The 57,671-nt window shown below is 46.4% G+C and carries 48 protein-coding genes, 1 riboswitch and 1 other annotated feature (2 of these 50 running past the window's edge); of the genes, 7 read left to right on the top strand and 41 right to left on the bottom strand.

The genetic code is table 11. The features are described from left to right. On the top strand, positions 1 to 648 hold the 3' end of the coding sequence (locus K401_RS0115355) for an HD-GYP domain-containing protein (protein ID WP_024293773.1). 678 nt of this gene lie to the left of the window's left edge; the window shows 648 of its 1,326 coding nt (coding positions 679-1,326); its start codon lies beyond the left edge, outside the window; the stop codon is at positions 646 to 648. Positions 649 to 803: 155 nt separating this feature from the next. Here K401_RS0115355 and K401_RS0115350 read toward each other — a convergent pair whose 3' ends face one another. From K401_RS0115350 to bglB, 3 genes are all read right to left on the bottom strand, one after another. Further along, the gene (locus K401_RS0115350; protein WP_024293772.1) at positions 804 to 2,450 is read right to left on the bottom strand and encodes a hypothetical protein; all 1,647 of its coding nucleotides are present in this window, start codon (positions 2,448 to 2,450) and stop codon (positions 804 to 806) included. Positions 2,451 to 2,669: 219 nt separating this feature from the next. Further along, a complete protein-coding gene (locus K401_RS0115345) occupies positions 2,670 to 3,359 on the bottom strand; it encodes a hypothetical protein (protein WP_024293771.1) in 690 nt (229 codons plus the stop codon). Between the two features lie 94 nt (positions 3,360 to 3,453). Next, positions 3,454 to 4,530, bottom strand: a complete 1,077-nt coding sequence (gene bglB, locus K401_RS0115340; protein ID WP_027352428.1) for a beta-galactosidase BglB — start codon at positions 4,528 to 4,530, stop codon at positions 3,454 to 3,456. Between the two features lie 170 nt (positions 4,531 to 4,700). Between bglB and K401_RS0115335 the strand changes: the two genes are divergently transcribed. Further along, positions 4,701 to 5,615 (top strand): helix-turn-helix transcriptional regulator, encoded by a 915-nt coding sequence (locus K401_RS0115335; RefSeq protein WP_024293770.1) that lies wholly within the window; start codon positions 4,701 to 4,703, stop codon positions 5,613 to 5,615. A 108-nt stretch (positions 5,616 to 5,723) separates the two neighbouring features. On the opposite strand, the gene K401_RS0115330 is transcribed toward K401_RS0115335, so the two are convergent. The 21 genes from K401_RS0115330 to thiS all read right to left on the bottom strand — a co-directional run bounded on the left by K401_RS0115330 (position 5,724) and on the right by thiS (position 30,072). Continuing rightward, a complete protein-coding gene (locus K401_RS0115330; RefSeq protein WP_024293769.1) occupies positions 5,724 to 7,331 on the bottom strand; it encodes an extracellular solute-binding protein in 1,608 nt (535 codons plus the stop codon). 49 nt (positions 7,332 to 7,380) lie between these two features. Next, on the bottom strand, positions 7,381 to 8,247 hold the full coding sequence (locus K401_RS0115325; RefSeq protein WP_024293768.1) for a carbohydrate ABC transporter permease: 867 nt from the start codon (positions 8,245 to 8,247) through the stop codon (positions 7,381 to 7,383). After that, positions 8,247 to 9,185: an ABC transporter permease gene (locus K401_RS0115320; protein ID WP_156882238.1), complete on the bottom strand. Its 939-nt coding sequence runs from the start codon at positions 9,183 to 9,185 to the stop codon at positions 8,247 to 8,249. Before K401_RS0115320 ends, K401_RS0115325 begins: the two co-directional genes overlap by 1 nt. Before the next feature lie 15 nt (positions 9,186 to 9,200). Next, entirely contained in the window at positions 9,201 to 9,743 is a 543-nt protein-coding gene (locus tag K401_RS0115315) for an HAD family hydrolase (RefSeq protein WP_024293766.1), read from the bottom strand. 129 nt (positions 9,744 to 9,872) lie between these two features. Then, positions 9,873 to 12,986: an alpha-mannosidase gene (locus K401_RS0115310; RefSeq protein WP_024293765.1), complete on the bottom strand. Its 3,114-nt coding sequence runs from the start codon at positions 12,984 to 12,986 to the stop codon at positions 9,873 to 9,875. A gap of 428 nt (positions 12,987 to 13,414) precedes the next feature. Further along, the gene (locus K401_RS0115305) at positions 13,415 to 14,620 is read right to left on the bottom strand and encodes an ROK family transcriptional regulator (RefSeq protein WP_024293764.1); all 1,206 of its coding nucleotides are present in this window, start codon (positions 14,618 to 14,620) and stop codon (positions 13,415 to 13,417) included. 103 nt (positions 14,621 to 14,723) lie between these two features. After that, positions 14,724 to 16,061 (bottom strand): fucose isomerase, encoded by a 1,338-nt coding sequence (locus K401_RS0115300; protein WP_024293763.1) that lies wholly within the window; start codon positions 16,059 to 16,061, stop codon positions 14,724 to 14,726. Between the two features lie 55 nt (positions 16,062 to 16,116). Next, positions 16,117 to 16,893, bottom strand: a complete 777-nt coding sequence (locus K401_RS0115295; RefSeq protein WP_024293762.1) for a sulfite exporter TauE/SafE family protein — start codon at positions 16,891 to 16,893, stop codon at positions 16,117 to 16,119. 3 nt (positions 16,894 to 16,896) lie between these two features. Next, positions 16,897 to 18,897: an alpha-glucosidase gene (locus K401_RS0115290; RefSeq protein WP_438830325.1), complete on the bottom strand. Its 2,001-nt coding sequence runs from the start codon at positions 18,895 to 18,897 to the stop codon at positions 16,897 to 16,899. Between the two features lie 67 nt (positions 18,898 to 18,964). Further along, the gene (locus K401_RS0115285) at positions 18,965 to 20,509 is read right to left on the bottom strand and encodes a tripartite tricarboxylate transporter permease (protein WP_024293760.1); all 1,545 of its coding nucleotides are present in this window, start codon (positions 20,507 to 20,509) and stop codon (positions 18,965 to 18,967) included. 3 nt (positions 20,510 to 20,512) lie between these two features. Then, entirely contained in the window at positions 20,513 to 20,980 is a 468-nt protein-coding gene (locus K401_RS0115280; RefSeq protein ID WP_024293759.1) for a tripartite tricarboxylate transporter TctB family protein, read from the bottom strand. Between the two features lie 90 nt (positions 20,981 to 21,070). Next, positions 21,071 to 22,141: a type 2 periplasmic-binding domain-containing protein gene (locus K401_RS0115275; RefSeq protein WP_024293758.1), complete on the bottom strand. Its 1,071-nt coding sequence runs from the start codon at positions 22,139 to 22,141 to the stop codon at positions 21,071 to 21,073. A 44-nt stretch (positions 22,142 to 22,185) separates the two neighbouring features. Next, positions 22,186 to 22,851, bottom strand: coding sequence for a DUF4867 family protein (locus tag K401_RS0115270; protein ID WP_024293757.1), 666 nt, complete (start codon positions 22,849 to 22,851; stop codon positions 22,186 to 22,188). 56 nt (positions 22,852 to 22,907) lie between these two features. Next, complete coding sequence (locus K401_RS0115265) at positions 22,908 to 23,762, bottom strand: NAD(P)-dependent oxidoreductase (RefSeq protein WP_024293756.1); 855 nt, start codon at positions 23,760 to 23,762, stop codon at positions 22,908 to 22,910. Positions 23,763 to 23,800: 38 nt separating this feature from the next. Then, positions 23,801 to 24,487, bottom strand: coding sequence for a transaldolase family protein (locus tag K401_RS0115260; RefSeq protein WP_024293755.1), 687 nt, complete (start codon positions 24,485 to 24,487; stop codon positions 23,801 to 23,803). Positions 24,488 to 24,958: 471 nt separating this feature from the next. After that, a complete protein-coding gene (gene tyrS, locus K401_RS0115250) occupies positions 24,959 to 26,185 on the bottom strand; it encodes a tyrosine--tRNA ligase (protein ID WP_024293754.1) in 1,227 nt (408 codons plus the stop codon). 41 nt (positions 26,186 to 26,226) lie between these two features. Next, positions 26,227 to 26,483, bottom strand: a binding site (T-box leader). Positions 26,484 to 26,551: 68 nt separating this feature from the next. Beyond that, the gene (locus tag K401_RS0115245) at positions 26,552 to 27,130 is read right to left on the bottom strand and encodes a thiamine phosphate synthase (RefSeq protein ID WP_024293753.1); all 579 of its coding nucleotides are present in this window, start codon (positions 27,128 to 27,130) and stop codon (positions 26,552 to 26,554) included. Positions 27,131 to 27,145: 15 nt separating this feature from the next. After that, the gene (gene thiH / locus K401_RS0115240; RefSeq protein ID WP_024293752.1) at positions 27,146 to 28,363 is read right to left on the bottom strand and encodes a 2-iminoacetate synthase ThiH; all 1,218 of its coding nucleotides are present in this window, start codon (positions 28,361 to 28,363) and stop codon (positions 27,146 to 27,148) included. A gap of 10 nt (positions 28,364 to 28,373) precedes the next feature. Beyond that, complete coding sequence (locus K401_RS0115235) at positions 28,374 to 29,153, bottom strand: thiazole synthase (RefSeq protein WP_024293751.1); 780 nt, start codon at positions 29,151 to 29,153, stop codon at positions 28,374 to 28,376. A gap of 20 nt (positions 29,154 to 29,173) precedes the next feature. Then, the gene (gene thiF / locus K401_RS0115230) at positions 29,174 to 29,821 is read right to left on the bottom strand and encodes a sulfur carrier protein ThiS adenylyltransferase ThiF (protein WP_029694945.1); all 648 of its coding nucleotides are present in this window, start codon (positions 29,819 to 29,821) and stop codon (positions 29,174 to 29,176) included. Between the two features lie 53 nt (positions 29,822 to 29,874). After that, a complete protein-coding gene (gene thiS, locus K401_RS0115225; RefSeq protein WP_024293749.1) occupies positions 29,875 to 30,072 on the bottom strand; it encodes a sulfur carrier protein ThiS in 198 nt (65 codons plus the stop codon). 170 nt (positions 30,073 to 30,242) lie between these two features. Next, positions 30,243 to 30,352: riboswitch (TPP riboswitch) on the bottom strand. A 197-nt stretch (positions 30,353 to 30,549) separates the two neighbouring features. On the opposite strand from thiS, the gene K401_RS0115220 reads away from it, so the two are divergent. Continuing rightward, a complete protein-coding gene (locus K401_RS0115220) occupies positions 30,550 to 31,092 on the top strand; it encodes a beta-class carbonic anhydrase (RefSeq protein ID WP_024293748.1) in 543 nt (180 codons plus the stop codon). A gap of 67 nt (positions 31,093 to 31,159) precedes the next feature. Here the strand turns inward: K401_RS0115220 and K401_RS0115215 are convergent, their stop codons facing one another. Continuing rightward, complete coding sequence (locus K401_RS0115215) at positions 31,160 to 32,500, bottom strand: CitMHS family transporter (protein ID WP_024293747.1); 1,341 nt, start codon at positions 32,498 to 32,500, stop codon at positions 31,160 to 31,162. A gap of 127 nt (positions 32,501 to 32,627) precedes the next feature. Then, positions 32,628 to 34,835: an ATP-binding protein gene (locus tag K401_RS0115210; RefSeq protein ID WP_024293746.1), complete on the bottom strand. Its 2,208-nt coding sequence runs from the start codon at positions 34,833 to 34,835 to the stop codon at positions 32,628 to 32,630. 82 nt (positions 34,836 to 34,917) lie between these two features. On the opposite strand from K401_RS0115210, the gene K401_RS0115205 reads away from it, so the two are divergent. Continuing rightward, entirely contained in the window at positions 34,918 to 35,604 is a 687-nt protein-coding gene (locus K401_RS0115205; RefSeq protein ID WP_024293745.1) for a response regulator transcription factor, read from the top strand. Here the strand turns inward: K401_RS0115205 and citC are convergent. The 7 genes from citC to K401_RS31910 form a co-directional block, all read right to left on the bottom strand. Continuing rightward, positions 35,594 to 36,622, bottom strand: coding sequence for a [citrate (pro-3S)-lyase] ligase (gene citC / locus K401_RS0115200; protein ID WP_024293744.1), 1,029 nt, complete (start codon positions 36,620 to 36,622; stop codon positions 35,594 to 35,596). The two genes, K401_RS0115205 and citC, sit on opposite strands and share 11 nt — an antisense overlap. Continuing rightward, a complete protein-coding gene (citG, locus tag K401_RS0115195) occupies positions 36,589 to 37,521 on the bottom strand; it encodes a triphosphoribosyl-dephospho-CoA synthase CitG (RefSeq protein ID WP_024293743.1) in 933 nt (310 codons plus the stop codon). Before citG ends, citC begins: the two co-directional genes overlap by 34 nt. 3 nt (positions 37,522 to 37,524) lie before the next feature. Then, positions 37,525 to 39,087, bottom strand: a complete 1,563-nt coding sequence (gene citF / locus K401_RS0115190) for a citrate lyase subunit alpha (protein WP_024293742.1) — start codon at positions 39,085 to 39,087, stop codon at positions 37,525 to 37,527. Position 39,088: 1 nt separating this feature from the next. Beyond that, entirely contained in the window at positions 39,089 to 39,988 is a 900-nt protein-coding gene (locus K401_RS0115185) for an aldolase/citrate lyase family protein (protein WP_024293741.1), read from the bottom strand. After that, on the bottom strand, positions 39,985 to 40,287 hold the full coding sequence (gene citD / locus K401_RS0115180; RefSeq protein ID WP_024293740.1) for a citrate lyase acyl carrier protein: 303 nt from the start codon (positions 40,285 to 40,287) through the stop codon (positions 39,985 to 39,987). The genes K401_RS0115185 and citD overlap by 4 nt, the downstream gene beginning before the upstream one ends. 102 nt (positions 40,288 to 40,389) lie before the next feature. Further along, on the bottom strand, positions 40,390 to 40,923 hold the full coding sequence (citX, locus tag K401_RS0115175; RefSeq protein WP_024293739.1) for a citrate lyase holo-[acyl-carrier protein] synthase: 534 nt from the start codon (positions 40,921 to 40,923) through the stop codon (positions 40,390 to 40,392). 393 nt (positions 40,924 to 41,316) lie between these two features. After that, the gene (locus tag K401_RS31910; protein WP_024293737.1) at positions 41,317 to 47,337 is read right to left on the bottom strand and encodes a right-handed parallel beta-helix repeat-containing protein; all 6,021 of its coding nucleotides are present in this window, start codon (positions 47,335 to 47,337) and stop codon (positions 41,317 to 41,319) included. A gap of 509 nt (positions 47,338 to 47,846) precedes the next feature. Between K401_RS31910 and K401_RS0115160 the strand changes: the two genes are divergently transcribed. Beyond that, on the top strand, positions 47,847 to 49,055 hold the full coding sequence (locus K401_RS0115160) for a winged helix-turn-helix domain-containing protein (protein WP_024293736.1): 1,209 nt from the start codon (positions 47,847 to 47,849) through the stop codon (positions 49,053 to 49,055). A 189-nt stretch (positions 49,056 to 49,244) separates the two neighbouring features. Here the strand turns inward: K401_RS0115160 and K401_RS0115155 are convergent, their stop codons facing one another. From K401_RS0115155 to K401_RS0115140, 4 genes are all read right to left on the bottom strand, one after another. After that, the gene (locus K401_RS0115155) at positions 49,245 to 50,570 is read right to left on the bottom strand and encodes a 6-phospho-alpha-glucosidase (RefSeq protein ID WP_024293735.1); all 1,326 of its coding nucleotides are present in this window, start codon (positions 50,568 to 50,570) and stop codon (positions 49,245 to 49,247) included. 30 nt (positions 50,571 to 50,600) lie between these two features. Then, on the bottom strand, positions 50,601 to 52,193 hold the full coding sequence (locus K401_RS0115150) for a PTS transporter subunit EIIC (protein WP_024293734.1): 1,593 nt from the start codon (positions 52,191 to 52,193) through the stop codon (positions 50,601 to 50,603). A gap of 187 nt (positions 52,194 to 52,380) precedes the next feature. Continuing rightward, the gene (locus K401_RS0115145) at positions 52,381 to 53,154 is read right to left on the bottom strand and encodes a MurR/RpiR family transcriptional regulator (RefSeq protein ID WP_084493108.1); all 774 of its coding nucleotides are present in this window, start codon (positions 53,152 to 53,154) and stop codon (positions 52,381 to 52,383) included. Positions 53,155 to 53,190: 36 nt separating this feature from the next. Further along, on the bottom strand, positions 53,191 to 53,478 hold the full coding sequence (locus K401_RS0115140) for a hypothetical protein (RefSeq protein ID WP_024293732.1): 288 nt from the start codon (positions 53,476 to 53,478) through the stop codon (positions 53,191 to 53,193). Positions 53,479 to 53,651: 173 nt separating this feature from the next. On the opposite strand from K401_RS0115140, the gene K401_RS0115135 reads away from it, so the two are divergent. Both K401_RS0115135 and K401_RS0115130 read left to right on the top strand, forming a co-directional pair. Beyond that, positions 53,652 to 54,680 carry a 3-deoxy-7-phosphoheptulonate synthase gene (locus K401_RS0115135; RefSeq protein WP_024293731.1) on the top strand — a complete coding sequence of 343 codons (1,029 nt, stop codon included), beginning with the start codon at positions 53,652 to 53,654 and terminating at the stop codon, positions 54,678 to 54,680. Between the two features lie 282 nt (positions 54,681 to 54,962). Continuing rightward, positions 54,963 to 55,208 (top strand): HPr family phosphocarrier protein, encoded by a 246-nt coding sequence (locus K401_RS0115130; RefSeq protein ID WP_024293730.1) that lies wholly within the window; start codon positions 54,963 to 54,965, stop codon positions 55,206 to 55,208. A 90-nt stretch (positions 55,209 to 55,298) separates the two neighbouring features. Here K401_RS0115130 and K401_RS0115125 read toward each other — a convergent pair whose 3' ends face one another. From K401_RS0115125 to hisH, 4 genes are all read right to left on the bottom strand, one after another. Then, positions 55,299 to 56,132: an undecaprenyl-diphosphate phosphatase gene (locus K401_RS0115125; protein ID WP_024293729.1), complete on the bottom strand. Its 834-nt coding sequence runs from the start codon at positions 56,130 to 56,132 to the stop codon at positions 55,299 to 55,301. 18 nt (positions 56,133 to 56,150) lie between these two features. Beyond that, complete coding sequence (locus K401_RS0115120; protein WP_024293728.1) at positions 56,151 to 56,825, bottom strand: uracil-DNA glycosylase; 675 nt, start codon at positions 56,823 to 56,825, stop codon at positions 56,151 to 56,153. A gap of 65 nt (positions 56,826 to 56,890) precedes the next feature. Beyond that, positions 56,891 to 57,652, bottom strand: a complete 762-nt coding sequence (hisF, locus tag K401_RS0115115; RefSeq protein ID WP_024293727.1) for an imidazole glycerol phosphate synthase subunit HisF — start codon at positions 57,650 to 57,652, stop codon at positions 56,891 to 56,893. Positions 57,653 to 57,662: 10 nt separating this feature from the next. Further along, on the bottom strand, positions 57,663 to 57,671 hold the 3' portion of the coding sequence (gene hisH, locus K401_RS0115110; RefSeq protein WP_024293726.1) for an imidazole glycerol phosphate synthase subunit HisH. Its footprint extends 600 nt past the window's final position; only the last 9 of its 609 coding nucleotides appear in the window; its start codon lies off the right edge, out of view — the gene reads right to left on this strand; its stop codon occupies positions 57,663 to 57,665.

Genomic DNA, 57,671 nt, shown 5'->3' with positions numbered 1-57,671 from the left:
GTGACCCACACCATAACCACCACCAGCATCAGCTATGAGCTGGGAAAACTCCTATCCCTGGACGAGCACCGGCTGAATTTAGTCCTCTGCGGCTCTCTTCTCCACGATTTGGGCAAAATCGCCATTCCTGTGGAAATTCTTGAGTATCCGGGCAAATTAAGCCACCAGGCCATGAACATCATGCGGACCCATGTAAATTTCACAGAGAAAATATTCGGAGGAAGCATTGACAAAACAATAGAGCGCATCGCCCTGCGCCATCATGAAAAGCTAAACGGATCCGGATATCCGAAAAAGCTGAAAGCCGAGGATTTGACTATGGAAGAGCGCCTGGTAGCCATCGCTGACATCATCAGCGCCTTAACCGGTACCAGAAGCTATAAGTCATCCTATCCCACAGACCGCATTCTGCCCATCCTGACCAGGATGAAGCATGAAGGCCTCCTGGATGCAGCCATCGTTGACCTGGCCATGGAACATCTTGATGAGATCCTTGATACCACTGCCATCCGCTGCCAGCCCATATTAAGCGTTTATGAAAAGCTGAAAACAGAATATGAATCCCTTCCACAGCTGAAAGCCTATGATGAAAAGCTTTGTTTCGCTCTTGCCTTAAAGGATCCGGAGCTTATGCCGTCATGGCCATGATGTGAAAAGATCCATCTGGTTTTAAATGGATTCAGACTACGGACAAAGCCTTGAGATAGAAAAAAATAGCTTCAAGCATAATCTACAAGCTTGAAGCTATTTTTATCCTTCCACCAGACCGGGACCTATATAAAACCTGGTTTTCTTCCTCCCCTTCAGCCTTTTACTGTAATCCGGAACGTTTTCTCCAGAGGCGTGTACCCATTGGCATAGACCGTATACCCCTGGCTGTTTCCCTCTTCACCTGAATAGTGCCCCTGGAATTCATGCTCACCAAAACCCGGTCCCAGTACCAGCTCTTTTCGTTCATCCCGAACTGTCAAAAAGCCCTCTCTTAAAATCAGGCTTTCGCCCATTCCTGCCTTCAGGCTAAAGGACGGATGCTGTAAGACAGTTCCTGCTGGAATACAGATCTCCAGCCGCATGGGAAGACGGTCCAGCCCCTCCGTCTTAATGGAAAGCTCCAGCCCCTGTTCCAGCTCATGGATTTCCACCGTAGTTTTCAGCTGGCTGCTTATGAGCTTTTCTCTTTTTAAATGATCCATTTTCCACCAGTCAGAGGTATCCTGCTTCTCTTTAAAGGGCAGATAATACCAGCCATCTGCCACGGCTTCCACCTTGCATCCGTTCTCCTGCTCCTCTATTTTCTGAGGAATGAAATTGCGAATGTCGCAATAGCTTTCTCCGATCTTTACATAAACCATGGTGCCTTCGCATTTCAAATACAAAAATGCACTCTTTCCGTTAAGTACCGTATAGGTGTAGGCCTTTTTCTTTACGCGAAGCACTCCTGCATGGCGGAAAAATTTCCGGTACTCCTCTAAAAAGCCGTATTCCTGAAAGCAATGATCAAGCATTTTATCATGGTTCATGACTACATGCAGACAATCCGGTGCCAAATCTCCCCGTTCCATATTGTCACGGATGATCTTATGGGCAGCTCCGTCAAATATGGAATTTTCTGCATAACTGCACAGAAACAGGTACTGGTAAAAATATTTGTCCCCATATTCAAGCTTTCCCTTGTCCTGTCTGGTGGAGTTCTGAGTAAATATGGTATCGTCGGGATCTATATAAGTCAGCATCATGGCAAGATTCCGCTCTACATAGCCTAAGAAGCTCTCATCTTTGCTCTCTTCATACATGGCTATCATTGCGCTGTTCACTACCGCATTATAATTGCCGGTGGAGCGTTCCGCATATTCACCGTCCTCATCCCCGTCAATGCCCTCAGACAGATACTGCCCGGCCCGGGCCATAAGCTGTCCGGAGAACTCCTTCTCTTCTGCAAACAGATTGGCTCCCTGAAGCAAGGCAGCAGCTATGGCCCAGCGGTGATTCGGCGTATGAAAGCCTCCTGTGAGGATAGCCTCCAGTGCACGGTGCATGATTATTAAATATTTTTCCCGAAGGATCAAAAGCCTCTCATCCTTCTCCACATCATACTTTACCAGCAGCCGGTAGGCAGCGATCAGCCGCTTAAAGCAGAAAGCAGTATCCGCAGCGGACTTGAAGTTACAGGACGGATAATCAAAGCTTCCGTCCTCTCTCTGAGTCCTGGCCGCAAAATCCAGTGCCAGGCTGATGGTATCATAAAGAGCCTTTTGGCGGTAAAAACTGCTTTCCCTGTTTAAATATACAGCCACTGCCGTAGTCAGCGCATAAATCGTCGGCTTCGCCTCCCAGATATCTCCCCGGATTCCTCCGTACTTTAAATCTCCCGGATCTTTTACCTGTCCGTCCATAAACTGTCTTGTCCTATATTCTGCCCCCTTCAGCAGATGTATGATATAACGCTTCATATTCTTCCTCCGTTTTTTGGCCCTTTGTACCAGTGTAAGCAAGTTCCCCGCAAAAATTCTTCCGCCTCTTGACAGCCCCATCTTATCATTTATATCTTTCTGTTTCTACCTCATTTTTGCCTTTATACAGGCAATATCATTACACATTTTGCTTTACCAGTCATTCCACCAGCAAATCCCCACCACAGCTTAATGCTTTTCGCATTTGAAACAGGAAACTTACTTCATTCGGTTAAAGTGACCTTTAATTACAGCAAGCTGCCGGTTCACCCGCTCAGGAATGGATCTCTTCAGCTCCTCCCAGGTCATCAGCCTGTCATCCGGCAGAGAAAATGGCTCAAATTCTATGGCTGGCCGGAAGCCAAATGTCTCTTTTATATATATTTCCGTCATTTTCTGTAAGCTCTCTTCCACATGAATCTGATCTTTAAACATGTCCGGTACCAGAACACCGTCACTCCCGGCTTTTTCCAGACAGCTTTCCAGCCATCCAGGGATCACACGGATCATTCTGGGATCAGGAACCATTCCATGCTTTCCGGGCTGGGCATAAACCACTGGATGAGTATCCCCGCAAAGTACCGGATCCCCGCTTTCTAAATCAACCATATTTAAATATCTGCCGTGAAAGCTTGCCTCCACTTTTTTCACAGTGCCGCCATGGCTTATGTAAACCCATACATGCTCCAGTTCATATAGATGCTGGATGTCATAGTCATACCAGATTGCGTACTCTATGGCATAATCAATCTCTTCCTTATTAATATCAATCTCCCGTTTAGGAAAGGAACTGCTTTTCTTTGTCTCACGAAATATCGTGCAGCCCATTGCAGTAATGGAAAAAGGCTCGTTCTGATCCATCATAATAATCGGTTTATAAGCCTTCCATATGTCCAGATCCTTATTCATATTATTTATCCTTTCTTTTTTACTGCCATTGCTGATCTTTTAACAAATGAAAAGAGCCGATTGCCGCCAAATCCATCCGCCCTTTTCATTTCAGTTATTTTGATGCTTCCAACAGAAACAGCATTGCCATTGCCTGTCCATATGGCATTGGGCGTAATTCAATGTCTTTATAAAACTGTACGCTTTCTCTTCCCATGGGCGTTCCGTAAGATACCTGATGCACCACACCTTCTTCATCAATGCACTGGAGAACAGGTAAAAGAGCCTTTCTGGCACTTGCTTCATAAGATGGATCAACTAGTCCCAAATGAACTGCTTTTAATATTCCATAACCAAACCCGCAGGTTGCACTTGCCTCCACGTATGAGGTACTGTCATCGATTATCGTATGCCACATACCGCTTTCATTCTGATAAGAAACCAATACCTCAATTTGTTTTTTCAGCGCCTCTGTCAGATAATGTTTTACAGCATTGCTGCATGGAATGATGCCGAATAATTCCGGAATTCCCATAGTGATCCAGCTGTTTCCTCTTCCCCAAAATGCGCCTGAGAAATTATGGCGGCCATGAAAGGTCCAGCCATGATACCAGAGACCGGTTTTTCTGTCAGCCAGATATTTTGCATGAAGGAGAAACTGGTATTCCGCTTCATCGGTCCATTTTTTATTATCCAGCAGAACTCCCATGCGGGCCAGGAATAAAACGGCCATAAACAATGTATCATCCCACAATTCCTGCTGGTTTAAAGTATCGGAGGTAAGATGTTGGAATCCGCCCTCTTCTGTCCTTGGAAGCTCTTCTACCAGCCATTGCGCCCAGTCCCTGCAGATCTTCATGTAGGTTTTATTGCCATTTTTTTCTGCCAGATAGGACAAAGCCAGAAGTGGAGCTGTTGTATTAATATTGCGTGAAGGCAAACCAATGGTCAGCTGTCTTTCATAATACTTTTCCAGTTTCTTTAAAAACTCTTTTTCTCCGGTTTCTTCATATATTTTCCATAAACCGTACAGTCCTACTCCCTGGGTCCATTCCCAGTACCGGTACCGCTCTGCATTGTCTCCGGACAGATTATTTTTTTCCATATTTTTTAAAAAGATATCATCTTCATCATACAGAATTTCTTCAAAGCTTGAAACCAGCAAATCAATTTTTTCTTTTATTTTCTCCATTCCTTTGCCACTTCCTTTCTGCTTCCAGCCACTTTATCGGTTGGTATACTTTGCAATCTCTGCAATATTTTTCCTTTTTTTCAGATAATGTATTGCACATTTTGTGACCGCTCTGTTATAATACATATCCGAAACATGATTATCCCATAAATAGAATAAAGGCGGTACCCATGACAAATCCAGATGATACACTGCTTTATAAGAAAAAACATAATATTACCATAAACGATATCCAGCAATCACTTTATTATTATTTTGACTATGACGAACGTTCCTTTGATATCAACATGCCATTCCAGCATTTTCATTCATTTTATGAAATTATGATATTAATCAGTCCCCAGGCCTGCCATCTGGTAGAGGGCATTCCTTACTCCATCCGTACCGGGGACTTAGTTCTTCTGCGCCCATCAGTTCTGCACCGGACGGAATATCAGAAAGGGGCTCCCAGCAAACGGCTTGTCATCGGCTTTTTATACCCTCCGGAACTCTGGGGAATGCCGGAAACTTATGAAAAGATTTTCGAACCATTTTATTCCCCTCTTCCCATATACCGTTTCCCCTCCAAACAGCAGCAGCTGATCAACGAAAAACTGAACCGGATTTACCGCTACTCCTTCCAGGATGAGGAACCGGAATTAAAATCCCTGATTATTCACGGAATGTTTGTGGAGTTTCTTTATACAATAAGACAGCTGGCACCTTCTACCATCTACACCAATGAACCATTAAAGGATGAAGCATCCAAAAAGATATACACCATTGCCAATTACATTCATAATCATTATTCGAATGAATTGACTCTGGACTCCCTTTCCAGGGAATTTTATATCAGTCCTTATTATCTGTCCCATCAGTTTAAAGATGTAACAGGCTACACTCTCACCCAATACATTCAGATGACACGGATCCGAAACGTACAATACCTGCTTATAAACACCAAAAAGAAGATTTCTGAACTGGCGGAAGAATGCGGCTTTACCAGCTTCTCTCAATTTAACCGCATATTTCAGAAATATTGCAGCCAGTCTCCATCTGAATTCCGGAAAGACGGAGGCCAGAACAGCCTTCCAACCATTTTTTAAAAGACCAAATGGGCAGAAAAAGCCCGTTACAGCTTCCCGGCATCATCATTATTTCGATGAAAAAGAGCTGTAACGAGCTTCTAATAGCCTGCTGCCCTGTAAAAGGAATTACTTTATGCTGTCATAATATTCTGCTCTTGCGTCAAGAATTTTCTGCAGCCCTGCATTTACAAGGTTGTTGTATTCTGTCTGCTGCATGCTGTCAAACTGATCCGGTGAGCAGCTTACCAGCTTGTAAACATATTCAATCATCATGTTTACCACATTCTGTCCATAATCTGCCTCTGCCTGTGAAATATTAGAGTATACAGGGAAGCGGAATTTGCCTTCAGAACGCACATCATAGAAGTTGGAGAACCACTCCGGAGTTTCCCAGTCTACGGACTGATCGTTTATCCATTTGGATACGATAGCCTCTTTGCTCTTGGTCCATTCCATAGAAAGGTTTACAATATTTAAGTCATCACAGGTTCCCGGATATCCTTTGCCGGACAGTTCTTCGCTGGATAATTTGATGGGTATTCCATTTTCGTCTCTCTTATGCTCTGCTGTGTAAACAATATTCTCAGCAACCTCCGGATCTGCCTGCCAATTTAGATACTTCATACAAGCATCTACTTTTTTCTCGCTTGACTTCGGAACCATTACGAACATACCGTATCTATATTCAAAAGGTGTGCGGTAGGAACCGTCAGCCAGTTCAAAGCACTGTACCGGAACAAAGGTTCTTCCGCCTGTGCTCTGGTTTAAGATGGTAATGTAATCCCATGGACGCTCTGTGTCATCTAAAAAGAATCCTGCATTTCCCGCTGTTACGGAAGACTTATAAATATCCTCCGTTGTATCGGTAGCAAAATCTTTTGTAATGAGTCCCTTGTTGTAAAGTTCGTTTAATTTCCTGATCCCATCAACGGCACCTGGAGCAACTGCCATATAACCCTCACTGTAAACATAAGCATCCTTGTCGCTTTCAAGGTTTACATAAGATCCCACAAAATTTAAATAACCCTTTTCTGTATCATTGCGTCCGCTCATTGCCCACGGAATTACCTGATTAACTCCGCCTGGATTCTTATCTTTTACCGCCTGTAAGTACTCAGTCAATTCCTCTTTTGTCTTTGGTATTTCCATTCCCAGTTCATCCAGCCAGTCCTGTCGGATATACGCAGTATGACGAGGAGATTCCACGCCTCTTTGCTTCATGATTGCAAACTGTTTTCCATCAAGCTGTCCCATGTTCTGTGCATCGGATACAAATTTTTTAATATCAGATCCATAGGCTTCATACGCCTGTGTCAAATCAGCCAGGCCGCCATTTTGTGCAAAGTTATAAAAAATGCTCTGACTGTATGTAAACACAATATCAGGAGCGCTTCCGCCGGACATCATGATGTTCAGCTTATCATCAGAAGAGGATCTTGGAACGGAAACGTATTCCACATTGATATTGTACATTTCCTTCATCTGCTGTTTGATCCATTCCGTCTGGGTGTTGTTTTCTACCGTTGTTCCAGGAGCCGCATCACCTCTGTCCCAAACCATAACCTTAATAGTTACTTCCTCTCCTTTATCTGCGGCAGCTCCTGCCTCAGTTTTTGTTTCTGCAGCGCCTGCTGCTTTCGTTGTTTCCTTTCCTGCACCGGAACTGCATCCGGTTACCAGGGCTGCTGCTGCAAAAACTGCCATACAGCTTTTCAATAATCTTACTTTTTTCATGAAAAACCTCCCTTTCTTTTCTTCCTATATTTATTTTAAAAATAAATAATCATCCTTTTACCGCACCAAGCATAATTCCCTTTGTAAAATACTTTTGTATAAACGGATAGGCAATAATCATTGGTGTCATGGAAATCGCAATGCTGGCCGATTTAATGTTATCAGCAACCAGCTGTGATGTAATTCCCTCTTCCTGGGATATTTTAACTGATTCGATCAGCTGTTTTAATACCATTTGAACCGTATACAGCTTAGAAGTGTTTACATAGTAAAGAACATCACTTAACCGGTTCCATCTGCCTACTGCATAAAACAGGGCAAGTGTGGCCAATGTGGGGTAAACCAAAGGAATGGCCACTCTGAACAAGGTCTGAATTTCATTGCAGCCATCAATCTTTGCCGCTTCATAAAGCGAGGAGTCCACTCCTTTAAAAGCAGTGCACATAATGATCATATTATACGCGCTGAGTGCCTCCGGAATAAGCAGAGCCCACACGGTATCAATCATCTTAAAATCCTTGACATTTAAATATTTGGGGATAATTCCCGGATCCAGATACATGGTCACAACAAACAGGGTCATAATGATTGTTCCGCCCTTTAAATTCTTTTTTGAAAGCGGGTATGCCGCCATAATTGTCATGATAATGCATATTGCCGTAGATCCCAGCATGAGGAAAACGGAATAGATAAAAGAAGATGCAAAGCTTCCGCTTCGGAATGCCCTGACGTAAGCTTCCGTTGTAAACTGTACCGGATACAGAAAAACCTTTCCGCCCAGAATCGCATCCTTGGAGCTGAGGGACATGGATATAACACGGATGATGGGGATCAGTGCGATAATGCTGACTGCCACAAAAAAAGTATTCCAGAAAAGCTGAAACCTGCATTCTGTCTTGCTCTTTAATTCTCCCATTACATAATTCCCTCCTCTCCCATTTTTTTGGAAACTTTATTAACCGAAAGAATCAGGATAATTCCCACCACTGACTGGAACAAACCAACTGCTGTGGCAAAATCAAATCGTCCTGCCTGAAGGCCAACGTTATAAACGTAGGTACTGATAACATCTGAAGCACTTTTTACCAGAGTATTTCCCATCATATAAGGGCGGTCGAAATCAATTGATACGATTTTTCCAAGCTGCATGATGAGCATAATGGAAATCGTTGGCCTGATCTGGGGTATGGTAACATGAGCGATTCTCTGAAGCCTTGTTGCACCGTCAATATACGCTGCTTCTCCCAAAGACGGATCCGTGGCTGTCAGGGCTGCCAGATAAATGATCAGGGAGTAGCCAGCTGACTGCCAGACACCTGAAAACCAGTACACAAAGCGCCAGATAAAGGGAGAGCTTAAGAAGTTCACCTCTGTAAATCCTGCTTTCCGGATCAGATCATTGACAAGACCACTGGCTGAAAACAGCTGCGTAATAATACCGGCAATAATGACCCAGGAAAGAAAATGAGGAAGATACAAAATTGTCTGAGTTGCTTTTCTGATATGTATGTTTCTTATTTCAAACAGGAAAACCGCAATAAATACCGGAATGGGAAATCCGATAATCAAATCACCTGCATTTAAAATCAGCGTATTTTTCAATGCATTCCAGAAATCCTTTGATCCAAAGGCTTCCTTAAAGTTTGCAAGTCCAACCCATGGACTGTTCCAGATGCCGGCAAATACATTAAATTTCTTAAAAGCAATTACTCCTCCGATCATTGGCTTATAACGGAACAGGAGCATATAAATCACCGGAATCAGAAGCATGAAATAAAGCTGCCAGGTATTGCGGAAATACACCTTAAACGGGATCTTACGCAGCCTTTCCTTTGTTGTTTTTCCTTTCATCATATCCATACCCTCCTTCTATACATTTCCGTCTTTTGTAAGCTCTGCCTCCAGTCTTTCTGCCAGAGCCAGAAGCTCTTTCGGTTCATGGACGGTATAGTCCGGCCTTTCCCATTCATCAGCCGGAGTCATATCATAGCGTGGAGACCAGTCAATGAGAATGGAAGTAATTCCAAAACGGTTGGCTCCTGCAATATCCTTTTTCACATTGTTACCGATCATAACCACCCTTTTTTTGTCTTCTTCTGTAAGATGGTTCTTCTCCATGGCATCCTGAAACATCAGCCTGGAAGGTTTCTGGAACCCTACTATCTGAGAAATTGTTCTGGTGTGGAAACAATAACCAAGACCGTTTTCTTCATAAACATTGGTGAAGGACTGTTCTTCTCCATCCGCCACCATGGCAATGATATAACCGGAATCGTAAAGAGCTTTTAAGGTCTCCTCTGCACCGGGTATCAACTCCGCGTGGATTACAATACCGTTTTCATCGCGTATTTCGGTTTCTTCGTCAATGATTGTATCTCCGCTGTCTGTAAAAATGATTAACTTTTTTGTCATTTTGTTAACTCCATATCAAGTTTTGGCGTTTTCATCTTAAAGCTGATGAAATCATTATAATATTTTGGTTACATTGTTGCTATGCGTAATTTGTTATTATTGAAATCATCTTATTCGCATTTTTTGCGTTTATGGAACCAGCCGAAGGGTCTTAATCTCAAAAGGCGCAAAATGTAAGAGCATTTCACTGCTATTTTCAAGCAAGTTCACCGGAACAGACTCACTTCCCTTCAACTCCTCCTCCATGGCAGTTTCCCACACGCTGCTGATTTTAAAACCGGCTGCCGCCCGGCAGGAGGTATGTTTTCCAATGGCTTCATAGAATCTTAAAATCATATGATTTTCGCCGTCTTCTGCCATCTTCACAGTCTCCAGAATCACATTTTCTTCTGATATCCGGAAAAATTCTTTTTCTCCGATACCCTTTCCCCAAAATGCCAGGGGGCAGTTTAACTGCATTCCTTCCCGCACAACTCCGCTTTCTGTAAAGTTCCTGCTTTCTATATAGAAAGAATACGTAAATTCCTGTATTCCTTTATCCGCATTCATATCCGGCCATACAGGAGCTTTTAACAGTGTCAGTTCCATGGAATTTCCATTGGTGCTGATTCCATATTTGGAATCATTAAGCACTGCCGCTGTCCTTCCCGGTTCCGTCATTGCAGTATACCGGTGATTACAGACCTCATAGCGGTCTGCATCGTAACGTCGGTTCTGATGGGTCGGGCGTTTGATATACCCAAACTGGATTTCTTCAAAGGCTTCTTCCGTCCGGATCGTAACCGGGAAAGCAGTCTTCAGCAGTTTATGCGTTTCCTGCCAGTCAATGGCCGTAACAAAATCAATCCGCCTGCTGTTATAGGATAATGTGATTCTCTGAATCAGAGAGGACTGGTGAATCATCCTCTTTACCAGAAGCACCACTTTAAGCGGTCCTGTCTCCTCTATGGCGAGCTCCGCCCTGTTTCCCGGCTCTGCCGGCACATTTTTATAGAAGGAACTCATTTCCCAGGCATCATAATCCACATTAATATCCTGGTATAAGAAAAACCGGTTTGCTATCCCATCCACATATTCGATTTTTGTTTCCTGATCCAAGGCACTCCTTACCTGACCAAGATCGTCAACTATTATCTTGACCAATCCGTTTTCCAGCACAAACCAACCGTCTTGCTCATAGATCCGGCATACCTTTTCTTCTGAAATTCCGGTATAAACAGCTTGATCCCGCCCAACAAGATCGGTATATCCGCAGGAGGGAACCTTCACAGGAATCAGCAGCCTGTCTCCGATTTTCTGGGTCACAGGGAACCTTCCGCTCCGGACCAGACGTTCTTCCTCTCTGGCCGGAATCTCCGCCAGTTCCTCCCGCTCCCAGGATAAAGAATTGAATAATAGGATACCGTCAGCCTCTGATCCTGTAATCTGCTTTCTTGCTTCTTCATAAAAGCCAAGCGCTTTTTCTCCGGTGGATTTTAACGCTTCCCTGGTATCCTCATATACCCTGGCAATGGAGGTTCCGGGAATGATGTCGTGAAACTGGTGAAAAAGCAGCACTTTCCATAAGGATTCCAGCTCTTCCCTCCGGTTTTCTCCGTTTTCTGTGAAGCATGCAATGGAATTTAAAAGTTCTGCTTCCCGGAGCCTCCGTTCCGTCAGCCGGTTTTCTTTCTTGATCCACGCCTGGGAGGTGTAGGTTCCCCTATGCCAGGGCAGATAAAGTTCCCCTCTGTAAACCTCTGTTACAGAGCCTTCCTCTTCCAGCCGTTGAAAAAATCTCACAGGACCTTCCATACTGGTACGGGGTGCCCCTTCCAAATCCTTTACACGCCGTGCTGTTTCCGCCATCTCTCTGGTGGCACCGCCCCCGCCGTCTCCGAATCCGAAAGGATAGAGAAAGGAATCAATATTCTCCTGCTGGACCCGGTCCTCCTGCCATCTTGTGATCAAATCAAGGGGATCCAGCCGGGCGTTATTCTCTTTATAAAAATGAGTGAGAATCCTGGTACCGTCAATACCTTCCCACCAGAAATTGTTATAAGGAAATAAATCGCAGCCCTTTAATGCCCTGGAAACCTTCTGAGTAGCAAAGTAACGGATTCCGCAGCCTTTCATGATCTGAGGCAGCTGTCCGTTAAACCCAAAGCAATCAGGAAGCCAAACCAAAACACTTTCTTTTCCCAGCTCTTCCAAAAACCACTTTCTTCCGTAAAGGCACTGACGGATCAGACTCTCTCCGGATACCAGATTGGTATCCGATTCCACATACATCCCGCCTTCCGGTATAAAAGCTCCGTCCTCAACCTTCTGAAGAAGGCGTCCGTACAACTCCGGATAGTTTTCTTTCACATTTTCCATAATGGGAGGTTCACATAACAGGAATTTGTAATCTTCATATTCATCGGACAAGGCAATCTGTGTAGACAGGGTTCTGGCACATTTGCGCTTTGTTTCCTCCCAGGGCCAGAGCCAGGCCAGATCCAGATGAGACTGTCCAAATATGGTAAACTCCGGTGCGGTTGACCCATTGACACAGGAAAGCAGCGGTGCCAGTCTTTTTCTTGCCTTACGAAAGGATTCATCCCGTGCCTCCCGGTCCAGCTCAAAATCTGCCAGAAAAGTAAATTCCAAAAGTCCCTGATTTACTTTCATAGCTCTTAAAGACTTGGGATCAAGTCCTTGGGAAAGCTTGTAAAGGGTAACTGCATCCATGAGAAGCTGAAATGCGTCTTCATTCCAGATACCGAAATCCGAAGTGCCTGTCTTCACCTGAAAGGCTGGAGGTTCGGGAACAGCTGTGCGCCAGGGAGGGCATGGCCCGCCTTTTTCCAGCCTTGGACCGTGCCCTGCATAGCTTTCTGCTACCACAAAAAAACGCTCACCTGCTTTTGCGCAGCGGGTCAGTGTAATTCCGTCGTGCTTTAAATCTTTTGAACCTGCCGTTACTCCATTCACCCAGACCAGCATTTCCCCACCCACCTCAGGGTGTAGGAAAATCCGCTTTCCCTCCGCCTCTCTGGGCATGACGATTTCTGTCTGAAACCAGCCGTATTCCCATTTACCTCCCCAGGAAGTCCCTTGGGGCATGGGATAAAACTCCTGCTTTATTGCTTCTTCATAAGTAAAATGCTGTTTTGTCGTAAAGCCGGTAAAAGCCACCTCATCAAGCATGTCAAACAAATGGTTTTTCAATTCCTCGATCCATATATTTATCCGTTTGTCCCGTTCTGCTGCAAGCATCATCTGCATATCCCTCCCTTTTTCAGTAAAATCATCATATTTCCTCATTATACGATATCTCATGGGCTGGTGACTATGCAATGTTTGTTAAGTTGTCGCAGAATTTTCGCAGTTGTTGTTAAATTTCAGCATGAAGAAAGGTACAGCCATTGATGCGGTGTCAAGCGAATATTCGCAATCCGCTTCGCTACTTGCTCACAGTGTCCCCGATAGTGCGGGGGAGACCCTGCCCCGCTCCATCGGGCATAACCGAATAGCAGCAAGTCCCCTCACCCACCGCTTAATGCTTTTCGCATTTGAAGTGGGGGACTTTCTTGATTCGGTTAAAAAAGCGTAAAAAATCATAAAACAGGCCGTACTTATGACAGCACAAAAAATCAGCCGGTCGATCATTTCAGATCTTCCAGCTGATTTTTATTAAAAACCGCCTCTCATGTTCCCAAAAACAGCTCATTTACCGCAATTGCCAGAGGACCGATATATCCAATTCTGTCGCTCAGTTCCGACTTCAGGATATAACTTCCATTATACAGGGGATCGTAGTAGGTACAGAAGTTCAGGAAACGTTTCTGGATATTATCCATTTCAAACATGAATCCATAGATAATGACCTTATCCGGTGCCAGTAAAGTGATGGTATTCACCACGGTACGTGCCAGACGCTCCACAATGTCGTCAATGATCTTCTGGAGTCCCGGATCATCTACTTCAATCCACTGTTCCATGTTCCTTACCTCTATCCTGTCCACATCACCCTCCACAAATGCATACAGCCCGGGCATGGTCTCTCTGGTGCAGGCCCGCCTTACCCGGTCAGCAATGGCATGGGTGGCGACATGGGTTTCTAAGCAGCCCCGTCTGCCGCAGCGGCAGGGCAGACCTCCCGGTTCCACAATGTAATGGCCGATCTCCGCTGTCTTGGAGTTCTGGCTGTCGTAAATCTTGTTCTGTATGATAATGGCAGATCCTACGCCTGGCCCCCATTTAATAAACAGAAGGTTCTCCTGCTTTTTACCTGTGCCGTATATGAGTTCCCCTTCTGCAAAAGCCTTTACATTATTATCCACCACCACAGGAAGGTTTAAATACATTTTCATATATTCCCCCACCGGCACTGCCTCGTTCCATATGCGGTACGCATGGAGACTCACCCCTGTATCCCTTTTCACAGGTCCGGGAATTGATAAGCCTGCACCTAAGACAGCATCCCTGGATACCCCCTGCTCCCACATAAAATGCTTGCTTTCGTCAGCGATCTTCTTTAAAAATGCCTGAGGCTCCAGAGAAGTCTCTGTCTTAATCTTTTTCAATCCCTTAAGACACCCCTTTAAATCGCTGATGGCGATGCAGGTTTCCGGTGCCTCAATGCTGACAGAAAGCACATATTTGTACCGGTAATTGATATCAATCGATACCTTTTTCCTGCCTGCGCGCTTCTCCTCAGCCATCTCACCCTTTTCCAGCAGAATTCCGGCGGCAATTAAGTCTGTGCAGATCAAGGTAACGGTAGCCGGAGTCAGGCCCAGCTCCATGGCAATATCCTTCCTTGACATGGCTCCGTGGTCATTAAGGAGTTTTAATATGGCGCTGCGGTTGCTCACTTTAACATTTTCCAGATTAATTCCCGTATAGCCCATATCTTTTTCCTCCGTTTCTCAACATATCATATCCTCTCACCAGTATAGGCGTAAACACTGTTAAAATCAAGAAGAACCTTTGATATCCCCCCTGCACCCCACACTAATAAATACATGCCTCCATGCCCAGCATATGAGCCAGCATAGTAAGCTCTTCCGCCACGTCTCCGTAGATCACAACAAAATGGGGTTCCCATCCGGATTTTACGCTTTTTACAATAATATCCTTTGCATCATGATCCGTCTTAACCACTACCGAGGTCCCGCAAAACTGCTTCGGACGGTCCAGAGCTTCCCCTGACGCAATGAAAAAGCGGAAGCTTCCATCAGCCCTGCGGCCTACCCGGAAAACAGTAACCTTATCCCAGGCCTGGCAGCCAAAGTCCATAACCGGCCCGATCTTGCGGTTGGGGTGTACACCCACTTCTGCACCGGTATCCTTTCTTGCCAGGGTGCAGGGTGCCATGCCGCAATGCCAGAAGGTGATGGTACCTTCCTTTTCATCCATGGAAACAGGGTCTCCGAAAAATGCGGCATTGCCTGTCAGCTGCATTCCTATATACATGGACAAAGCCCCGTATACATCAGACTCGCAGCTGGCCGCCGTCCCCAATGCATTGAGGAGGGACAGCACAGAACATACAGGAGTTCCGAATGCTGTAAAAAAGTCCGGCCAGCACCGTGAAGACAGGGCTCCGATCCGGTTCTCCTCCACATACATCCTGTAAGCCTTATAAAGCCTTGCAAAGTCCTTCACATTCTTCTCCGGCGTCTCGTCTAAGCTCCCCATCATGGCTTTTGCCTCCTCCAGATAGGAAGCGCACTCCTCGTCTGTATAGGATTTGGCCTTATCAATCAGCTCCCTGGCTTCGATGGAGTCCAATGTCACACCGAATCCATGCATCAGTTCTGCATCCAATGCCCTTCCAAATCCAAAACCCTGGGGAGTATGACCGATGGAGGCCATCTTTAGATCCCTTAACTGATGCTTTACCCTGGCTGCCCTGATGGCAGCGCCTACGCCGGCAGCCACCGCCTCCTCCTCCGGTGAGCCGAAAATATATTCAAACTCACCGTCACGGAAAGCGCGGAGCGCATTACCCGCAGAATATGCTCCGGTAAGGGAATTAAGCCTTAAGCGGCCTCCGTCGATCACCGGCTCCCTCAGTGTCCACAAAAGCACCGGACAGGTGAAGCGCTTAAGGATTTCGCTTGCATAGGCAGCATTGGCAAAGGTGATGTTCTGGAGGATGATAAGACCCGGATTTATGGTATCCAAATAGGAATTTAAGTCATTTATGGATAAAAGCATGTTTTCCGGATACACGGCCTCCTCTGTCAGAGAAGAAATCAGACGGATGGATTTCTCAAATTCAATCTGCGCACTTTCCAAATGAAAGGTAGGTACACCGATTGGTATGTATGCAACTTCAAATTTCATATTTTTTTATCTCCTTTGAAATCAATGCAATATTCTTCCCATATTATCCCGTAACCTATTTTCCCAGAAGGGAAATACCAGAGATAAACAGAAGCACATAGGTAATCATCATAAAAAGCCTCTGACTCATTTTGGCATAAAGTCTGCCTCCCATGAACATGCCGGCCAGCAGGAAGGGGAGGGACATGACCAGCGTCCTGACTAAATCCGGACTCCACAGACCCATGCGTATATCATCCAGCAGAACGATGGTATTTAACACCAGCCAGACAGTGGAAATAGTGGCCCGGAAGCTCACCTTGTCTTTCAGCCTTTTGGTCATATATCCTATGAGAAGCGGGCCTCCTGATACGAAAATGCCATGTACAAGGCCTGCAAGGCCCAGCAGCAGGTACATGGCCGTGGAGGTCTTTGTATCCTGGGCACTCCCTGGATTTCCGGCTTCTTCCCCCTTTTTATCCGTTGGTCCGTTTGCTTCGTGCCGCAGCTTTACAAGCCCCTGCCCGGAAAGAAGGATGACAAATACCCCCAGCATCCGGTATAGCTGCTGCTCCTGTCCTTCAAAGAACCCCTTTAAACAAATTCCTCCCAGTATGCCGGCTGCCATCACTGCCACGATTTTTTTAAGCTCGCTCCAACACACGCTTTTCCTGTGTCCTGCAAACACATAGAAGCCTGACAGCAATCCCAGCACGTTGAGCACCGGTTTGGCTGTGTTGTAACCCACCAGCATCAGGCTGGGAGGCATTGCAAGGATGGTCCCGGCAAAGCCTGTGATTCCCTGGATGATATTGGACAGCAATATGATGAGAAAAAATCCTGCGTATCTCATAGATTACCGTCCGCTTTCCCGCTTCCCATGGGTTCTGCGGATCTCTTCAAACAAAGGGGCGTATTCTGAGGACTTTAAGTAAAATGCCGGGGTATCTCCAACCGGTGCAGCCACCTTTGCCTCCCCGCCCCTGTATTCTTCACCTGTCCACAGGTGAATCCATTCTCCTTCAGGCAGATAGACATCCCAGGTATCCTGTCCTTCCAAATACACAGGAGCCACCAGAAGATCCGGGCCCAGCAGGTATTCGTACTGGACTTCGTAAGCTCTTTTATCCTCCTCATAGTGGAGGAACAGAGGCCTTTGAACCGGGATTCCCTTTTCCGCATTTTCCTTTACCAGCTCTTTCATGTAGGGCGCCAGCATGGTGTAAACCTCCACCAGCCTTGCCAGCTGTTCCATACAGTCCTCATCCTCATAGTACTGGAAATTAGTGTCTGGCCGGTTCCCCTCATGGGTGCGCATCACTGGAGTGAATACGGCCATCTCAGCCCATCTTAAAAACAGCTCCTTGGTTCTTTTGTTGTCAAACAGGGAGGTGTATCCGCCGATATCACTGTGACTTAAGCCGCAGCCGGTCATACCGGCGCTTAAGGCCGCACAGATAACCGTTGCAAGGCCGTCATGAATGGTAAAGTCCACGGACTGGTCTCCTGCCCACAACAGGGTGCAGTACTTCTGGCTTCCGGTTCCTCCAGCCCTCATAAAGTAGACCACCTCTCCCAGTTTTCCGCTTTCCTTTACCGCTTCATAGTTGCACTTTGCCCAGAGAGCGGGCCAGCGGTTATGTTCTTTCATGGGGGATATTCCGCTGTATAGCCTGATGTCATCCGTTGGGAGATATTCTCCAAAGTCAGCCATCCAGCCGTCAATTCCAATATCCAGGCTGTGTTTTTTGATCACTTCATTTTTGTACCATTCATAGGCATCCGGATTGGTCAAATCCACCACTCCGCAGTAAAACTCACCGAAATCTACCAGATAATCCCCTCCATCCCCTTTTGTGGCAAAATACCCCCTGGCCTTTCCTTCCTTATATAATTCCCCGTCGTTTACCAGATAAGGATTGATATAGCCAAGGAATTTTATTCCCCTGCTGTGAAGCTCCTGTATACGCTTTGGCAGGTCCGGATACATTTCCTGATGATATTTCCAATCCCACTGAAGGCGTTTTCCAAAGGATGTGACCCTTTTTCCGCACCAGTCCTGGCACCACAGGCCGGATACCTTGATTCCTTTGTCCAGAGTCTTCTCAAGGATTCCCAAGGAACGGTCATTTCCCCCCTGTACGCCTATGATCAGGCCATTGTACACCCACTCCGGAAGCTCTGGCTGCCGGCCCAAAAAGGCTGTCAGTTTCTCTAAAAGCTCCAGGAAGCCGGGGGCTGCCTCAATGCGTATGGAAGCCGGAACCTCCCATATCTGAAGCTCATGGAAATCCCTGTTCCTGAAGTCAAAATCAGCATAAGCAGTGGAATCCACATGAAGGTAATAGTGCCTGGCGGACACATAGGTGGGCTGTGGGTAGTTGGTATTGTAATAATCCCCTCCCGCCTTATTTTCCACATCCGAGCGCCATGTCACATAGGTGGTCTTATCCCTTCCCACTCCCGGCTCAGAGGTCCATAAGGGAAAATGCCTTCCTCTCAAATTAAAATAAGACATCTGCTCTCCGCAGCCATAGCAGGATTCTTTCTCGTCTGCCTCCACTCTGAACCAGAACCGGTTAATGGCCGGATTGATCTGCCGGAAGGAAAGGACCGCAAGCTCTCCTTCAACCTTAACCGTAAGCACGATCTGGCCCTCCAAGTCCATGGAAATGCCCTCCGGCTCCTCCGTTATTCCGGTAACCCTTAAGGGACGCCGTTCCACCACATAGTCCTCTATCCTGTAATTGCCTCTGTACATATCCACGGATTCTTCTCCGTATCCCACATAGATCATTGGCTTGCCGCTTTTACAGCTGAGTATCCTGCGGCCGTCTGCATTTAGCTCCCAGTCCATTCCTTTACGAACAAATTCCATATGTAACCTCCGTTTGAAATCCATCAGAACATCATGATCACAAAAATCATCCCTTCTGCATGCCCTCTTTCTTCATTTCCTCCATTTGAGCCTGATTCAGAGCCTCCACCTTCTTATTGATCCGGAGCATGGAAATCACAAGAATTACCGTTAATATCAGAATCACACAGGAAATCGGACGCTTGAAGAAAATCAGATAGTCTTTATCATAGCTCATCATACTGGTTACAAAGTTCATCTCCATAATGTCGGCAAGAATCATCCCAAGCATCAGAGGAGTAGATGAAATATCCAGCAATGTGAGAAAATAGCTGAAAATAAGGATAGCTGCCGTTAAAACCAGCTCTTTTACGTTTCCCGTAGCTGCAAATGCTCCGGCAAAACAAAAGATGATGATGACAGGCGCCAGGTAGGTATAACGCACCTGCACGATTTTTGCCACTGCACGGGTCAGCACCATGCCGATGGGATAGAGAAAAATATTTGCCACCAGACAGCCTATGATAATGGAATAAGCGATAACGCCCTGCTTGGTAAACATGGTGGGACCCGGCTGAATTCCATGAAGAATAAACGCTCCAAGCAGCAGCGCCGTCACGCCGTCTCCGGGAATCCCCAGGGTCAGCAGGGGAATCATGGCAGAACCAACCACAGCATTGTTGCTCGCCTCGGCTGCTGCAATTCCTTCCAGGCTCCCTTTTCCAAAATCCTGGGGACGCTTGGAGGCCCGTCGGCACTCGTTATAACACATAAACTGTGCCACACCGCCTCCCACTCCCGGCATTGCGCCTAAAAAGGAGGCTACGCAGGAAGAACGAAGGCAGGCCGGAATAATTGATTTAGCTTCTTTCAGTGTTAAACCAACCTTGTCAATCTTCGTGATATCATCCAGATTCCCTTCTGCCAGAACAAAATCCCGCAGCTTCTGGACCACCTGGGTCAATGCAATCAGCGCGATCATGGCAGGCAGCATATCAATGCCATACCTTAAAGAGTCTATGCCAAAGGTAAAGCGCATCACACCTGTCACCGCATCAGCTCCAATGGCAGCCATTAAGATGCCAAGCAGACCGGATATAATTCCTTTTGCCAGGCTTTCGCCGCTTACGCCTGCAATCAGCGAAATGCCCAGGATTGCCATGGAAAAGTATTCTGCCGATGCAAATTTTGACACCAGTTTTGTTATGAGGGAAGCGCACACCATGAGGAGCAGAGCGGAAAAAAGACCGCCGAAGGTAGATGCAAACAAAGAGGTGTCCAGGGCTTTTTTTACCTTCCCTTTCTTTGCCAGGGGGTATCCGTCAAATGTTGTTGCAATCGCCGAGTTCGTTCCCGGCGTATTAAGGGTGATCGCACTGATTGATCCTCCATACATACCGCCTACATAAACAGCCAGAAGGGAAATGATGGCCGTGTCCGGCGAAGAAAAGCTGTAGGTGAGGGGAAGAAGTAAAATGATGCCAAGGGTTACGCTAAGTCCCGGAATACATCCTACAATCATTCCCAGAATCAGTCCGCCAAGAATGACCGCTAAATTACCAATCGTAAAAACCTGCTGCAGTGCAAGCAGAATCTGCTGAATATCTCCCATAACTCAACCTCCAAATCCCGGAAAACCAGGCAATGAAACGTGGAATACATACTTGAACAGGTAAAAGATACCGATTCCTGCTGCCACAGTGAATATGTAAATAAATGGCTTCCTCTCACCGCAGTAAAATAACATCACAGGAAACACGATGACTACGGCAAGAATAAATCCCGCTTTGATTGTCAGGAAAGTAAAGAAACACAGCAATAAAATCATGAAAATACAGGGCTTCTCTTTTTTCCAGTCAAATTCTATCACTCTATCTTTTTTAAATATTAAGCTTTGTATCAGCAGTACAGCGGAGCAGATCAAAACTCCTGTAAGACAGATACCCGGGATGATCCGCGGACTTGGCGCACCTGAGTCGTACATGGGAAGGCGCACTTCAGACGGCATGACTACCAGCATTGCGATACTAAACAGTCCCATGATAAGCCCGGACCAAAAATAAGTCTTAATCTTAAATTTCACTGAATCACACATCCTTTCTCCAATTGCTGAAGAAAATGGCAAGGAGGGCATTCCGGCAAAAGCCCTCCCGGCCGATCTTCCAGCCGTCTCCTACTGCTGCCCGCTCAAGGTGTCAAATGCAGCAACCGCCTTGGCACAAGCTTCTTCCAGATGTACTTTTGCATCTTCTCCATACACTTCAAACTTATTCAGCTTAATCTCACTGATCCAGTCACTGTATTCAGGATCCGCCCATACATCTTTGGAAATCTGTGCAACCTGATCGATCCATGCCTGATCCGCACCGGTACGTACTGCAATAAATCCGCCTGCCGCCAAAATGGAACCTGTATAATCTGCGGATCCATTCAGTTCGGGAGCCTTGGTTTCACCGGCAATTCCCGGAACAGTGATTTCCCCATCAGGACTCTTGAAGCCTTCAAAAGCCTGATCAGAGAATGCAAGGATCGGAGTCATTGTCCCTGCCTCTACATCCTCTAAGGCGACCTGAGTAGTGCCAACAAACACATCCACTTCCCCGTCAGTCAGCCCCTTCTTCTGGGCAGCGCCTCCGTCATAGGGAACCACCATCACTTTACCGCCTTCCAAAGCTACCAGGGAGCCTAATGCCAGATGGGGATCAGAAAGGGGATTCCCGCCAGACATCTTGATGCCGCCATTCCTGGATTTCTCCAGGATATCCGCCAGGGTCGTGCCTGGTTTTCCGTACATAATCCAAGTCCTGTCATCAATGGATGCAACCGGATATATGTCACTGCGGTCAAAGTCCACAACCTCAGTCTGATATTTCTTGCCAAGATCATGACGGTATGCCACACCATAACCATAAACCAGCAGTTCCTTTGTGGACGGATCCAAATCAGTGTAATAGTTTGCCGCAGAAAAACCGTCTCCGCCTGTCATATTTTCCACGATAAAATTGTATTCCGGATGAACCTTACCGGCAACCAGCGCATACTTTCGCGCAATGGAATCAGCAGTGCCGCCTACGCCGTAAGGACATATAATTTTGATGGTTGCACCGCTTTGGCCTCCCGCGGCTGCGGTTGACTCCTTCGAGGTATTTCCGGATGGTTCCGATTGTGTGGCGGACGCACCGCATCCTGCCAGGGAAACTGCTGTAACAGCTGCAAGTACCATTGCTAATATTCTCTTTTTCATATACAACCTCCTGATATATTATTTGTTTTTGCTTTTCAATTCCCTTAATACTTAAGTTCCTTATTTTCCCCTATAAGTCCCGGAACAGCGCCCTGCCTGATCAAGGGTTCCCGTTCCGGATGGGCAATGACCCATTTGTTGCGCTGCAAAAGCAGTTTTCCTTCGTCCTCCGCTGCCTCCGGCTTATGCTCCAAAGGCGTATTCGTTCCCCTTGGAAGGATTATAATATCTTTAAACCCTTCATCCGTTACCCGGCAGGGTGACAAGTGGAGCGTGGTCTGGTACATCTCAACAACTGTCCCTTTTTCCACAAAAAACACCTTTGCATCCTCTGTCTTGTATGTATTATCCTTAATCTCCCATACATGGCCTAAAACCACCATGAAATCCGTCACGGCGATATTGATCTCACTGCCTTTGTGATATTCAAATCCATTGTAAGCGGTATTTCTTCCATTACAGTACCCTACCTGTATGTCCATCCCGCCGTAAAACCCATCTCTTAAAAAAGCTGCCCCAGGCACCTGTTCCATCTCAGGAACAGAAGCCAGGTATATGTTGCCGTTTTCCGGTATAAGAGATTTTTCTTCCATGTAAGACACCATGTCCGAGAAATCATATCCTGTGACCACCCGTCCATATGTTTTAAATTCCTCATCAAAAACAGAGCGGACTGCCACATCGTTGACTTCGTTTAACCGTTTAATCATCATATTCCTCATTATCATCTTCCTCTGAATCTGTGACCGGACTTTTTTAAGCGCTCCTATCTTTTTACTATTTTTATAGTAGCGCAAAAATCCTCATTTCCATATCCGGCTTCCATAGCCTTTTCATAAACCCCCCATACTGCCTGCTCTCCAGGCATTGAAAAGCCGCATTCATCTGCCAGCTTCATGCAGATACTTACATCCTTTGCCATGTTTTCCACTGAGAAGGCAGTCGTATAATCCTCTGCATCAAGAAAGGCTTTCTTGGAATCCAGATAAAAGTTCTGGCCCCCGCCATAGGAGACGGCTTCCCCATAATCCATAAGGGAAATTCCATTTCTTGCCGCTAAGGCAATGGTTTCATTGACCCCATTCTGAATCTGGGATACCAGGGCATTGTGGCAGATCTTCATTACCAGCCCCTTGCCGTTTTCCCCCATATGCTTTACATTTTCTCCCATGTAAAGGAGGATGGGGCGCATTCTCTCATAGGTTTCCTCATCGCCGCCCACATAGATTCCTAATTTACCTGCAACAGCCGCAGGTTTTGACTTTACCACCGGGGCATCGATGAATCCGGCTCCTGTCTTTTTCACCATCTCTGCAATTTTCACTGATACGCTGGGATCTATGGTACTCATGTCAATGCAGGTTTTCGTGGAATCCAGCACTTCCAGGATCCCCGTGTACACTGCTTTGGAGTGCTCTGACTTGGGGACCATTGAAATAATCACATCAGACACCTTTGCCAGTTCCACGGAATCCCTGCACGCCACAGCACCTTTAGCCGCCAGTAAGTCCGCCTTTTCCTTTACAAAGTCAAACACATAGACTGTATCATCATGCTTTTTCACTATATTCTCACACATGGACTCGCCCATGATGCCAAGTCCGATAAATCCGATCTTCATATCCCAGCCTCTCCTTCTCGTTCATTTCCTTACGCCCACTATTCTGTAATGGTGTTATCCCAGGCATTGATAAAGGTTTCAATCCCCTGGTTGGTATAAGCGTGTTTCATGGTATCCCGATATACATCCAGGCCGGTTGTCACAATGTCGGCTCCTGCCACGGCACATTCCACAATCTGCTTGGGAGTACGGATCGCCGCACAGATAATCTGTGTCTTTTTGTAAAAGCCATAATTCTTATAGATATCCACAATATTTTGTATGTAAGCCTTACAATCCTCACCGTTGGCCTCCTTCCATCCGATGAATGGGGATACGAACAGAGAATGATTCCTGGCTGGAAGAATGGCCTGGGCAGGTGAAAACACCAATGTTACATTCGTGCGGATGCCTTCTGCCTCCAGTTTTCTGGCCGCAGTCATTCCTGCCTCTGTTGCGGGAATTTTGATTACAAAATTAGAACTGATTGCAGCAATCTTTCTGGCTTCCGTTATCATGGCCTCTGCTTCATCCAGGTGAGGATTGATTTCCACTGATACAGGAAAACGGTCATACCCATCCAGTCCCTGGGATTTTATCCAATCTGCAATGCCATGGATTGCCGTAAGAAATGGTTTTCCGCTAAGCATGATATGCCTTGGATTCGTTGTCACACCATCAATACCAAATGTGTTGTAAGCAAACTGAATCTCATCAAGCTTTGCGCTGTCTAAAAAATACTTCATAGCCTAAGTCCTCCTCATTATGTTTATTAATTTTATTAATTAATTAAATCAATTTTACTCAATGCTCTGTTTTTGGTTTTTGGTTTTTGTCTTTTATGTTTAATTTTATTGTTTATATTATAGTAATATAATCCATATGTCAATGGATAATTTGGCGGTTTTTATATTTTGTCATATTGTTTAAATCATTTAATCAATTTTATGCAGATTGACGGAATTTTTATGATCTCCCAAGTTTCAGCACCCGGAACCCCCTCTCCCCTTCTCATAACCTTATTGAAGCAGAACGGGGCAAGCATCCGGCTGCTGTAATATCACCGGGACTCTAGGTTTTAATCTCATTGGTCCGCACAGAACTCATGGAGCAATTTTCAAAAAAAGAACAGGATATGCATTTTTGCATGCCCTGTTCTATCTCTAAAAGGTGTGAAGTTTTAGCTGAATCGCATCTATTTTTCAGCATCTTCTTTTTTATTGCTTTGCAATCACCCTTACAAACTTTTTCTTGCCTCTCTTTACTATCATCCCATCTCCGGACAACTGCTCCTTTGTGAAAACAGTCTTTGCATCAGAAACAGCCTCTCCTTCCACGATCACTCCTCCCTGCTCCACATTGCGCCTTGCCTCAGAACGGCTGGGTGCTAAGCCGGATTTTTGAAGAATGGACAGGATGTCAATGCTTTCGTTAATAAAATCCGCCTCATCCAGCTCACAGGTTGGCATATCTGCCGCATTGCCTCCGGTAAACAGTGCCCTGGCACTCTCTTTTGATCTTTGGGCTTCCTCTTCCCCGTGTACCAGCTTGGTCAGCTCATAGGCCAGGATTTCCTTTGCCTCGTTCAGCTGGCTGCCTTCCCAGCCGTCCATTTCGTCGATCTGCTCAATAGGAAGGAAGGTGAGCATTCGCAGGCATTTTAGTACATCCGCATCGGCAATGTTTCTCCAGTACTGGAAGAAATCAAAGGGAGAAGTCTTTTCCGGATCAAGCCACACGGCACCGGACTGGGTTTTTCCCATCTTGTTTCCTTCGGAATTTAAAAGCAGGGTAATGGTCATGGCATGGGCATCCTTTCCCAGCTTCCGGCGGATCAGCTCCGTGCCCCCAAGCATATTGCTCCACTGGTCATCTCCTCCAAACTGCATGTTGCAGCCATAGCGGTTAAACAGCTCATAAAAGTCATAGCTCTGCATGATCATGTAGTTGAACTCCAGGAAACTTAATCCCTTTTCCATACGCTGCTTATAGCATTCAGCGGACAGCATGCGGTTAACGGAAAAGTGCGGGCCTACCTCCCTGAGAAAATCAATATAATTTAACTCCAGCAGCCAGTCAGCATTGTTGACCATAAGGGCCTTTCCTTCGGAAAAGTCGATAAAACGGCTCATCTGCTTTTTAAAGCAGTCACAGTTATGCTGGATCATATCCACGGTCATCATCTGACGCATGTCGCTTCTTCCGGACGGATCTCCAACCATACCGGTTCCTCCGCCGATAAGGGCGATAGGCTTATTGCCTGCCTCCTGAAGGCGTTTCATTAAACACAGGGCCATAAAATGACCTACATGAAGACTGTCTGCCGTGGGATCAAATCCAATATAAAATACGGCCTTTCCTTCGTTTACCATTTTACTGATCTCTTCTTCGTTTGTCACCTGGGCGATCAGGCCCCGGGCTTTTAATTCTTCATAAATCGTCATCGTCATTCTCCTTTTTCATAAAAAAATAAACCCCGTCCTATCAAAAGGACGAGGCTGAAGTCTCGTGTTACCACCTTAAGTTTATAAACAGCTCACGCTGCCTACCTCTTTGAGTACCTGATGCGATACTCTAGCACAATAACGGGTGCGGGAATCCGTCGCAGCCTACTTGGCATCTCAGCCGTTGGGTACGAAGCTCAAAGATGTATTCACAATCCGTTTTCCACGCGCCTCTCATCTGCCGGCTGCTTTCTGTGTGGTCCTTCAAACTGCTACTTGTTCTTATCAACGCTTTTACATTTGTTTATGAAGTTATTGACTAGTATATGTTGGTTTGATTAATTTGTCAAGAGGGGTTTTTCGAATTTACTCTTTCATCAGGCCTGACATTACGCACATTCCCGCCGCACCCCTTTCCTTTATCTCCTTTAGGCAGCTCACGGTAAGCAGCATCCCTCCAATGGCATAAACAGGAATGCTGACAGCACCGCATACTTCCTCCAGAAAATCAAGTCCTCTGGGAGGCACGCCGGGTTTACAGCCGGTTTTAAAAATATGCCCGGCAATTACATAAGTGGCTCCCAGTTCCTCTGCTCTTCGCGCCTCCTGTACCGAATGAACGGAAGTGCCTATGACAGAAAACTCCGGTTCCGCCCTTCCTTGTTCCTGTAATTTCAAAAGAGGCAAATGTATCTTATCCACATGCAGTTTCTTCGCCGTATCGGAAAAAGAATGAAGAATACAGGGTACCTGAAAGTTTTCGCATATTGGAAGTACAAGACGGGCCAGCCTTTGGTATTCTTCCTCCTCCATATCCTTTTCCCTCAGGACCAATGCCCTGGGCTGCAGTCTGCAGACAGATTCTATTTGTTCTAAAAATGGACGGCTGCATAAATGCCGGTTGGTCACTGCTATGATTCCCTGATAAAATTCGTTCGATCCCATACGTTATACCTCCTGTTATACATACAGATAATCACTCATGACCGGCTGCATACCAAGCCTTAGCAAATCCTTCATGACCGCGTCCACGGAACGGCCGTCTGAAATCTCAAACTGACTGTCCCCCTTTTGCTCCGTTTCATCCGCATGTCCGCCGATTCCGGTACTCACCCCTGCGGAAATTTTTGTGGCTGCAATGTTTACCAGGTTATCCCGTACCCGGGCACATTCCCTGGTGGACACCGTAATGCCTGCAAAGGGCATGAACAGGCGGTATGCCGTTACTACCTGCAAAAGCTGGGGCTCATGAACATCCATGGGATTGATTTTATTATTGTTGATGATCGGACGCAGGCGGGGACATGAGAAGGAAATTTCTGCATGAGGATACTTTCGCTGCAGCAGATAGGCATGCATGCCGGTTGCGAAGGCATCTTTCCGGAAATCATCCAGCCCCAGAAGGGCGGCGATCCCCACTCCCCGCATTCCTCCCTTCAGGGCCCTCTCCTGGGCAGCAAAGCGGTAGGGGAAAATCCGTTTGTGCCCGGCCAGGTGCAGAGTCTCATATTTCTCAGTATGGTAAGTTTCCTGAAAGACCGTTACATAATCGGCACCGCACCGGTGAAGATAGGCATATTCATCCGAATTCATGGGATACACTTCCAACCCTACTGCCTTAAAATATTTCCGGGCAATTTTACAGGCTTCCCCTATATATTTCACATCCGACATTTTCCTGCTTTCCCCTGTCAGGATCAGGACTTCCTTAAGTCCACTTTTTGCAATGGCCCTCATTTCCTTCTCAATGTCTTCCTCACCCAGCTTGGCACGGCTGATCCGGTTATTGCAATGAAAACCGCAGTAAATGCAGAAATTTTCACAATAATTGGAAATATAAACCGGAGTAAACAGATTCACACTGTTGCCAAAATATCTTCTGGTCTCCTTTCTCGCCATACAGGCCATCTCCTCCAGAAACGGCATTGCTGCCGGCGACAGCAGCGCCGCAAAATCTTCCGGGGACCGGTTCTCATGGGCCAGGGCACTTTTCACATCCGCTTCAGTGTATTTGTCGTAATCATAGCTTTCCATGGCCTTTATCACCCGGTCCTGTATGTCTGAATGCAAAACCTCCATATCCGGCAGATAGGTCATATGGTCGATCCGGTTTTTTTTCTGCCATTCTTTGATTTCTTCATTTAAAATGCTTTCGTTGTTATAAGATTCCGTACTCATGATTTCCTCCTTACTCCCGTAAAAATCCGGTCAGGGGCGACGAAGGGCTGGCGCCCTTTTCCATGACCCGGCCCATACCGGCCAGATAAGCCTTTCTGCCTGCCTCAACAGCATTTTTAAAGGCCTCTGCCATAAGCCGAATATCCCCGGCCGTGGCGATCCCCGTATTGGCCATGACCGCAGCAGCTCCCATTTCCATGGCTTCACATGCCTGGGAGGGTTTTCCAATGCCTGCATCCACAATAATTGGCAGATCGATCTCATCAATGAGAATACGGATGAACTCTTTGGTACATAAGCCTTTATTGGAGCCGATGGGGGCACCTAACGGCATGATGGAAGAAGCCCCGGCATTTACCAAATCCCTTGCCGCATTTAAATCCGGATACATATAAGGCATAACGATAAATCCCTCCTTTGCCAGGATTTCCGTTGCTTTTATGGTTTCCTGATTATCCGGAAGCAGATATTTGGAATCATGGATCACTTCAATTTTTATAAAATTCCCGCTTCCTGCTTCCCTTGCCAAACGGGCGATCCGTACGGCCTCCTCTGCATTTCTCGCCCCTGATGTATTGGGAAGAAGGGTGATGCCTTCGGGTATGTAATCCAGGATATTCGCCGTTCCCCCTGCATTGGCTCTCCGGAGAGCCAGGGTGATGATCTCTGCTCCCGCCCTTTCTATGGCCGACTGGATTAAATCCAGGGAGTATTTTCCCGATCCCAGGATGAACCTGGATGTAAATTCAAAACCCCCGATTACCAGCTTATCTTCTTTTATAGGATTCATTTTATTTCCCTCCTGTTTTTTTATAATTCCGGCTGAAGAATCAATTGGGTTATCATATTGGCCTCATGGGCAGCACAGATTGCCACCCTGGGAGCCATCAGCCCGTTTCCGTACCCCGGCTCTGACATTCCGTCGCCGCAAAGATAAAAATTCCGGCTTATCTTCCTGGTACGGATCTCATTACTGTCCCCGTATCCTGCCATCCCCGATGCTGAGACCAGCTTTTTATCCGGGAAATGCTCCATTACGCCGTTCACAAGCATGGCTTTCATTTCCGGCACATCAAACGCTTCGCAGATGATATCCTCTGATTCAAATAACCCGGGTAGGTTGTGCTCTGTTACTTTTACACAATCCGCAGAAATCTCCAGATAAGGATTTATTGCCTTAAGCTCTTCCTTAAGAGCATCCGTCTTATACATTCCGATATGATGGATAAAATACTGCTGTCGGTTCAGATTACTGATATCCACTCTGTCAAAATCAATCAAATGCATATGTCCCACACCGATACGGGCAAGGGCAAAGGCTACATTGGAGCCCAGTCCTCCCAGGCCTGCTATTGCCACTCTGGCCTGATTCAATTTCTCCTGAACCTCCGGGGAATGACGCTTTTTTAGTGCTTCCTGAATTTCTGGTTTGCTTAAAATTCCATGTTCCAGTTTCATGTTAACTCCCTTTTATTCTAATCTTTCTGAAAGTCCCCGCTGCATTCCTGTAATCAGCCGCCGCCTACAAAGCTGATGACTTCCAGGATGTCTCCATCCCTTATAGTTGTTTCCGAAAGTCTGGACCTGGAAACCATACGGCCGTTATGCTCTACCGCAACCCGGTCTGCCTGATAGCCCATAAGCTCCAGCAACTCTGAAACCAGGATCTCTTCTGACAGCCCCTGCTCCTTTCCGTTAACCATAACCATGTCTTATTCCTCCTCTCTTGTATGGCAGGATTTTTTCAAAAAAAAAGTTCACAAAGAAATACACCCGCGGTGGTGTACCCCTTCGTGAACTTTCATTCACTCACAATAAAAATCCTATCCGATTGTACGTCAAATAAAAAAGCGGAAAATGCCCGCAGCACCTTCCGCAATAATTCCTTAAGCGTCCGTCCCTACGTTGGCATTATCCAAATCAGGTATATGAGTCGAAGTTCATAACTTCCTCTCAGCCTATTACATAAGCTCCTCTTTTGACGTATATAGTATAAAACAGAAAATCCGGGATGTCAACAGAATTTCCGGTATATCCGTTTTTTCGCCTTTTTTATTTCTGGCGGTAAGGAAATCCCTGGAAAGTTTTAAAAGGCAGCAAGCTAAATAAACATTAAGGCAGTCTGTTATCCTTTATTAAGGTTTCTTCTTTATTATTGTTTTAATAAAAGAAAAAGGAGGCAGATTATGATTGAAGAAATATTAAAGTACAATGATACTTTTGTGAGCACCAATGGTTATAGATCCTTTGTCACAGACAAGTATCCCAGAAAAAGGCTTGCCATATTAACCTGCATGGATACCAGGCTGGTGGAGCTGCTGCCCGCCGCACTTGGTATTCACAACGGAGATGTAAAGCTGATAAAAAATGCAGGCGGCGTGATTTTAGATCCTTTTGACAGCACAATCCGCAGCCTTCTCATCGCAATTCTGGAATTCGGTGTGGAAGAAATCATGGTTATCGGCCATACTGACTGCGGAGCAGCTGTCATATCCTCCAAAATCATCATCACACACCTGCTTAACCGGGGTATTGCCTGGAATACCATACAAAAACTGAAAGAGGATGGGGTGGACTTTGACTCCTGGTTCCAGGGCTTAGAAAACACGGAACGCTCCGTTCAAAAATCTGTTTCCTTACTTAAAACCCATCCCCTCATGCCATCCAATGTAATTATCCAGGGTTTTGTCATGGATATTACCTGCGGCAAACTGGCCGCAGTTTCTTAATCCAGACGGAAAAGGCGCCGGAATTTAATTCCAGCGCCTTTTCCATTTGGATTTTATTATCAGAATTCTATGAAAGGGTCAGTACACCAAGTAAAAGACCGGCCGTCAGGCAAACAAAGCTCACTCCCCATATCCACAGGAAGCAGGTCTTAATATGGTCTTTGATCTCCACACCCGCCAGGCCTATCCCTAAGAATGTGGCAGGTACAACAGGACTTATAAAGGTGGCGCAGTTGCGGCATACCACCATGGCAATTGCTATATGCACAGGATCTACGCCAAAGCTGTTTCCCACACTGATCAGGACCGGAAGAAGGCCATAGAAATAGGAATCCGTACAGAACATCAAAGTCAGAGGTACGGACAGCACTCCGATGATCAGCGGTAAGAAACGGCCCATGGACTGGGGTATAAATGCAGCAAGTACACTGGCCATGTGATTCATGATCTCACTGTCTTCCAGCACTCCTAAAAATACACCGGCAGCAAGAATGGTAGAAGCCATCATAAGCGCAGGGCCCGCATGAGATTTGATGATCTTATTCTGCATTTTTGCACCCGGATAGTTAACCAGAAGGGCAATGACACAGCCGATCATAAACATATAATAAGACGGCACCGGCAGGAAAACAAGACAAACAATGATAAACAATGTTAAAATCACGTTGAAGGCAAACAGCTTCGGCCTTACCAGTTCTCCGGTATCAGCCGCAGAAGCGCTTTCTTCCAGCCCCTCGGTATCTTCTATGGCCAGGGTGCTGTTGATTCCGGCCCCTCGTTTCTTTTCAACAATTCCCCAGAAAAACGCGGTAAACATAGCAACTCCAATGCCCACCACCTGCATGGGCAAAAGCTTCATCCACAGGACATTGGCTTCTATTTCCAATACAGAGGCCGCACGCATGGTCGGGCCGCCCCATGGAAGCAGATTCATGACGCCCATGGAGGTGACACATATTAAAAGCAGAGTTGTGGGACGCATTTTTAATTTCTTATAAACCGGCAGCATTGCCGGAATGGTGATCAGGAACGTGGAGGCACCGCCTCCATCCAAATGGCCGATTATGGCGATGATGCAGGTCATAAATGCCACTCCAACCACATTGTTACCCACTTTTTTCATTAGGGCGCTTATGATGCGGTCAAACATTCCTGCATCAGTCATAATTCCGAAAAACAGCACGGAAAATATAAACAACGCAGCCGTGGAGTGCACCCCGGACACCCCTTTCTTAATAAAATCCCCAACTTCACTGACTGTAAAGGTTCCGGTTAAAACCAGGATCAGGGCACTTATGGTAGATACTCCGATAAATGCAAGTGCCGGAACAGTAACATTTTTCAGCAACAAAACAATGATCATGATAATGGTTGCAAATCCTAATAATGCAAGCATTGTCTCATTCATGTTTTCTTCCTCCTCTATTCTTTTTATTTATAGGAGCAGTATAAAAGCCCAACCTTACACTCTTCCTCCTTCTCTCTTTCATTTCTTTAAGAGAAAAATTAAAAGTTGTTAAGATTCGGCTTTTCTGTTATACCCATTCCCTGCAAATCTTTACCGCTTTTAAAATAGATGAGTCGGAAACCGGTTTATCTATGTACTCATCGATGATTTTCCTCTTCTTTGCTTCAAGGATTTCTTTGGTCACCCGGTCTGTCATAATGATCCGGATCACATCCGGATATTGACCCTGAAGAGACATGCAGAAATCCGTTCCGCTTTTCCCTCCAATATAATGCTCCGTCACAATGGCATCCATTTCTTGTTCCCTTAAAATCCTTCTGGCCTCTTCAAAGTCCATACAGGACATCAATGGCACATGCAGCCTGCTGAAATTCTTTTCCAGAAGCCTTAATACCTTTGGATTGTCATCGATGACCAGAAGCCTTAAGATATCTCCGCATTCCTCCTCTGTTTCCAGCTGCCCTTCCTGCTCCTTCTGCTCATTCACAGGAAAATAAATATGAAAAACGCTGCCCTCTCTCTGCCTGCTTTCCGCGAAAACATATCCTTTGTGGGAATGAACGATCTGCTCCACAAGAGACAGTCCCAGTCCCGTTCCGTTCCCATTTTTCTTTGTGGTGAAAAACGGGTCAAAAATCTGCTTTAGCACCTCTTTGCTCATGCCTTCCCCGTCATCTGCAATATCAATCCGGATATAATGATTCCATTCTTCCGGAACGGCTGAAAACTTGTACTGCTTTAAATCCTCCTTTCCTACCTTGTTCGCCGTGATGGTTATATTTCCTTCCCTGTGGCCGATTGCATGGATGGCATTCACGCAGATATTTAATATGACCTGATTCATCTGGGTTTCGTTTCCCAGAAAGCATTCCCCTGATAAGTTTATTTCTTTCTTTAAGTGCACATGAGGCGGACATACGGAGCTTACCATTTTTATGGCACGTCCCAGTACCTTCGCGGCATTTATATTTTTAAAGGCTGTTTCCATATTCTTTCTGCTTAAGGATGAGATCTGCTGGATGATTTCTTTTGCCTTTCCGGAGGCTTCATAAATCTCCGATGCGCTGTCGTATCCCTCTGAATTCTTCGGAAGGTCAAGCATCAGCAATTCGGCATATCCCATGATCGGTGTCAGCAGGTTATTAAACTCATGGGCAATGCCTCCGGTCATGGTTCCCATAACCTGCAGTCTCTGCTGATGGGCAATTGTTTCTTCACTCTGATGCAGTTCTTCTAAAATCTTATTAAGTTCCCACAAATAGGCGATTTCTTCTGTATCCTTTCTTTTCTGGACCCGCAAATCCCCAATATAAAATACCATTCCGAGAACCACTGCAACAATTCCGAAAAATACCAGGCCCAGCTTGAAAAATCCAGCTGCAACCGGGATATAAATATCATTGTAGTCGATCACTGCACTGACTACCAAAAAGCTGTCCCCTATGACAGCAGGAGAATAGGCGCTGATCTTTTTTACTTCCGGAACCCCCGGGTCCAGCCACCAGTAGGAATAATACTCGGAGACACCTGCCTCTCCTCTGTTCTGCTTTTCTATCATCTGCTGCAGGCTGGTCAAATCCTTATTGGGAAACATCTCCTGCCGGCCTGAAATCACATTGATTCCCCACTGGCTTTCCTGAGGGTGAATGAGGATAATACCTTTTGAATCCTTGATCACCACATATCCGTTGGTTCCCAGACGAATATTGGATACCAGAGACTTGTAATATTTCTTTTCATTTAAAACAATGGAAATTGAACTGCCGTTTAGAAGCATTTTCTTTAAGATCAGGTACAATTCCCCATTTTCCAGTCTGCACTGCCGAAAGCTCACACCAGGGCTGATCTCTGTGACGGAATAAGTTGACTTAACCCCATAACCATTGATGCTTTCTAACAGCTCTCCGTTTTCATCCTCTAAAATGACATCATAAACAAACCGGCTGTGATGAGTCACATAATCCTGAAGCAGGGACCAATCCTTTCTTCCGGCTTTTTTTAGATTTTCATCTTCCATGGAACATAAGGTATTTAAATCCGCCTGATAGTCTTCAATAAAAATTTTTAAACTCTCCCCAATGCACTGGGTCGTCAGAATCATCTGTTTCTTTTGATTGTCTATGATCGCTTCTTTATATTCCTTCCAGATACTGAATACAAGACAGCAGAAAATAAGCAGTACGGCTGCCATGGCACAAGACATAAATACCGCTCCATATCTCTTATTCCCGTTTATTTTGTTCATGAATCCATCCTCTGATTGCCTGTTCCTCATTGACTTGTCTCCGGGTTAATATTATAATAATTTTAGATTTATTTCGATCTGTTTCTACATAAATATTAATTTGGGGGAAGCTATGTCTGATAAAGTGTTAATTGTAGATGACGATCCGGCTGTTTGTAAGTTATTGGAAAAAGTCATGCACAGCAATGATTTGGAACCTACCATCGCGGACAGCGGACTTACGGCACTGAATTATCTTAAGAACCATACCTATGACATGATCCTCATGGATGTCATGCTGGGTGATATGGAAGGCTTTGAGGTAATCAAACGGCTGCGCAGCCAGGGCATCCAGACTCCTGTTATGATCATAAGCGGAAGAAACGAGGATTACGATTCTCTCTACGGTCTGTCTCTGGGTGCAGATGATTACATCACCAAGCCCTTCCGCCCTCTGGTCCTCGGAGCCAAGGTAAAGGCACTGATCCGCCGAAATAAAAATCAGGTGCTGGACAGCTCGGATCTCCTGGAATGCGGACCTTTTACTTACAATACTTCCACCATGCGGTTTTATAAAAACGGAGAAGAGATTGTTCTTTCTTCCAAAGAAAGCAGTCTGATGCTTTTGTTCTTAAAGCATCCAAGCCAGGTGTTTACAAAAGATATGATCTACGAGCATGTGTGGGGAAACAGCGTAGCTGTGGACGATAATGCCATTATGGTGTACATTAACCGCCTGCGGGGCAAAATCGAAGAGGACCGGCAAAAGCCGGCCCATATCATAACGGTCAGAGGCCTGGGATACCGGTTTATCCCATAGGCCTCCGGCCTTTTTTTCTGTTCACCAGATATTCCAGTGTGGTAGCGGGTACCAGACCTTTTAACCGTTCAAAATCTTCCTTTTCATACCATCTCCGGACTGCAGATGCGCTGATAACCTCTCCCCTCCAATCCTTTCTTTCAATTTCCTCCACAAAGATTCCATACCTGGGCAGGATTTTTTTCATTTCCTTGTTATATTGGCCTGTAACAACACACACGGGTTCTGTTCCCACAAAGCGCTTTGTGATCCCAAGCGCCGGAGCAATGCGGCTGCCGAAAAGCTCTAAGTCCAGACCGCAGCAGGCCCTTTCTGCACCACCCTTTTCCTTCATGAAATAGGTTGGAAACGTAGCTGCGGATATTACGTAATCAGAAGCCTGATGGATGACCGCCCGTGGTAAGTCCCTGGTCCCTTCCCTGACCAAAAAAAACCGTTCCTCTGCCCCAAAGCAGCTCCTGTCATCGCCAAGAACCAGAACATGGACGTAGTCACAGCAGCTAAGGGCCTGTTCAATCAAATACCGGTGGCCATAAGTAAACGGATTGCAGTTGGCAACGATGGAGCCGATGACCATACCTGGCTTCAATGCATCGTCCGGAGACTCTGAGATCAGGCGGTTCACAAATTCTTCAAACCCGTTTTTCCTGTTTTCCATAAAAAGGATATCATGGGTCATAAGGACTGTATAAAATCCAAGATCCTCAAACATCTCCCTGTTTTCCGGCTTTGTGTACATTAAAATATGGGACCTGCTGCTCTCAAATTCATACTGGGTAAGGCAGGAGAGGATGGACCCGGATAAGCCGAGCCCTCGCGCGCTTTTATTTACTGCAATGCATTTTAAGACATTCTGGTCCGCCGATCCGGTGGCCAGAATCCGGTAATCCTCATCAAGCAGGCATACGCTGTATTCAATCCCCTGGTCATAGTCCAGATCATTCTGGCTTAAAAATTCCTTTAATTGTTCCAGATCTTTTCCTTTTAACGGCCTGCCCTCCAGCTTCCTGAATTCCATAAACTCCTCTCTTTCCCCGGCCCTTTTACCAGTTCAACCATGAATATGGCCAAAGCAAGAAGATCCGCACACCCTCCGGCACTTATATTCTTCTTTATAAAATCCTCATCCAAACGTTTCAGCGTCAGCATGCATTTGTTTGTGTAGGCTCCTCCGGCTCGCAGGAAATCCCTTGCAGTGTTCTGGACCTCCATAAGGACGGTTGGATTATGCCTTGCAAGAATGTTGGAGTCCTCCACCCGGCTCATGAGCATAAACAGAGTTTCCAGCTTGATCCGGTTCCAGTCCCGTCCTTCTCTGAGCCCTTTTTCCATTGTTGGAAGAGCAATTCTACATACGGAAGAATATCCGCTGATAGCTTCCCCCCTGGCGCCGGCGGTTCCGTATTGATGCAGGTTTTTTTCCCCGTTGCTGGTAAATTCCCGCATTTCCTTTACTTCCTTGATCAGGGTCTCCCTCACCATGGCCTGCTCCATTTCCATCAGGCGTTTTAGGGTCACGGCTCCATAAGTTCCGATACATGCCCCGGCAGCCCCGCTTATGATCCCCATGTGAAAGATCAGCCCCTTGTGGGTGTTCACCCCGTCCGTGGCCTTGTACATGACTGCTTCCGCAGACAGGCCCATCCTGCGTATGCGGTCAAACAGGAGCCTTGGAGTGTCCGAAAACTTAAGACCTTCCAGAGCCATGGCCGCAAAAAATGGCTCCAGAGCCGCAGCGCTCCGCTCAAAGGAAACAACATTCATATCCTTATGGGAGCCTGAAGAGTACAAGTCCACCAGCCCGGGCTTAGGGGAAGTATAAACCTCCTCAAGCATTGCCCGGTAAGCCATATTCCCTATATGAAAAGCAGTCTTTTCCTCTGTCCTTTGAGGATTCACACAAGTACCGGCGGCCATCTTTTATTCTCCTTTAAACTGAAATCCCCTGATCTTACGCACCACATCCATGATGGTTCCATCCCGGCTTTCAATGATTCCCACTACCTGATCATCAAATTGTACCTTTTCCGGCTCTCCTGCAATGGAGTATGCCATATCCCGCAGCTCTTCCATGGTTTTAAACGGCAGATCCACGCCTTTCATGGATTGGATTAAGTCCTGCCTTCTTGGATTAATGGCAATACCGTAATCCGTGATCACCGCATCAATGGATTCTCCGGGTGTGGTAACCGTGGTGACCTCCGAGCAGACCACCGGAATCCTTCCCTGCAGCAGCGGAACGATCACAATGGTGCATTTTGCTCCCGCCGCAGTATCCGGATGTCCTCCCTGGGCGCCGGTGATCACGCCGTCAGAACCTACCACCACATTGCAGTTAAAATTCACATCCACTTCCAGAGCTGCAAGGATCACAAAATCCAGTTTGTTCACAACAGCCCCCTTGTTAAAGGGATCGGCATATTCCCCTGCGCTGATCCGGAAATGCCTGGGATTGATTACCGATTCCACTGCATCTAAATCAAAATCCTGTGTATCCAAAAGGGCATCAGCCTGATTGTTTTCCAATAAGTCGCACATGGGCTTTGTAAGTCCGCCTACTCCAAAGCGCATGCGCACATTTCTCTCCTTCATGATTTTTGCAAGAGAAATGGTGGAAGCGATGGAAGCCCCGCCCACTCCGGTCTGATAAGAGAACCCATCCTTAAAATAAGGGGTATTCACAACAAAACGAGTACAATAATCAGCCATCATGAGCTTGCGCATATCAGTGGTCGGCTTTGCGGCACCGGTGGCAATCTTCTCAGGATTTCCGATCTCATCCACGACCGCCACATAATCCACCTTTGTCATGGAAATATGGGCGGGGAAGTTGGGAAAGGGAACAAGACAGTCTGTAACAGCCACCACTTTATCGGCATAATCTGCGTCCACCATGGAATAGGAAAGTACGCCGCAGTCTGATTTTCCGCCGATTCCCCTGCAGTTTCCATAGTCATCGCAGGTAGGGGCACCGATAAAGGCAATATCGATCCTCACCTCTCCTGTTTCAATGGCACGGACCCTTCCGCCATGAGAACGCATAACAGCCAGCCCCTTTAATTTTCCTTCCGATATGGCCCTGCCGATCTTCCCGCGGACGCCGGAAGACTGGATTCCTACAATGGTTCCATCCTCAATGTAATCCACCAGCTTATCATGGGCCTTTCCAAGGGAGCTTGCGCAGATGGTAATATCCCGGATCCCCATGTTGTGGACCTCCTCCATCACCATATTTACCACATAATCCCCTTCCCGGAAATGATGGTGAAAGCCCAGGGTCATTCCATCCCGGATCTTGCACTTTACCAGGCAGTCGTGAATGCTGTCCATCAGCTTGCTTCCCTGGGAATTGATCACGCACTTTGTGACAGGACCGTCCTTTTTGTACTCATATCCATCAAAATAATGGACTCCCTTAAAGGGCTCCTTTCCTGTCTGCTTTAATATTTCTTCCGGAATCTCTCTTCCTGCTGCATTCATCATCTTACAAATCTCCTTTATACACACCGGAGGCCTTGGCCAGTTCTATGGTTCTTCTTGCTCCGTCATAGAACGCGATGTCAATCATCTTACCGTCCACGGTAAAAACACCGATTCCCTTTGTCTTTTTGTCCTCGATTTCCATGACCACCTTTTCCGCAAAGATAATGTCCTTTTTAGCAGGGGTAAAAATGTCATGAACAATGGGGATCTGACGGGGATTGACAATGGATTTCCCATCAAATCCCATCAAATGAATGATTTCCACCTCCCGGCGGAAGCCTTCCATATCATTAAGATTGGTATAAACCGTATCAAAGCACTGGACCTTTGCTGCCCTGGCAGCAATGATCATGTTCTGTCTGGCTCCCATCAGTTCGATTCCGGTTCCGGTAATTTGAGTCTGAAGATCCTTTGTATAATCTCCGCCGGAAAGTGCAATTCCAAATAGGCGTTCCGAAGCTTCACAAATATCCAGCGCCTTCATCACCCCTCTTGCGGATTCAATGGCAGCCATAATCAGGGTCCTTCCTTCCGGAATGCCAAAGTCTTCTTCTGCTGTCCGGATCTCCTCTTCCACTGCTTTTATATCCTCAGGCCTTTCTGTTTTAGGAATCCGGACAGCATCACAGCCGCCTGCCACCGCACAGCGGATATCCTCCCTCCAGTAAACAGTATCCAGGCCGTTGATCCGGACCACCCGTTCACAGCCTCTGTAATCGATCTCCTGCAGGGCATGATAAAGGGAAAAACGGGCTGCATCCTTCTGGTTTTCTGCGACCGCATCCTCCAAATCCAGCAAGAGGGAATCCGGCTTATAAATATACGGATCTTTAATGAGTCCTGGTTTTTGGGCATTTAAAAACATCATGGTTCTTCTGAGCCGTTTCTTTTTCCGATTCATCGCTTTCTTTTGTCCCCCCAGAGAATATTTTCAAACTGGTCTGCGGAACGGAATACCGCTCCCTCCACACGCGCCTTAATGGTACAGTCCAGCGCCCCCTTATCCACAACCATGATCCTCACATTGTAGATTCCAAGACTCTTAAGGGTTTCCATGACCACCTTCCGGATCCTGTTGCCATATTGGTGTATTACCGCGCTTTCCAGCGTAAAATCAATTTTTCCATCTCCCGGTTCAACGGTTACCTGACAGTCGCTGGATTCCAGTGTACCGGCCATAGCCGGTCTTTTGATCTCCATTTTGCTTAAAGCCTCCCTTTTTGTTTATGATTTCATCTTATCGGGAGAATCTTAACCAGATAAAAAAGGAACCTTAAAATTTATTAAGAAAGCGGCAGAATCTCATCTGCCGCCTTCTTTTAACCAGAAATCTATGATGTTTTCCATGCGTCCGCAAAGCTCCTCCACTCCATGGCTGCGGCTGCGGCCGCACAGCTTTGCATCTTTTTCACAAATCAGGCATTTCCGCACAGGAGCGCCCAGTTCTTCTCTGCTGATTCCCCTTCCTTCCCCATTGTATACATCAATATCCAACAGCCTCCCCAGAGGATGGGTCTCTTCCATTCGAACCGTTATTTTTTTAACAGCCAGATGATCCATGCTTTTTACTGCATACAGTTTCAGATAACCGGCCTTTTCTTTTACTATGACTTCTTCCAGCACGGACAGCCTGTTTTTAAAAAGCAGCCGGTCCAGCTCTTCTCCCCCTGCGGCAAATACCGGCAAAAGGCGGGGAGAGGTTTTTCTTGGACCTGGAACATTCATACCAAGAGCCACAATCGTGACCTTCTCATACTTTTTTCTCAGTTCTTCCTGCATGTTTGCCTTTTTTTCACGAAAAAGAAGCACTTCTTCCAATGTTACATACTCTTCCATTTTACAGCCCCCTCTTTACTCTCCTGCAATCATACACCATTTTTCCTTAAAAAGAAATACATGAGGCAGGCACTTACATTTGCTTGTTATCCACTCAACGGAAGATTGTTCTGATGTCAGGGGCTTGCCCCATACAGGGTTTACAGGCCATATAAAAGGCTATGCCCGGCGGCATCATAAACGGCACCTGTCCAGGATCATCTGGGATCCTGCTGCCTTTTACGGTATCTCCGATAATTAAATCAACGAAATCTTGGATCTGCGTCTTTTCGTGTACTGAAATCCTATTTCCAGATAAAAGCACAAAAGGCGCTGGCATCTATTCATGACAGCACCTCCCGTGCATTCTTATTATTGGTTAACCCTTGGGTTTTCAATAATATATCCTTTTACTTACTTTACCCAGGCCCCATTCTCATCGACCCGGCAGCCGTCCGGCGTAACCGTATTGATCAGGCACTCTCCTGACTGGCTTAAATAATACCATTTATTATGAACATTGATCCAGCCCACTGCCATAGATCCGTCCAGGTTCATATAATACCATTTTCCGTCTGATAAAACCCAATCTGTTTTCATTGCGCCGCTCTGGTCCATAAAGTACCAGATGCCGCCCACCTGATTCCAGCCGGTCGTCATATAACCGGTGTGTCCAAAATAGTACCATGTTCCGCTGACCTTTACCCACTCTTCCCTGGGATACGTTCCATCCTGTCTTTGGAAGCGCCAGCCTTCTCCATCCTTTTTCCAGTCTCCCTTTGTTTCATCGGAACGGCTTTTTATGCCATAGTCTCTGTCAGAGTCAGAACTGCCGCCGGAATTCTTTCCCGGGGACGGCTCTGGTGCCGGGTTCGGGTTCGGATTTGGATTTGGTTCCGGTTCTGGCGTTGGATTTGGATTTGGTTCCGGCTCCGGATTTGGCTCCGGTTCTGGGTCCGGTTCATTGATACCAGGCAGATACGCACCGGCTCCGGCGTTCCTTATGACACTGTCCTTTGCCGGACGCAGGAAATCTCCGAATAGGATTCTGCCATTGACTCTGGTGAAGCAATCTGCCGGATTCAAGGATCGGAAATTATCGGCTGTTATGGCATTGGACCCATTTTGATAAAAATAATTGTTGCTTATTTCTCTGGCAGCAATTTTATCATCGTATACCTTATCAAGGGAAGCACTATAGGATTGGGTGCGATATGATACATTATTTACCACAGTGCCGTCAGCTGTTAAATTCCCCTCCAAACCTGTCTTATAAGGGCTGGGGCGCATGATGATGTTGAAACGCCGGTTGTCAAAAGAGGTATTGTTTTCAATGACCAGTTCTCCCGGGTTAAAATTATCTGTAATTCCATCCAGATGATTGTGGAATGCCACACTGTTTCTTAAGATATTTCCAACCTCCCGGCCTTCTCCTCCCAGTTTGAATCCGTTGTTCCCATTATTGTATGCCACACAATTTTCAATGATGGTCCTGCCGTTGGGACCGTCGGACAAAGTATTATACAAATCCCAGCCATCGTCCGCATTGTCATGAGATACGCAGTTTACAAACCGGTTGTCATCACCGGAACCGGATTTTGAAGCAAATCCGTCGGCATTGATCTTTGAACCGTCGATATTTTCATAAGCCTCACAGTTTTCGATCAGGTTATAAGACGGCCACAAGGTTCTGCTGCCCCTTGATTTTGTAATTGTGAGGCCCGCATCACTGGAAGTGTTATGGATCAGAGAATCTTTCATCACATTGTGGCTGCCATGGATCATTACACCTCTGCTTCCCTCCACATTCCGGCCGTCCACGTCAAGTCCTGTTACATCCCAGTAATCGGAATCCAGAACAAAGATCTTTCCGCTTCCTGTTATTTTTACTGCTCCCATGGTTTTTAAAGCTTTTCTTGCATCCTTGTTTCCTGACGAGCTGATAGGAATCTGGAAAGGCCCGTAGGTTCCCTCTGCCATGTAAACCGTCCCGCCTGGAACCAGCCTGTTAACGGCTGCATTGATGGACATAGGCGCATTCATGGTTCCCTCTCCGGAATCGCTTCCATCAGGTGCTGCGTATAAGTCATCCCCATAGCTTTCCTTTTTTACCTGATAGGTCAAAACTTTCGTTTTTCCCGCGTCAGCACCTTCGTCTGGAACAAAACTCAGCTTAAATTCCGCTTCATCCCCAGTAATAACAGCCGGGCAGGTGAACTGGACTCCCCCGGTAACCTCCTTGTTTGCCGCAATGACTGTTCCGTTCTGGCTAACGGTCATACGGCCGGACTGATTGGTAAGAGCTGAAACCGTATAAGCAGAGCCATTGGTATAGGCTGCTGAGGCCACATAAAGTGATGCGGATTCATCGTTGGGGGCCACATAAACCGGCGATTCATCTGCCTGTTTTACATCACTTAATACCAATGAAATATTCTTCACTGACATACGGGCATTTCTTGCCGCAAAGAATCCCACGTACATAACGTCCTGATCTAAGTGGGCCACGATGTTAGGAGTGACATTTTTGTCCGTAAAAGTGTAGGTGGTCACCACATTTCCCCCGTCATCAAGGTGGGAAGCAGTAAACCCTTCATCCTTCCGCTCAAGGCGAAGCTTCATCTGGGTTCCATAGTAATTGGACGTATAGGGAGCTTCTTCCGGTGCATACTTTTTATCAGCTTTTGATACAGACTTTTCAAAGGTTGCTGTAGTCTTTACAGACTTTAAATTTCCTGCCGGACTGTTAACTCCATAGCGGGCTGCTGCCAGCAGGTTTAAATCTGCGTTCAGGGATTTTCCCGCCGGTCCTGTCTGCAGCATTACCATGTTGGAGGCGGCAGGATATTCTTCATATCCTTCTTCCAAGGGATCCTTTCTGGGGGAGCCGTTCACGTCACGAACCATGAGGCCTGCCCCTTCCTGCTGGTTTGGATTGGTCCCGTTCTCCGGTCCCATCTGCTCTACAGTGATATCTGCAGTCAGGCTGAAATTCTTATTGGCGGGCACCTCGGCATAGTAGAAGGTCAAGCCGTCATGTCCTGACTGCAGCTTTCCGCCTCTTGATTCAATCACCACATCCTGGACCGGACTTCCTTCCATACCCAGAGGCTCGCCGGAATCTGCCGGCCAGGTATAATTAACTCCCACCTTATTGTCCAGCACATTGGAACTGAAGTTTAAATCCGTGGACTGTCCGAATGCAGAGGATCTCCAGAGGATTTCCTCTTCCGGTCCGTTCCAGCTTCCCACCGGGCCGCTGTTGGTCCAGTGGAACGGTCCGCTCCCATTTAAGGCTTTCCACCAACGGTCTGCTGCTTCTACACGGAACGTGTGATGCTCCGCCGGGTCCAGCCCTGTTACCGTAAAAGACGTATCCTTTGTGGTATAAGTACCGTTGACATGATTAAAATAATCTCCTTCTGCCGTATATACAGGCTTTCCGTCTGCGTAAACCCGGTATGCGTAGATACCTGATTCATCTTCCGGTTCATCCCATGTCAGAATAAAATCATTGCCGGACAGAGATACTTCTAACCCGCTGCTTTTCCATACCGGTGCCAGATAATCATAAGCCTTGGTTGTTTTTACGGTTTCCTCCTCATACTCATAGATCTGGTCCGAGTCCGTAAATGCTTCCAGATACACATCGTTGCTGTCTTCCAGCATACGGCCGATGGTCATGGTGATCTCTTCTGCCTCCGGTTTCTCAAGCTGGTAATTATAAACCGTGGCGGCCAGCTCGCCGTTTACATAAGCCCGGTACCCCCGTATCCTGGAATCTGCCGCCCTGGCCGACTTGAATCTGGCAGTTCCCCAGGTGTATCCGATTCCGCTGAATGTTACTTTTCCATTTGCCGGTTCTTTGACCTCCCGGTCTTCTCCTCCTGATGTGTTCCAGTCATATTGGAGCCCCAGCACCTTGTTTCCCGGAGCATCTACCGCATATACTTTAAACACATAGGTCATGTCAGGGGAAAGTCCTCCCAGTTCACAGGAAGTAGCGGTCACAGGCTTTGTTACGTCGATCAATACATCGTTTACGTAAGTCTCAATGATATAGCCTTTTATTCCACCGCTGCCGGTCTCCTGCTCCCCGTCTTCCGCAGCAGGCCATTTCAGCTTCACCCTTCGTTCTGATCCGCTCTTTGAGGCCTCCGACGCACTGGCAACCGTCAAAACATCGTCAGGCCATACCGGCTTTGCCATGGCATCATAGGAAACCGTGGACTGGGTCGTTGTTCCCGTAAAGCTTAAGTCATTGGAGAATTTTACGGACCCCCATGCCTTATAATCAGCTGCTGCCGCGTCATCAGCCTTTTTCTCAATCCCTCTCCAGTTCATGACCACGTTATGGAAGGCTGCATTGGTCACACCCGTCAGCTTTTCCGAGGTTTTTGCCAGAGACGGATCAATGTTGGTAAAGGTAATATCCTGAAAATACAAATCATGGTGAGTGTGCCATGGCTGGTACATCTTTTCATAATCCACTGATGCCGCTATTTCAAACGTATTTTTTGTGATGGTATCTGCCGTAATATTGTACGCATCAATCTCATAGAACTCCGCCGGCTTATCTGCCGGTTCTACTGTCACGGCCTGATTGGCATCGGAGTAAGACGTGCTAAAGGTAAATACCTGCTGGGCATCTCCTACGGCACAGTCACGGATCAGGATATCAGATACCCCGCCTCCGTTTACAGGAGCGCTTTTGAAGCGGAACGGCATGTCGCTGTGGTTTAAGACATTGTCTTCCACCAGCATTTCACCAATGCCCGCTCCGGTGTGGCTGCCTGCTGCAATGGCACCTCCATGGCATTCACGGAGGAAGTTATTAAAGGTCCAGATATTGCTTGACGGCTTCTGTTCCGTATCCTGAACGCCTTTGCCCATACCGGTGGCAAAATTGACCGCATCATCGCCTGTGTCAAAGAAATTGTTAAAAACCATTGCCTCCCGGGTATTGCCAAGCTCAATGCCATCCCCATTATTGGCATCGTATGTAATGTATTTTACATTTTCGGAAACAACGTGTTCGCTGTCAAGAACTGCTATGGTATGGTTAGCAGGATTTTCCACCGTGATTCCTTCGATATAAACTCCTTTTACGCCCCGAAGGACGATCAGATTTGGCCTCATGGCATAAGCTTCACTGTCGCTAAGCCCTTTTCCTTTCCCCATATCAAAGGCACTCTTGGCCAATATGCCAAAATTACTGCTGCCGGAAACCTTGCTGTTGCTTCCCGCCACCCAGTTCTTTAAAGCATATTTTTTAAACTCTGCCTTTGTCCAGTCAGGATCACCGCTTTGTCTTTTCTGGTAAGCCGGGGAGTAACCGTCTCCGCTTATGGTGCTTCCGGAACCGTATTTCCAGCCATTGCCGTAAACCGTGCCTTTTCCAACAATGCGGATATTCTCAAACTCCCCGTTCTCATCCGCGCTGTAGGTATTGATCAGGGCCCAGGATCTGGTATCGGTAGAATAAGGATACAGCAGATAGTTCTGGTCATAATGGATCACATCAGGAGAACCAAAAAGAACTGCCCCCTCCTTCAGCTCCAGAGTCATGTTGCTCTTTAAATACAGGGAACCGGACATATAGATTCCCTCTGGGATCACTACCTTTCCGCCTTCGCTGCATGCATCAATGGCGCTCTGAATGGCCTTTGTGTTCTTTACAATAAAGGCATCAGTCTCCTCATTGCTGGAGGTAAAGCCTGCTTCAACCTTCTCCGCTCCGTAATCCCGGATATCAAATACTTCCGGCGTCCCTGCGGTGGACCAGACAATGGAAGCCCTGTCCCCCAGTTCGGTCCCATCTGTATCAACCGCTGCGACGGAAAAAGTATAACTGGTGTCAGGCGTGAGCCCATCCGCCCGGAAGGTATGGATATCTGTCTTTACCATATCGATCCCCTGGTCATCATAATATCCGTAAAAGGCGTTCATATATGTATTGGCCCAGTCCGCATGCTTTGCAAAATTGCTTCTTGCATCACCTATCTTAACTTCATCGCAATATACATTGTAATTTGCCACATCCTCATAATTCTCCGGCTTGTCCCAGACCAGAGTAATGGATGTATCATCATAAGCAAGCTTTGGAACTCTTACATTTGTCACGTCATAGCTTCCTTCTGATCTGCTGTAACGGCTCTCGCCTGTCAGTGAAAGCTCAGCATCGGATGGAGAGGCAGCCGCAATCGATGGGGTAGCCGCTGTCTCCAGCATGGAGACCATCCCATATGCCTGTGAAGCATCGGCATCGGATGGGGTGGCAGCCGCCATGGATGGGGTAGCTTCTCTCATGCCGTTTCGTGCTGAGGATAATTCTGCATAAGCAGTCCCTCCGCCGTACGCTCCAAACTGGGGCAGCATTGCCATGGCAAGGAATACAGCCAATGCCTTCCTGCACCGCTTTAATATAGCATTCATGTTTGTTCCCTCCCAAATAATAGTGTAAGCGCTTACAGCATGATTTTACAGGGAAGAAACTCATTAATCAACCCCCTCTTTGAATTTATTATAATTTTTGTCAATAAATCCCAATAATTATAAATTTTTATTGTGAATTAAGACATATTATTCGTTAAATTCATTATGTATTTTATATATTTTTTTCATATGATTTTGGTCATTATTTTTGATTATCGAGTGGTTAAGCGCTTACATTTTTCGACATTTTTTTGTTTTAAGGAAAACTGAACTGATTTTGGACAGATTATCAGAAACAAACGATACAATTTTTAAGACTGGAATTGACTATTGGACTGCCGGAAAATCCGTGGGCTTACCCAATAAGAAATCATGGAAGATAGCAATAATTTCTGAATTGTGATAGAATGGATACAGATCTTTTCCCGCAAAGAAAAAAAGAATTGCGGACATTTCTGTATCAAAAGAGAGCACACTAATAAAGCTGGAAATTTACCGGGAGAAAACCTATGATCACTTTAACGAACAGACAGGCAAGACATTTTATGCTTCTAAAGCACGGGCTGCTGGGTGAGCACAAATTTAAGGGCAAGCAGGGCGCCTTTGATTTTGTGCGCCAGGCAGGCTGTATTCAGTTTGATCCGGTCGATTCCTGCGGAAAGAATGCGGAGCTCACGCTCCAGTCCCGTGTCAAGGGCTTTACAAAGCAAACGCTTTACGAGCTGCTGTATAATGACCGAAAGCTTGTGGATTATCCCGACAAAAACCTTTCCATCATTCCCACCGAAGACTGGCCATACTTTGAACGTTATCGGAATGCCGCACGAGAAGGCGGACGGCGTTTCAAAGAACTGGCGGAACTGGAAGCAAGCACGAAGGATTACATCCTGGCAAACGGGGCGGTCGGCTCCGACAGCTTACCCATACAGGGCAGCATACACTGGCATTCTTCCATTCATTGGAGCGGTAATTGGAGCGGCGATACCAATGCGTCACGGGCAGTGCTGGAACAGCTCTATTCTACCGGTGAGCTGATCATTCACCATAAAAAAGGCTCCCGGAAGTATTATGACCTCACCCATAAGTATTTACCTGCACGGCTGCTTGACATTCCTGACCCCCTGCCGGATGAATTTGAGCATCAGAAATGGCGTGTTCTACGGCGGATAGGTGCAGTAGGGCTTCTGTGGAATCGTCCGTCCGACGCATGGCTAAATATTGGGGGGCTTAAAACACCTCAAAGAACTGAAGCGTTCAAAGAATTACTTGACGAAGGGAAAATTCTGCAAGTCAAGGCAGACGGCCTGAAGGACATCCTTTTCTGCCAGGCAGAGGATTTATTTCTGATAGAAACCGTTTTACAAACCGACACCTTTAAGCCCCGCTGTGAACTGATTGCGCCGCTTGACTGTATGATGTGGGACAGAAAGCTGATCCGTGCATTATTTGGCTTTGAATACACCTGGGAAATCTATACTCCGGCAGACAAACGCAAATATGGTTTTTATGTTTTGCCATTGCTTTACAGCGGAAGTTTTATCGGACGTGTGGAAGCGGTCGCTGACACAAAGAACAGCACCCTGGTTGTCAAGAACATCTGGTACGAGAATGGAATCAGACAGACAAAAAAGCTTCAGACAGCTGTTAACGGCTGCATAAAACGATTTGCGAAATTCAATGAATGTGATGTGATTGATTTTAAATATCCGGACAAATGACAGGTTCCTGCTGCACTCAGTAAGCTTTAGGGATCAGTTGTATCTGCCCAAAAATAGAAATAGCCCCGTCCTGCAAAAAGGACGGGGCTATAGTCTCCCATTACCACTTTAAATTTATAAACATCTCACGCCGCTTACCTATATGAGTATCTTATTATACTCTGGCACAATATGGTGTGGGGGAATTTCCTATTTTAATTCCGGCCAATATTCCTTATTGGCTTCTATGAGATCGTCTAAAATCTGCTTTGCAACAGAGGCGCTTGGCACGGTCTTTGATAAGGTCAGGGCCTGCCACAGCTTTAAATAGCTTCCCTCTGTCCAGGCTTCCACCACCAGACGTTCCACTGCAAGCTGTTCTTCCATCATTCCCTTTTCAAAGGTAGGAATGTTCCCCTGGCATAATGGCTCCGGCCCTTCATTTCCTACCAGACAGGGCACTTCCACCATGGCGGTAGGGTCAAAATTAGAGATGGCGCCTTTATTTTCCACAATGCAAAGCATCTGCTCACGGGTATTAAAGGCAATGGCGCAGGCTAAATCCACAATAAAGGAAGCGTGATTGTCAATGGAGAACTCTCCTCCTTTTGCAGTCCCTGCCTGTATAATGGCCCTTGCGGCACTGAACACCTCTTTTTCTCTTCCCTCCATTACCTCATTGGCCCTGGTATGATCAGGATCTGTGTGCTCCACCACATAATCCGGATAAAGGTAATATTTTAAATACGTATTTGGAAGAAAGTCAGGTTCCAGCTTTAATAAATCCGCCGCCTTTTTATGGGTCAGCTGCCAGCTGGCATCCATATGCTGGGTCTCCACAGCCTTTTCCGTCAGATATCCGTTTTTAGACACATAATCCAAAAGCTGAGGCATGAGATCCGTTCCGTCCTTATCCTTTACGCTGGTCCACCAGCCAAAATGGTTCAGTCCGAAGTATTTCACATCCATATCCTTTGGGTCCCTTCCAACGATATATCCCATGCGCCGCTTGGTTCCCACCGGCATGTCACAGATATTTAATACCTTGGAATGGGGTTTTAACACCCGGCAGGCCTCTGCCACGATGGAGGCCGGATTGGAATAATTGAGCATCCAGCAGTCCGGAGAATATTTTTCCATAAGATCAATTAACTCCATCATCCCGCCAATGCTTCTCATTCCGTATGCGATCCCGCCCGGGCCGCAGGTCTCCTGCCCTACCACATGATATTTCATGGGGATCTTTTCATCCAGCTCCCGCATGGCATATTTTCCCACCCGGATATGAGCCATGCAGAAATCCACATCAGTAAACGCTTCCTCTGGATCTGTTGTATAGGAAAACTCCACCTCAGGCGCGGTTTCCTTCATAACAATTTCTATGGCCTTTGCCAGGGTTTCCTGGCGCTCTCCGTCATTGTCGTAAAGTTTTAAAGAACGGATGGGAAACCGGTGCAGATTATCCATCAGCATCATGACAATACCGGGTGTGTAGGTACTTCCGCCGCCTGCGATTACGATTGAGAATTTTTTCACAATATTTTCCTCCTTATTCTTCCTGTTTTATCAGCTGTTTTCGTTGTTTCCCAGTTCCTCGTCAACAGCCTTTCTTACGGCAGTTACCTTTAAACCATAGACTACCTGAACGTTATTGCCTTTTTTCACCACACCGTTTGCTCCGGTGCCGTTTTTCAGCACCTCCTCCTGAACCAGGTCCGGATCTGTGAGGATCAGGCGTAATCGGGTAAAACAGTTATCCACCTTTTCAATATTTCCGGCACCGCCAAGGGCCTTAATGATCAGCGCGGCATCCACGTTTTCGCCGCCTTTTCCATCTTTCTCAGATGCTACCTTTTCCTTGTACTCCGCCTTGGTATGAAGCTTCATTTCCATACCCTCGGTTTCCCGTCCCAAAGTCTTTAGATTCAGTTTTGTAATGAGAACGCGGAAAATCGCATAATAAACCACAAAAAATATAAGGCCTGTCACAATGTACATGGGCCATCCGGTTTTATGGATTCCCAAAGGCACGTTGAAAAGCAGGAAATCCAGGAAGCCGTTGGGACCGATGGCACGGACGTTTAAAACATTGAGGACCACCATACTGAGTCCGCTTAAGCCTGCATGAACAGCAAACAGAACAGGAGCCACAAACATAAAGGAAAATTCAATGGGCTCTGTAACACCTGCAATAAAAGAAGTAAATGCGGCAGGGATCAGGATTGCTTTTATCTTATTCCGGTTTTCCGGCCTGGCTGTATGGTACATGGCAAGACAGGCACCCATAAGACCGAACATCTTGGAAATTCCTCTGGCATCCCATATAACAGACCGGGACAGCACCTGAATGGAAGGGTCAGCAATCTCCGCATAATAAATGTTTCTCGCCCCCTCAAACACCTGTCCCCCAATGGTTTCAATGCCTCCAAGAGAGGTGTATAAAAACGGGGTATAGACCAGATGGTGAAGGCCTGTAGGTATGAGAAGACGCTCCAAAGCGCCGTAAATAAATATTCCGAAGTTACCGGAACGGTTGATGAATCCTCCAAGGCTGGTGATTCCCAGCTGGACAAAAGGCCATACGTAGGTAAGAAGAACCGCCAGAAAAACGGTCACAGGGATCAATACGATGAATACGAATCTGGAACCTCCGTAAATCTGGAAAGCGTTTTGAAACTCTGTTTCACAGAACCGGTTGTGCACCATGGCAGTTACAATTCCAAGAATAATTCCAAGAAACACGCCCATATCCAGGATCTGTATCCCCAGCACCATGGCCTGACCCGTTCCCCGTAAGGACTCCCCTGTAAACAGAATTCCCGTCAGGGTCATGAACTTGTTCATTGCATTAATGAATACCAGAAACCCTAAAAGAGCGGTAAATCCGGCCTCATATTTTTTCTTATTGGCAAGACCTGCTGCAAGCCCCACGCAGAAGATCAGCCCCAGGTTATTTAGGATAGATACCAGGGAGCCGGACAGGATGGCGCCAAAACCCTTTGTCACCGGATTATCTAAAAAGGGCAGAAGCTCCAGCAATTTTGCATTGGTAAATAAATTCCCCACAGCGATTAAAATACCTGCGATGGGCAGGATCAAAACCGGGATGAACATTGCTTTTGAAAAGCGCTGCAACTGATCCATCACTTTATCTTTCATTCTCTTTTCCTCCAACTGTCAATGATCGGTTTTCTTTTTTCATTCCACGTGAAATACATATCCGTATTATAGCCGCCGTTTCACCCTTTGTACATACTTTGGGAAAGGATAGGAACCTGTTATTCCAAGTGGTAACATGTTTCAAAAAAATTCCGGATGCCGCTATTTTAAACGTCATCCGGAACCTTTATTCTTCTTTTTTATCCATATTTTGAAGTACCTTGTGGTATTCATAGATCAATAGCTCCATGAGCATAAACACATTGGGGAAAAATGTATTTGCCATCATATTTCTGTCATCCAGCTTATTGCTGTCCTCTATGCGAAACTGCATATCCGTTATGGAACTGACACGGTTTTCCGCCTCATTGGTAAAGGAAACGGTAAAAATGCCGTTCTCCCTGGCTGTTTTTACCCGGTCAGCTACCCAGTCCGTTTCCCCTGACCGGGAAACTACAATGAGCATTTTCATGTTCTCCAGATTGTTTTCAAAAACCCCGATGGAGTCCATTCCATTGGAATAAATGCATTTTATCCCAAGGACAAGAAGTTTCTTTGTTAAGTATTCCACTGGAATGGCGGAAAAACCTGTTGCATACAAAAAAACATATCCCCCTTCCAGACGGCACAGCCGTCTGGCAAATTCCCGGATGTCTTCGTAGGAATTATACTTTAGAAGAGAGTTGGAACAAAAGCTGTTGATAAACTGCATTCCCGCATCCTCATTGTCCCTGGCCCGGTTTACAAGAGGAAGCAGCTTATAATACATATCCACAAACCCGCTGTAGCCCAGCTTTTTTGTCAGGCGCATGATGGTGGAGGTGGAGGTGAAATTTTCCTTTGCAACTCCCCGCACTCCCATCTTAAGCATGGAATCCATGTGGTCAATGATGTAACGGAGAACGCCATCCTCCACCTCTGTTAAGTTCTTTCCTGCTGTCAGCTTGCTTAAATCCACCATTCCTGCCATCCTTCTTTCAACCCTATCTCTCTTTCTTTATAAAAAATCTTCATACCCCTGGATCATGGGATAAGGAGCACAGTCCTTAAAAGGCGAGGTTATGGTCCCCTTCACATAGGTACTGAACCCTGTGCGGCGAAAGTCTTCCTTATTTTTATTTTTAATCAGCCTGCCGCCTTTGCCGACTTCTCCGATGTAATGCCCGTTCTGGTCATAGATTTCCCTTCCATAGAATTTCCCAAGAATCCTTCCGTCACAGGCGGCTAAGTAATCTTTCTGCCTCACACCGATGTAGTTTCCTTGCCAATTCCAATATCGTTCCATTGAAATCCATCCTTCCTCTTTTCATTCTCTGCAATCATACACCATTTTTTCTTAAAAAGAAACACTTTAGAGAGGCACATTGCTAAATTTTCAACGAATGCTGGATTTTTCCCGGGTTCTGTTATATAATCTACAGAAAAAATACAGACTAACCATATACACAGGAGGATGCCATGGGATTTCAATATGTAAACAATCTGCCAAGCCCGGAAGAGATCAAGGAACGCTTTCCACTTCCGGCAGAATTTAAAGCCCTTAAAATAGAACGAGATCAGGCCATCAGCGACGTACTCACCGGAAAAAGCGATAAATTTCTTGTAATTATCGGTCCTTGCTCTGCTGACAATGAAGACTCTGTTTCTGATTATGTAAACCGGCTTGTACCGGTACAGGAAAAGACAAAAGACCGTCTGATCCTCATACCCAGAATTTATACCAACAAGCCCAGAACCACGGGCGAAGGATACAAGGGAATGCTTCACCAGCCTGATCCGGAAAAAAAGCCGGACATGCACGAAGGACTCATCGCTATCCGCAGGATGCACATGAACGTGTTCTTGGAAACCGGTTTATCCACAGCCGATGAGATGCTGTATCCGGAAAACCTGGGATATTTAGATGATATTATGTCCTACATTGCCATTGGCGCCCGTTCCGTGGAAAACCAGCAGCACCGGCTGACTTCCAGCGGATGTGACGTTGCTGTGGGCATGAAAAATCCTACCAGCGGAGACTTGTCCGTTATGCTCAACTCCGTTGTGGCCGCACAGCAGGCTCATGATTTCACCTACAGAGGCTGGGAAGTTAGGAGCAAGGGCAATCCATTGGCCCACACCATCTTAAGAGGCGCGGTAAACAAGCACGGCCAGTGTATCCCCAACTACCACTTTGAAGATTTATTCCTTCTTCATGAGATGTACAGCCGCCGCAATCTCCAGAATCCGGCCTGCATCGTGGATACCAACCACTCCAATTCCAATAAAAAATACAAAGAACAGATCCGTATTTCCAAGGAAATCCTTCACAGCAGAAGGCATTCCCCTGAAATCCGTTCCTTGGTAAAAGGCCTGATGATCGAAAGCTACATTGAGCCAGGCTGCCAGAAGGTAGGAGAAGGCACTTATGGAAAATCCATTACCGATCCCTGTCTGGGCTGGGAAGATACTGAGCGCCTGATTTATGAAATCGCTGAAAATATATAATGTGCTGTTCTTAACTTAAGATCATGCCGGGGCATTATGGACTGCCTTGGCATGTCTTTTTTTGCTGATTACTCTTCTCACTCTCTTCTGTTATTAGTATTTAACCTTTTTTTTAACTATTTTTCAATTTTCTCTTGTTTTTCTTAAAAGAAATGGTAAAATATAATTGTAGTCATGCAAATGACTCTTCATCCTGTTGATATCTCACTAAGACCCTATGTAGTTGTTGACACGTTTATGCCGGATTTATTTCTCCGGCTATCAGGAAAAGGAGGTATGGGTATGCGGACCATTGAAGTCGATATCCAGCTGCGTTACACCCCCATTCCCCTCGCGCTTTTAATCAACACCGCTAATGCCTTTGACTGCGATATCTATATTGACTACGGTTTAACAAAGGTAAATGTCAAGGACTACGACGAGATGAAAAAAGGGCTTAACACGCAGAATCGGAACTTACAATTTAATTTTGACGGCATTGATGAACAGGCCGCCGAAGGACGGATCGAGATGTTATTCCAGCCGTGATCTGTCAGAAAGGAACCTTTATGAACCATCATCTAAAAGAGAGTTGATATCAGCGCTTAGCTAATGATCAACTCTCTTTTCATTTAATTCTTAACCGAGAATGGCCGTAATGATAAAGTATAAAAACACCACCGCTCCCAAAACAATTCTGTAATATCCGAAGAATTTAAAATCATGCTGTCTGATATATCCCATTAAAAACTTAATAGAATAAACGGAAACCACAAAAGCCACCACCATGCCTAAAACCAGATAGAATATCTGAGGACCGGTAAAGCTCAGCCCATATTTTACGATCTTTAAAAAGCTGGCCCCGAACATGATGGGAATCCCAAGGAAAAAGGAAAACTCCGCTGAAGCTGCCCTGGAACAGCCTAAGATCATGGCTCCCAGAATGGTGGAACCGGAACGGGAAGTGCCGGGAATCAGGGACAAAAGCTGGAATAAGCCGATCCAAAGAGCCGTCTGATAGGAAATGTCCCCCACCTTCTGCACATCAAAACTCCGGTACTGGTTCCTGTTTTCGATCACAATAAACAGCACGCCATAGAGGATCAAGGTTACAGCCACCACATAACCGTTCATCAGATATTCATCGAGGATATCATCCACCAGAAAACCGATCACAGCAGCCGGAATACATGCCAAAATAATCTTGGACCAGAGAACCAGGGTGGCCTGCTTCTGGGCCGGCTTTTTCCTGGCTGAAAAAGGATTGAGCTTGTCAAAATACAGGACCAGCACCGCCAGGATCGCCCCCAGCTGTATCACCACCAGAAACATGTTTTTAAAGGCGGACGGCTGATTTAAGTGGATGATTTCATCTACCAGGATCATGTGCCCTGTACTGCTTATGGGAAGCCACTCCGTAAAGCCCTCCACAATTCCAAGTACAATTACTTTTAAAATCTCAATGATATTCATTCCTATACCCCTGTCTTATTATATATTTTCAATCTGCCAGTCAATAGGCTCCAGCCCATTGTCCTTTAAATAGGCATTGGTCCTGCTGAAATGCTTGCAGCCAAAAAACCCCCGGTAAGCGGAAAGAGGGCTGGGGTGAGGTGCTTCCAGGATTAAATGCTTAGGATTTGTGAGCATGACCTTCTTGTTCTGGGCCGGACGTCCCCATAAAAGGAATACCATGGGCCGGTCCTGCTCATTTAAGATCTTAATGGCCGCGTCCGTAAAAGTCTCCCAGCCGATCCCCTGGTGGGAATTGGCCGCATGGGCCCGCACGGTCAGCACCGTATTAAGCAGCATGACTCCCTGATCAGACCATTTCTTTAAATACCCGTTATTTGGAATCTCACAGCCTAAATCATCCCGAAGCTCCTGATAAATGTTCACTAGAGACGGAGGGATCTCCACATCAGGCTTCACGGAAAAACAAAGCCCGTGGGCCTGCCCATAATTATGATAAGGATCCTGCCCCAGAATCACTGCCTTCACATTAGAAAGGGGCGTGAACTGAAACGCATTGAAAATGTCGTTCGGGTCTGGAAAGACCTGGGCCGTTTCATATTCATGCTTCACCTTCTGATAAAGTTCCCTGTAATATGGCTTTTTAAACTCTTTGCTTAAAGGTTCCAGCCAATCGTTCTCAATTGCTCCCATTTTTTTCTCCTTTATCTTTTCCGGGGAACCCCCCTTTTAGTATACGAAAGAATCAAGGCTCAGCCTTAAATCCTCATTGGTACTCCCATTTCATTCAAATACCGCTTTAATTCCATGATTTCCAGCTCCTTGTAATGGAACAGGGATGCAGCCAATGCGGCATCCGCCTTTCCCGCTGTCAGGGCATGGTGAAAATGCTCCATGGTGCCTGCGCCTCCAGAGGCGATCACCGGCACGGAAACATGGTCCCCGATGACACGGTTCAGCTCATCATCGTAACCGGCCTTTGTTCCGTCACAGTCCATGCTGGTAAGCAGGATCTCCCCTGCCCCAAGGCTGTCTGCCTTCACAGCCCATTCTACTGCATCAAGACCTGTGTCAATCCGTCCTCCGTTCTTATATACGTTCCAGCCGCTTCCATCTGCCCTCCTTCTGGCATCAATGGCAACCACCACACACTGGCGCCCGAATTTACCGGCGGCATCGGAGATCAGCTGGGGAGTATTGATGGCTGAAGAATTAATGGATATCTTATCCGCGCCTTCCCTTAAAAGCATTTTAAAATCTTCCACCGTGCGGATCCCTCCGCCCACGGTGAAGGGGATGAATACCTTTTCTGCCACCCGGCGCACCATCTCCACCACTGTATTCCGGTTGTCAGAAGAAGCGGTGATATCAAGAAACACCAGCTCATCGGCACCTGCCTTATCATAAGCGGCTGCAATCTCCACCGGGTCCCCGGCATCCTTTAAATTCACGAAATTAACGCCCTTTACTACTCTTCCGTCCATTACATCCAGGCATGGTATGATTCTCTTCGTAAGCATCCGGCACCTCCTAAGTCAG

Source organism: Lacrimispora indolis DSM 755, from assembly GCF_000526995.1.
In the GTDB taxonomy this organism is placed as follows: domain Bacteria; phylum Bacillota; class Clostridia; order Lachnospirales; family Lachnospiraceae; genus Lacrimispora; species Lacrimispora indolis.
This window is presented reverse-complemented; position numbering and strand designations above follow the sequence as displayed.

Bases quoted from the DNA above. Each gene is read 5' to 3' on its own strand.
- K401_RS0115160 (WP_024293736.1), top strand. From the start codon at position 47,847: ATGATCACTTTAACGAACAGACAGGCAAGACATTTTATGCTTCTAAAG.
- K401_RS0115345 (WP_024293771.1), bottom strand. From the start codon at position 3,359: ATGAATAAGGATCTGGACATATGGAAGGCTTATAAACCGATTATTATG.
- K401_RS0115145 (WP_084493108.1), bottom strand. From the start codon at position 53,154: ATGGTGGATTTAAGCAAGCTGACAGCAGGAAAGAACTTAACAGAGGTG.
- K401_RS0115260 (WP_024293755.1), bottom strand. From the start codon at position 24,487: ATGAAGTATTTTTTAGACAGCGCAAAGCTTGATGAGATTCAGTTTGCT.
- K401_RS0115285 (WP_024293760.1), bottom strand. From the start codon at position 20,509: ATGGGAGATATTCAGCAGATTCTGCTTGCACTGCAGCAGGTTTTTACG.
- K401_RS0115215 (WP_024293747.1), bottom strand. From the start codon at position 32,500: ATGAATGAGACAATGCTTGCATTATTAGGATTTGCAACCATTATCATG.
- K401_RS0115210 (WP_024293746.1), bottom strand. From the start codon at position 34,835: ATGAGGAACAGGCAATCAGAGGATGGATTCATGAACAAAATAAACGGG.
- K401_RS0115135 (WP_024293731.1), top strand. From the start codon at position 53,652: ATGGGATTTCAATATGTAAACAATCTGCCAAGCCCGGAAGAGATCAAG.
- citX (WP_024293739.1), bottom strand. From the start codon at position 40,923: ATGGAAGAGTATGTAACATTGGAAGAAGTGCTTCTTTTTCGTGAAAAA.
- bglB (WP_027352428.1), bottom strand. From the start codon at position 4,530: ATGGAGAAAATAAAAGAAAAAATTGATTTGCTGGTTTCAAGCTTTGAA.
- K401_RS0115220 (WP_024293748.1), top strand. From the start codon at position 30,550: ATGATTGAAGAAATATTAAAGTACAATGATACTTTTGTGAGCACCAAT.
- K401_RS0115125 (WP_024293729.1), bottom strand. From the start codon at position 56,132: ATGAATATCATTGAGATTTTAAAAGTAATTGTACTTGGAATTGTGGAG.
- K401_RS0115330 (WP_024293769.1), bottom strand. From the start codon at position 7,331: ATGAAAAAAGTAAGATTATTGAAAAGCTGTATGGCAGTTTTTGCAGCA.
- K401_RS0115295 (WP_024293762.1), bottom strand. From the start codon at position 16,893: ATGAGATACGCAGGATTTTTTCTCATCATATTGCTGTCCAATATCATC.
- K401_RS0115140 (WP_024293732.1), bottom strand. From the start codon at position 53,478: ATGGAACGATATTGGAATTGGCAAGGAAACTACATCGGTGTGAGGCAG.
- thiS (WP_024293749.1), bottom strand. From the start codon at position 30,072: ATGGTTATGGTTAACGGAAAGGAGCAGGGGCTGTCAGAAGAGATCCTG.
- K401_RS0115290 (WP_438830325.1), bottom strand. From the start codon at position 18,897: ATGGACTGGGAGCTAAATGCAGACGGCCGCAGGATACTCAGCTGTAAA.
- tyrS (WP_024293754.1), bottom strand. From the start codon at position 26,185: ATGACGATTTATGAAGAATTAAAAGCCCGGGGCCTGATCGCCCAGGTG.
- hisF (WP_024293727.1), bottom strand. From the start codon at position 57,652: ATGCTTACGAAGAGAATCATACCATGCCTGGATGTAATGGACGGAAGA.
- K401_RS0115300 (WP_024293763.1), bottom strand. From the start codon at position 16,061: ATGAAATTTGAAGTTGCATACATACCAATCGGTGTACCTACCTTTCAT.
- K401_RS0115315 (WP_024293766.1), bottom strand. From the start codon at position 9,743: ATGACAAAAAAGTTAATCATTTTTACAGACAGCGGAGATACAATCATT.
- K401_RS0115130 (WP_024293730.1), top strand. From the start codon at position 54,963: ATGCGGACCATTGAAGTCGATATCCAGCTGCGTTACACCCCCATTCCC.
- citD (WP_024293740.1), bottom strand. From the start codon at position 40,287: ATGGAGATCAAAAGACCGGCTATGGCCGGTACACTGGAATCCAGCGAC.
- citF (WP_024293742.1), bottom strand. From the start codon at position 39,087: ATGATGAATGCAGCAGGAAGAGAGATTCCGGAAGAAATATTAAAGCAG.
- K401_RS0115185 (WP_024293741.1), bottom strand. From the start codon at position 39,988: ATGAATCGGAAAAAGAAACGGCTCAGAAGAACCATGATGTTTTTAAAT.
- K401_RS0115310 (WP_024293765.1), bottom strand. From the start codon at position 12,986: ATGATGCTTGCAGCAGAACGGGACAAACGGATAAATATATGGATCGAG.
- K401_RS0115120 (WP_024293728.1), bottom strand. From the start codon at position 56,825: ATGGGAGCAATTGAGAACGATTGGCTGGAACCTTTAAGCAAAGAGTTT.
- K401_RS0115150 (WP_024293734.1), bottom strand. From the start codon at position 52,193: ATGAAAGATAAAGTGATGGATCAGTTGCAGCGCTTTTCAAAAGCAATG.
- K401_RS0115335 (WP_024293770.1), top strand. From the start codon at position 4,701: ATGACAAATCCAGATGATACACTGCTTTATAAGAAAAAACATAATATT.
- citC (WP_024293744.1), bottom strand. From the start codon at position 36,622: ATGGAATTCAGGAAGCTGGAGGGCAGGCCGTTAAAAGGAAAAGATCTG.
- K401_RS0115265 (WP_024293756.1), bottom strand. From the start codon at position 23,762: ATGAAGATCGGATTTATCGGACTTGGCATCATGGGCGAGTCCATGTGT.
- K401_RS0115270 (WP_024293757.1), bottom strand. From the start codon at position 22,851: ATGATTAAACGGTTAAACGAAGTCAACGATGTGGCAGTCCGCTCTGTT.
- K401_RS0115275 (WP_024293758.1), bottom strand. From the start codon at position 22,141: ATGAAAAAGAGAATATTAGCAATGGTACTTGCAGCTGTTACAGCAGTT.
- citG (WP_024293743.1), bottom strand. From the start codon at position 37,521: ATGGCCGCCGGTACTTGTGTGAATCCTCAAAGGACAGAGGAAAAGACT.
- K401_RS0115205 (WP_024293745.1), top strand. From the start codon at position 34,918: ATGTCTGATAAAGTGTTAATTGTAGATGACGATCCGGCTGTTTGTAAG.
- K401_RS0115245 (WP_024293753.1), bottom strand. From the start codon at position 27,130: ATGGGATCGAACGAATTTTATCAGGGAATCATAGCAGTGACCAACCGG.
- K401_RS0115305 (WP_024293764.1), bottom strand. From the start codon at position 14,620: ATGGGCTATACGGGAATTAATCTGGAAAATGTTAAAGTGAGCAACCGC.
- K401_RS0115235 (WP_024293751.1), bottom strand. From the start codon at position 29,153: ATGAATCCTATAAAAGAAGATAAGCTGGTAATCGGGGGTTTTGAATTT.
- K401_RS31910 (WP_024293737.1), bottom strand. From the start codon at position 47,337: ATGAATGCTATATTAAAGCGGTGCAGGAAGGCATTGGCTGTATTCCTT.
- K401_RS0115320 (WP_156882238.1), bottom strand. From the start codon at position 9,185: ATGATGAAAGGAAAAACAACAAAGGAAAGGCTGCGTAAGATCCCGTTT.
- K401_RS0115325 (WP_024293768.1), bottom strand. From the start codon at position 8,247: ATGGGAGAATTAAAGAGCAAGACAGAATGCAGGTTTCAGCTTTTCTGG.
- thiH (WP_024293752.1), bottom strand. From the start codon at position 28,363: ATGAGTACGGAATCTTATAACAACGAAAGCATTTTAAATGAAGAAATC.
- thiF (WP_029694945.1), bottom strand. From the start codon at position 29,821: ATGAAACTGGAACATGGAATTTTAAGCAAACCAGAAATTCAGGAAGCA.
- K401_RS0115350 (WP_024293772.1), bottom strand. From the start codon at position 2,450: ATGAAGCGTTATATCATACATCTGCTGAAGGGGGCAGAATATAGGACA.